55 protein-coding genes, 3 tRNA genes, 1 other RNA gene and 1 pseudogene (1 of these 60 cut by a window edge) are annotated in these 54580 nt (G+C 66.0%); 34 read left to right on the forward strand and 26 right to left on the reverse strand.

The genetic code is table 11. The features are described 5' to 3' along the window. Positions 1-809 (reverse strand): annotated as a pseudogene (locus tag AB0N24_RS17600) (pyruvate dehydrogenase (acetyl-transferring), homodimeric type); the annotation flags it as partial. A 398-nt stretch (positions 810-1207) separates the two neighbouring features. On the opposite strand from AB0N24_RS17600, the gene AB0N24_RS17605 reads away from it, so the two are divergent. The 7 genes from AB0N24_RS17605 to AB0N24_RS17635 all read left to right on the forward strand — a co-directional run bounded on the left by AB0N24_RS17605 (position 1208) and on the right by AB0N24_RS17635 (position 6261). After that, on the forward strand, positions 1208-1627 hold the full coding sequence (locus AB0N24_RS17605) for a DUF3052 domain-containing protein (RefSeq protein WP_104173208.1): 420 nt from the start codon (positions 1208-1210) through the stop codon (positions 1625-1627). Between the two features lie 35 nt (positions 1628-1662). Beyond that, on the forward strand, positions 1663-2127 hold the full coding sequence (locus AB0N24_RS17610) for a peroxiredoxin (RefSeq protein WP_364127279.1): 465 nt from the start codon (positions 1663-1665) through the stop codon (positions 2125-2127). 4 nt (positions 2128-2131) lie between these two features. Continuing rightward, complete coding sequence (locus AB0N24_RS17615; protein WP_364126956.1) at positions 2132-3052, forward strand: NAD-dependent protein deacetylase; 921 nt, start codon at positions 2132-2134, stop codon at positions 3050-3052. Positions 3053-3162: 110 nt separating this feature from the next. Further along, positions 3163-3238: transfer RNA gene (locus tag AB0N24_RS17620), tRNA-Val, on the forward strand. 103 nt (positions 3239-3341) lie between these two features. Beyond that, positions 3342-3632: a hypothetical protein gene (locus AB0N24_RS17625; RefSeq protein WP_364126959.1), complete on the forward strand. Its 291-nt coding sequence runs from the start codon at positions 3342-3344 to the stop codon at positions 3630-3632. A gap of 303 nt (positions 3633-3935) precedes the next feature. After that, entirely contained in the window at positions 3936-4733 is a 798-nt protein-coding gene (locus tag AB0N24_RS17630) for an IclR family transcriptional regulator (RefSeq protein WP_364126962.1), read from the forward strand. A 178-nt stretch (positions 4734-4911) separates the two neighbouring features. Beyond that, the gene (locus AB0N24_RS17635) at positions 4912-6261 is read left to right on the forward strand and encodes an MFS transporter (RefSeq protein ID WP_104173167.1); all 1350 of its coding nucleotides are present in this window, start codon (positions 4912-4914) and stop codon (positions 6259-6261) included. Between the two features lie 108 nt (positions 6262-6369). On the opposite strand, the gene AB0N24_RS17640 is transcribed toward AB0N24_RS17635, so the two are convergent. Continuing rightward, positions 6370-7782: a PLP-dependent aminotransferase family protein gene (locus AB0N24_RS17640; RefSeq protein ID WP_364126964.1), complete on the reverse strand. Its 1413-nt coding sequence runs from the start codon at positions 7780-7782 to the stop codon at positions 6370-6372. On the opposite strand from AB0N24_RS17640, the gene AB0N24_RS17645 reads away from it, so the two are divergent. Continuing rightward, positions 7781-8758, forward strand: coding sequence for a DMT family transporter (locus tag AB0N24_RS17645; RefSeq protein WP_364126967.1), 978 nt, complete (start codon positions 7781-7783; stop codon positions 8756-8758). The genes AB0N24_RS17640 and AB0N24_RS17645 overlap by 2 nt on opposite strands. A gap of 4 nt (positions 8759-8762) precedes the next feature. Further along, a complete protein-coding gene (locus AB0N24_RS17650; protein ID WP_364126970.1) occupies positions 8763-9386 on the forward strand; it encodes an FMN-binding negative transcriptional regulator in 624 nt (207 codons plus the stop codon). Positions 9387-9484: 98 nt separating this feature from the next. Here AB0N24_RS17650 and AB0N24_RS17655 read toward each other — a convergent pair whose 3' ends face one another. Continuing rightward, positions 9485-10549: a D-2-hydroxyacid dehydrogenase gene (locus tag AB0N24_RS17655; protein WP_364126972.1), complete on the reverse strand. Its 1065-nt coding sequence runs from the start codon at positions 10547-10549 to the stop codon at positions 9485-9487. A 70-nt stretch (positions 10550-10619) separates the two neighbouring features. Between AB0N24_RS17655 and AB0N24_RS17660 the strand changes: the two genes are divergently transcribed. The 3 genes from AB0N24_RS17660 to AB0N24_RS17670 are packed head-to-tail and all read left to right on the forward strand — an operon-like array spanning position 10620 to position 13418. Beyond that, a complete protein-coding gene (locus tag AB0N24_RS17660; protein ID WP_364126975.1) occupies positions 10620-11567 on the forward strand; it encodes an NAD(P)-dependent oxidoreductase in 948 nt (315 codons plus the stop codon). 13 nt (positions 11568-11580) lie between these two features. After that, complete coding sequence (locus tag AB0N24_RS17665) at positions 11581-12351, forward strand: SDR family oxidoreductase (RefSeq protein ID WP_364126977.1); 771 nt, start codon at positions 11581-11583, stop codon at positions 12349-12351. Beyond that, the gene (locus tag AB0N24_RS17670; protein WP_364126980.1) at positions 12351-13418 is read left to right on the forward strand and encodes an L-idonate 5-dehydrogenase; all 1068 of its coding nucleotides are present in this window, start codon (positions 12351-12353) and stop codon (positions 13416-13418) included. The genes AB0N24_RS17665 and AB0N24_RS17670 overlap by 1 nt, the downstream gene beginning before the upstream one ends. A 68-nt stretch (positions 13419-13486) precedes the next feature. On the opposite strand, the gene AB0N24_RS17675 is transcribed toward AB0N24_RS17670, so the two are convergent. Next, positions 13487-14215, reverse strand: a complete 729-nt coding sequence (locus tag AB0N24_RS17675; protein ID WP_364126983.1) for an FCD domain-containing protein — start codon at positions 14213-14215, stop codon at positions 13487-13489. 262 nt (positions 14216-14477) lie between these two features. Between AB0N24_RS17675 and gndA the strand changes: the two genes are divergently transcribed. Together gndA and AB0N24_RS17685 are read left to right on the forward strand one after the other, a co-directional pair. Beyond that, positions 14478-15914: an NADP-dependent phosphogluconate dehydrogenase gene (gndA, locus tag AB0N24_RS17680; RefSeq protein ID WP_364126986.1), complete on the forward strand. Its 1437-nt coding sequence runs from the start codon at positions 14478-14480 to the stop codon at positions 15912-15914. Positions 15915-16049: 135 nt separating this feature from the next. Beyond that, on the forward strand, positions 16050-16883 hold the full coding sequence (locus tag AB0N24_RS17685; protein WP_364126988.1) for an oxidoreductase: 834 nt from the start codon (positions 16050-16052) through the stop codon (positions 16881-16883). Positions 16884-16896: 13 nt separating this feature from the next. Here AB0N24_RS17685 and epsC read toward each other — a convergent pair whose 3' ends face one another. From epsC to msrA, 3 genes are all read right to left on the reverse strand, one after another. Further along, complete coding sequence (gene epsC / locus AB0N24_RS17690; protein ID WP_364126990.1) at positions 16897-17481, reverse strand: serine O-acetyltransferase EpsC; 585 nt, start codon at positions 17479-17481, stop codon at positions 16897-16899. A 41-nt stretch (positions 17482-17522) separates the two neighbouring features. Beyond that, positions 17523-18458 (reverse strand): cysteine synthase A, encoded by a 936-nt coding sequence (gene cysK / locus AB0N24_RS17695; RefSeq protein ID WP_364126993.1) that lies wholly within the window; start codon positions 18456-18458, stop codon positions 17523-17525. 77 nt (positions 18459-18535) lie between these two features. Further along, complete coding sequence (gene msrA / locus AB0N24_RS17700) at positions 18536-19060, reverse strand: peptide-methionine (S)-S-oxide reductase MsrA (RefSeq protein WP_364126995.1); 525 nt, start codon at positions 19058-19060, stop codon at positions 18536-18538. A 99-nt stretch (positions 19061-19159) separates the two neighbouring features. Between msrA and AB0N24_RS17705 the strand changes: the two genes are divergently transcribed. Then, complete coding sequence (locus AB0N24_RS17705) at positions 19160-20092, forward strand: Nif3-like dinuclear metal center hexameric protein (RefSeq protein WP_364126998.1); 933 nt, start codon at positions 19160-19162, stop codon at positions 20090-20092. 60 nt (positions 20093-20152) lie between these two features. Continuing rightward, the gene (locus AB0N24_RS17710; protein ID WP_364127001.1) at positions 20153-20890 is read left to right on the forward strand and encodes a C4-type zinc ribbon domain-containing protein; all 738 of its coding nucleotides are present in this window, start codon (positions 20153-20155) and stop codon (positions 20888-20890) included. Positions 20891-20954: 64 nt separating this feature from the next. Here AB0N24_RS17710 and AB0N24_RS17715 read toward each other — a convergent pair whose 3' ends face one another. From AB0N24_RS17715 to AB0N24_RS17725, 3 genes are all read right to left on the reverse strand, one after another. Continuing rightward, positions 20955-21719, reverse strand: a complete 765-nt coding sequence (locus tag AB0N24_RS17715) for a peroxide stress protein YaaA (protein WP_364127004.1) — start codon at positions 21717-21719, stop codon at positions 20955-20957. A 63-nt stretch (positions 21720-21782) separates the two neighbouring features. After that, positions 21783-22619, reverse strand: a complete 837-nt coding sequence (locus AB0N24_RS17720) for an alpha/beta hydrolase-fold protein (protein ID WP_364127007.1) — start codon at positions 22617-22619, stop codon at positions 21783-21785. A gap of 43 nt (positions 22620-22662) precedes the next feature. Next, positions 22663-23478: a slipin family protein gene (locus tag AB0N24_RS17725; RefSeq protein WP_364127009.1), complete on the reverse strand. Its 816-nt coding sequence runs from the start codon at positions 23476-23478 to the stop codon at positions 22663-22665. A gap of 119 nt (positions 23479-23597) precedes the next feature. On the opposite strand from AB0N24_RS17725, the gene rnpB reads away from it, so the two are divergent. From rnpB to AB0N24_RS17745, 4 genes are all read left to right on the forward strand, one after another. Further along, positions 23598-23989: RNase P RNA component class A (gene rnpB / locus AB0N24_RS17730), an RNA gene on the forward strand. 282 nt (positions 23990-24271) lie between these two features. Beyond that, complete coding sequence (locus AB0N24_RS17735; RefSeq protein WP_214956843.1) at positions 24272-25753, forward strand: glyceraldehyde-3-phosphate dehydrogenase; 1482 nt, start codon at positions 24272-24274, stop codon at positions 25751-25753. A 76-nt stretch (positions 25754-25829) separates the two neighbouring features. Further along, positions 25830-26039 (forward strand): hypothetical protein, encoded by a 210-nt coding sequence (locus AB0N24_RS17740; RefSeq protein ID WP_364127011.1) that lies wholly within the window; start codon positions 25830-25832, stop codon positions 26037-26039. 92 nt (positions 26040-26131) lie between these two features. After that, on the forward strand, positions 26132-26929 hold the full coding sequence (locus AB0N24_RS17745) for an HNH endonuclease family protein (RefSeq protein WP_364127013.1): 798 nt from the start codon (positions 26132-26134) through the stop codon (positions 26927-26929). Positions 26930-26972: 43 nt separating this feature from the next. Here the strand turns inward: AB0N24_RS17745 and def are convergent, their stop codons facing one another. The 3 genes from def to orn all read right to left on the reverse strand — a co-directional run bounded on the left by def (position 26973) and on the right by orn (position 28544). Further along, a complete protein-coding gene (def, locus tag AB0N24_RS17750) occupies positions 26973-27545 on the reverse strand; it encodes a peptide deformylase (RefSeq protein WP_364127015.1) in 573 nt (190 codons plus the stop codon). A gap of 159 nt (positions 27546-27704) precedes the next feature. Continuing rightward, a tRNA-His gene (locus tag AB0N24_RS17755) sits at positions 27705-27777 on the reverse strand. Between the two features lie 131 nt (positions 27778-27908). Beyond that, positions 27909-28544, reverse strand: coding sequence for an oligoribonuclease (gene orn / locus AB0N24_RS17760; RefSeq protein ID WP_364127017.1), 636 nt, complete (start codon positions 28542-28544; stop codon positions 27909-27911). A 157-nt stretch (positions 28545-28701) separates the two neighbouring features. Between orn and mptB the strand changes: the two genes are divergently transcribed. Next, positions 28702-30258 carry a polyprenol phosphomannose-dependent alpha 1,6 mannosyltransferase MptB gene (gene mptB / locus AB0N24_RS17765; RefSeq protein WP_364127019.1) on the forward strand — a complete coding sequence of 519 codons (1557 nt, stop codon included), beginning with the start codon at positions 28702-28704 and terminating at the stop codon, positions 30256-30258. A 27-nt stretch (positions 30259-30285) separates the two neighbouring features. Here mptB and AB0N24_RS17770 read toward each other — a convergent pair whose 3' ends face one another. Beyond that, the gene (locus tag AB0N24_RS17770) at positions 30286-30975 is read right to left on the reverse strand and encodes a DNA alkylation repair protein (protein ID WP_364127022.1); all 690 of its coding nucleotides are present in this window, start codon (positions 30973-30975) and stop codon (positions 30286-30288) included. 129 nt (positions 30976-31104) lie between these two features. Between AB0N24_RS17770 and map the strand changes: the two genes are divergently transcribed. Together map and AB0N24_RS17780 are read left to right on the forward strand one after the other, a co-directional pair. Then, complete coding sequence (map, locus tag AB0N24_RS17775; RefSeq protein ID WP_364127024.1) at positions 31105-31872, forward strand: type I methionyl aminopeptidase; 768 nt, start codon at positions 31105-31107, stop codon at positions 31870-31872. An 87-nt stretch (positions 31873-31959) separates the two neighbouring features. Next, entirely contained in the window at positions 31960-32865 is a 906-nt protein-coding gene (locus AB0N24_RS17780) for an aldose 1-epimerase family protein (protein WP_364127026.1), read from the forward strand. Positions 32866-32871: 6 nt separating this feature from the next. Here AB0N24_RS17780 and xylB read toward each other — a convergent pair whose 3' ends face one another. Next, positions 32872-34299, reverse strand: a complete 1428-nt coding sequence (xylB, locus tag AB0N24_RS17785; protein WP_364127029.1) for a xylulokinase — start codon at positions 34297-34299, stop codon at positions 32872-32874. 86 nt (positions 34300-34385) lie between these two features. After that, complete coding sequence (xylA, locus tag AB0N24_RS17790) at positions 34386-35573, reverse strand: xylose isomerase (protein ID WP_364127032.1); 1188 nt, start codon at positions 35571-35573, stop codon at positions 34386-34388. Positions 35574-35715: 142 nt separating this feature from the next. Between xylA and AB0N24_RS17795 the strand changes: the two genes are divergently transcribed. After that, positions 35716-36954 carry an ROK family transcriptional regulator gene (locus AB0N24_RS17795; RefSeq protein WP_364127035.1) on the forward strand — a complete coding sequence of 413 codons (1239 nt, stop codon included), beginning with the start codon at positions 35716-35718 and terminating at the stop codon, positions 36952-36954. Between the two features lie 33 nt (positions 36955-36987). Here the strand turns inward: AB0N24_RS17795 and AB0N24_RS17800 are convergent, their stop codons facing one another. The 3 genes from AB0N24_RS17800 to AB0N24_RS17810 are packed head-to-tail and all read right to left on the reverse strand — an operon-like array spanning position 36988 to position 39547. Beyond that, a complete protein-coding gene (locus tag AB0N24_RS17800; RefSeq protein WP_364127037.1) occupies positions 36988-37626 on the reverse strand; it encodes a GNAT family N-acetyltransferase in 639 nt (212 codons plus the stop codon). A gap of 53 nt (positions 37627-37679) precedes the next feature. Then, on the reverse strand, positions 37680-38438 hold the full coding sequence (locus tag AB0N24_RS17805) for an alpha/beta hydrolase (protein WP_364127281.1): 759 nt from the start codon (positions 38436-38438) through the stop codon (positions 37680-37682). A 14-nt stretch (positions 38439-38452) separates the two neighbouring features. Further along, positions 38453-39547 (reverse strand): LacI family DNA-binding transcriptional regulator, encoded by a 1095-nt coding sequence (locus AB0N24_RS17810; protein ID WP_364127039.1) that lies wholly within the window; start codon positions 39545-39547, stop codon positions 38453-38455. A 161-nt stretch (positions 39548-39708) separates the two neighbouring features. Here AB0N24_RS17810 and AB0N24_RS17815 point away from each other — a divergent pair, with 161 nt between their 5' ends. The 5 genes from AB0N24_RS17815 to AB0N24_RS17835 all read left to right on the forward strand — a co-directional run bounded on the left by AB0N24_RS17815 (position 39709) and on the right by AB0N24_RS17835 (position 43848). Next, complete coding sequence (locus tag AB0N24_RS17815) at positions 39709-40878, forward strand: Gfo/Idh/MocA family oxidoreductase (RefSeq protein WP_364127041.1); 1170 nt, start codon at positions 39709-39711, stop codon at positions 40876-40878. Beyond that, positions 40878-42092 carry a dihydrodipicolinate synthase family protein gene (locus tag AB0N24_RS17820; RefSeq protein ID WP_364127043.1) on the forward strand — a complete coding sequence of 405 codons (1215 nt, stop codon included), beginning with the start codon at positions 40878-40880 and terminating at the stop codon, positions 42090-42092. The genes AB0N24_RS17815 and AB0N24_RS17820 overlap by 1 nt, the downstream gene beginning before the upstream one ends. Next, positions 42089-42946, forward strand: a complete 858-nt coding sequence (locus tag AB0N24_RS17825; RefSeq protein WP_364127045.1) for a sugar phosphate isomerase/epimerase family protein — start codon at positions 42089-42091, stop codon at positions 42944-42946. Before AB0N24_RS17820 ends, AB0N24_RS17825 begins: the two co-directional genes overlap by 4 nt. Positions 42947-43157: 211 nt before the next feature. Continuing rightward, positions 43158-43589 (forward strand): SRPBCC domain-containing protein, encoded by a 432-nt coding sequence (locus tag AB0N24_RS17830; RefSeq protein WP_214956883.1) that lies wholly within the window; start codon positions 43158-43160, stop codon positions 43587-43589. Positions 43590-43671: 82 nt separating this feature from the next. Continuing rightward, complete coding sequence (locus tag AB0N24_RS17835) at positions 43672-43848, forward strand: hypothetical protein (RefSeq protein ID WP_181038806.1); 177 nt, start codon at positions 43672-43674, stop codon at positions 43846-43848. A gap of 42 nt (positions 43849-43890) precedes the next feature. On the opposite strand, the gene AB0N24_RS17840 is transcribed toward AB0N24_RS17835, so the two are convergent. Both AB0N24_RS17840 and AB0N24_RS17845 read right to left on the reverse strand, forming a co-directional pair. Then, a complete protein-coding gene (locus AB0N24_RS17840) occupies positions 43891-44292 on the reverse strand; it encodes a lipopolysaccharide assembly protein LapA domain-containing protein (protein WP_364127049.1) in 402 nt (133 codons plus the stop codon). Positions 44293-44523: 231 nt separating this feature from the next. Then, positions 44524-44596 (reverse strand) — tRNA-Arg (locus AB0N24_RS17845). Positions 44597-44816: 220 nt separating this feature from the next. Between AB0N24_RS17845 and AB0N24_RS17850 the strand changes: the two genes are divergently transcribed. The 3 genes from AB0N24_RS17850 to ettA all read left to right on the forward strand — a co-directional run bounded on the left by AB0N24_RS17850 (position 44817) and on the right by ettA (position 47883). Continuing rightward, the gene (locus AB0N24_RS17850; RefSeq protein ID WP_364127052.1) at positions 44817-45392 is read left to right on the forward strand and encodes a single-stranded DNA-binding protein; all 576 of its coding nucleotides are present in this window, start codon (positions 44817-44819) and stop codon (positions 45390-45392) included. 66 nt (positions 45393-45458) lie between these two features. Continuing rightward, positions 45459-46073 carry a hypothetical protein gene (locus AB0N24_RS17855; RefSeq protein ID WP_364127055.1) on the forward strand — a complete coding sequence of 205 codons (615 nt, stop codon included), beginning with the start codon at positions 45459-45461 and terminating at the stop codon, positions 46071-46073. Between the two features lie 127 nt (positions 46074-46200). Continuing rightward, the gene (ettA, locus tag AB0N24_RS17860; RefSeq protein ID WP_104173133.1) at positions 46201-47883 is read left to right on the forward strand and encodes an energy-dependent translational throttle protein EttA; all 1683 of its coding nucleotides are present in this window, start codon (positions 46201-46203) and stop codon (positions 47881-47883) included. 109 nt (positions 47884-47992) lie between these two features. On the opposite strand, the gene AB0N24_RS17865 is transcribed toward ettA, so the two are convergent. Continuing rightward, the gene (locus tag AB0N24_RS17865) at positions 47993-48973 is read right to left on the reverse strand and encodes an acyl-CoA thioesterase II (protein WP_214957115.1); all 981 of its coding nucleotides are present in this window, start codon (positions 48971-48973) and stop codon (positions 47993-47995) included. Between the two features lie 63 nt (positions 48974-49036). Between AB0N24_RS17865 and AB0N24_RS17870 the strand changes: the two genes are divergently transcribed. Beyond that, positions 49037-49702, forward strand: coding sequence for a hypothetical protein (locus AB0N24_RS17870; RefSeq protein WP_364127059.1), 666 nt, complete (start codon positions 49037-49039; stop codon positions 49700-49702). 7 nt (positions 49703-49709) lie between these two features. Here the strand turns inward: AB0N24_RS17870 and AB0N24_RS17875 are convergent, their stop codons facing one another. Continuing rightward, on the reverse strand, positions 49710-50165 hold the full coding sequence (locus AB0N24_RS17875; protein ID WP_364127062.1) for a globin: 456 nt from the start codon (positions 50163-50165) through the stop codon (positions 49710-49712). 2 nt (positions 50166-50167) lie between these two features. Next, a complete protein-coding gene (locus AB0N24_RS17880) occupies positions 50168-50833 on the reverse strand; it encodes a mechanosensitive ion channel domain-containing protein (protein ID WP_104173129.1) in 666 nt (221 codons plus the stop codon). Positions 50834-50942: 109 nt separating this feature from the next. Here AB0N24_RS17880 and AB0N24_RS17885 point away from each other — a divergent pair, with 109 nt between their 5' ends. After that, positions 50943-51941: an epimerase gene (locus tag AB0N24_RS17885; RefSeq protein ID WP_364127065.1), complete on the forward strand. Its 999-nt coding sequence runs from the start codon at positions 50943-50945 to the stop codon at positions 51939-51941. 32 nt (positions 51942-51973) lie between these two features. On the opposite strand, the gene AB0N24_RS17890 is transcribed toward AB0N24_RS17885, so the two are convergent. After that, on the reverse strand, positions 51974-52453 hold the full coding sequence (locus AB0N24_RS17890; RefSeq protein ID WP_364127067.1) for an OsmC family protein: 480 nt from the start codon (positions 52451-52453) through the stop codon (positions 51974-51976). An 89-nt stretch (positions 52454-52542) separates the two neighbouring features. Continuing rightward, on the reverse strand, positions 52543-54580 hold the 3' portion of the coding sequence (pepN, locus tag AB0N24_RS17895) for an aminopeptidase N (RefSeq protein WP_364127069.1). 515 nt of this gene lie beyond the right edge of the window; only the last 2038 of its 2553 coding nucleotides appear in the window; its start codon lies beyond the right edge, outside the window; it ends in the stop codon at positions 52543-52545.

Consider the following 54580-nt stretch of genomic DNA (forward strand, 5'->3'; position numbering starts at 1 on the left):
TTCGCGGCGAGCTGGAGCAGGCCGCGGGACTCGGGCTCGTCCATTTCGCCGTCGCCCAGGAACGCCCAGACCTGCTGGTCGCTGGTGTCCTTCAGGCCGCGGTTGTGCAGGTACCGGTTGGACTGGGCCTGGTAGATCGCGTTCATCGGCCCGATGCCCATGGACACGGTGGGGAACTCCCAGAACTCCGGCATCAGCCGCGGGTGCGGGTAGGAGGACAGGGCGTGCCCGGCCCGGGATTTTTCCTGCCGGAACCCGTCCAGGTCCTGCTCGGTCAGCCGGCCTTCCATGAATGCCCTCGCGTACATGCCGGGGGAGGCGTGGCCCTGGAAGAAGACCTGGTCCCCGCCGCCGGGGTGGTCCTTTCCGCGGAAGAAGTGGTTGAAGCCGACCTCGTACAGGGTCGCGGCCCCGGCGTAGGTGGAGATGTGCCCGCCCACGCCGATGTTGGGCCGCTGGGACCGGTGCACCATCACCGCGGCGTTCCAGCGCATGTACGCCCGGTAGCGGCGTTCGTACTCCTCGTTGCCCGGGAACGGCGCTTCCTGGTCCGCGGGGATCGTGTTCACATAGTCCGTGGTGGTGACCATCGGGACCCCGACGCTCTGGGCGCCGGCACGCTGCAGGAGACTGCGCATGATGTACTGGGCACGCTCGGTGCCCTGTTCCCTGATCAGCGTATCCAGGGACTCAATCCATTCGGCGGTCTCTTCCGGATCACGATCAGGCAGCTGGTTAGTCAACCCGCTGAGGATATGGGAGGTATCTTCTCCTGCAGCCACGTCCAACCTCTCTTTGCGCGCATGCATCGGCGCCCTCAGGTCCGGCAGGGTAACTGCCTGGCGTGAACGCGACGTGTGCGACGTATCGGTTACAACAGCCCGGTCATGTGCGCCGGGCAGGGGGTCCTATCACTTCTATGACCGTATAAATCCAGGGCGATCGCCCCGCCGGCATAGTAGTCATCAGCCACTCTAGCTGTGCGAGCTATCCGATGCGTAGCCGCTGCCTGACGGCCCCGTCGCATTTGACGTCATACTGGTTGTGTGACGGAAGGCCGCTTCGGCGGACGGACGTCAGCCCCGGGTGTGACGCAGAATAAGTGGGATCGCGGGGGCAACAGCTTGAAGAGCAGGCACAAAGGGTGTTGGCTTGTAGTAATGGAAATCACTAGATTTATGAAAATGACTAAGCATTGGAGGAACACGTGAGCGAGGCCGACGCCGCCACTTCGGTAAATGTGGCGGAAAAATTGGGTTTCAAAAACGGGGATCTGATTCAGGAGTTCGGTTACGACGACGACGTCGACTTCGACTTGCGTGACGATATTGAAGACCTCACGGGCTCGGAACTCCTTGATGAAGACGACCACGACGTAGTTGATGCCGTCATATTCTGGTGGCGCGACGGCGACGGGGACCTGGTGGACACGCTCATGGATTCACTGACCACCCTGAGTGAGAACGGTGTGGTCTGGGTACTGACGCCAAAGTCGGGGAGGTCCGGTTACGTGTCCCCTGCGGAGATCCAGGAAGCTGCGCCCACGGCGGGGCTCCACCTCACGACATCGCCGGGTGTATCCAAGGACTGGAGCGCAACGCGCCTGGTCACCAGGAAGAACAAGTGACCCCACCGCCGGTACAGACCGCCGCGGCGGTCAGCATTCTTCCGGAAACCGGCAGCACAGCTCCTGATTTTGAACTTGTCAATCAGTACGGCGAGCCCGTCCGGCTGTCGGAACTCCGGGGGCGCAACGTCGTCGTCGTTTTTTATCCGTTCGCCTTTTCCGGAATCTGTACCGGCGAGCTCTGTGAAATCCGCGACAATCTGTCGGTGTTTGCGGATGCGAACGCGACGGTTCTGGCCGTTTCCGTGGACAGCAAGTTCACGCTGCGTGCCTACGCTGAGAAGGAAGGCTACGGATTTGATCTGCTGGCCGACTTCTGGCCGCACGGCGGAGTTGCGTCGCTATACGGCGTGTTCGATCCCGACACCGGGATGGCGCAGCGCGGAACGTTCATCATCGATGCGGACGGCATCGTCCGTTACGTCGTGGTGAATCCTCGCGGCCAGGCCCGTGATCTGGCCGGATATCGTGCCGCCCTCGCGGAGCTCGGCGGGAGCTGACGGAATGAGGGAGCGGCGCCCCGGCCTTGGCATGACTGGGTTCGCCAGCCTGCCGCCGGTCAGCGCCGCCTCTCCTGCACCCGACGTCATCGGAGTCCTTCGGGGCATCCGGGACGCCCTGGCGGGACGACGCTTCGCACTCCTCACCGGAGCCGGTCTCAGTACGGACTCGGGCATCCCGGACTACCGGGGACCCGGTGCCGCACCGCGGGCACCCATGACCTATCAGGAGTTCATCGGCCACCCGGACAACCGCCAACGATACTGGGCGCGCAATCACATCGGCTGGTCACACCTGCGCCGGGCCGATCCGAATGGCGGACATGTGGCTGCGGCCAGGCTCGAACAACGCGGCCTGCTGACCGGCCTCATCACCCAAAATGTGGACCGGCTCCACGAAGATGCCGGCAGCGTGAACGTGGTGGACCTCCATGGCCGTTTCGACCGCGTGGCCTGCCTTGCCTGCGCGCGCCGCTACAGCAGAACCTTGCTGGCGGGGGTACTGGAGGAACTGAACCCCGGATTCCTCGAACGGGCACTGGAAGACGGTGTTGTGGAAATGGCGCCCGACGCCGACGCGACGGTGGAGGATTCGGCCCTCATCCGCAGTTTCGTCGTGGCGCACTGCCCGGCATGCGGCGGCACCCTCAAGCCGGACTTTGTGTACTTTGGCGAGAATGTTCCCAGGGACCGGGTGGAACGCTCGTACGCCATGGTCGATGACGCCGGCGCCCTGGTTGTTGCCGGATCCTCACTGACGGTCATGAGCGGCCTCCGCTTCGTGCGGCATGCTGCCAAGCAGCAGAAACCCGTGGTCATCATCAACAGGGGGGCCACCAGGGGCGATGACCTGGCCACGATCAAGCTGGAAGCCGGTGTCAGCGAATCGCTCACCTGGCTGGCCAGTGAACTGCCGGATCTGTGATGTAGGGCTCACTGCAGCGTGAAGGCGGATGCCGATTGGCGTTCTGCGGGATTTATCCGGTACAGTTGCTGTTCGTTGGTTGAAGCGCTGAGGCGCGGAAATCACGGTTTGGGTCTTTAGCTCAGCTGGTAGAGCGCCACGTTTACACCGTGGATGTCATCGGTTCGATCCCGGTAGGACCCACCAACGGAACCCCGTCATTGTCGGCCGAAAGGTCAGCAAGGGCGGGGTTTTTTGTGTTTGCTGGCACGGACAAAAACTGTCGGACCCTGTCCATAGTGTTGCCGGCATGGAACACGTTTTGATGAGGATGGCCCCGGATGGACGGCCGCTGTCCGTTGTTCGCGGCGGGCGGGAATGGACCATCGGCGCAGAGCCGGTCCGCTGGTTTGAGCGCGTCAGCTGGTGGGAGGCCGAGCGGAGGATGCCGAAGGGCCTTGGCCGGGTGGACATTGAGGTCTGGCAGGTCCAGGCGCGGCTGGGCAGGAACGCCGACTCGGCCCTCACCACCATGGAACTGATCCGGGACGGGCTCGGCGGGGGCTGGCGGCTGAGGGAGGCCGTGGCCGACGCTGCCTGATTCCGGAACGGCGATTCTGCCGGGGAATTGGAAAAGCCTTCCACCGCGGCTATTGGGGGATGCCGCGGTGGAAGGCTTGAAATGAATATACAGTGAATTTTTCGAAATGTGAAACAAGGCGGGCCGGGGCGCGCCGGGTTTTCGGTGCCTGCGGCCCGGCCCGCGCCGGGTCCGAAGGCCGAGGCCGGCGGCTCCCGGGAGCGGATCCCGCCTCCACACATTATGATGGTTACTGTTCAGCTGATTGAACACACCTTTGATTTGAACGGCGCTGAATGGACGCGCTTTACCTGAAGGAGAATCATGGCCGATTCCCGAGCTCCCCGCACCTCTGACGGACTGGGGAGTGCGTCCCCCGCGCCGGCCGTGACGCGTGCCGCCGCTGTGCTGGAGGCGCTGGCCGCCTCTTCGACAGGCAGGCTCACGCTGAGTGACCTGTCGAGGGAACTCGGCATCCCCAAGTCGTCAACCTCGAATCTCCTGCTGGCCCTCGAAGAGGCCCGCCTCATTAACCGCCAGGGGGCGGACTTCACGCTCGGGCGCAAACTCGTGGAACTTGGCGCCGCCTACCTCAGCCGGTTGGATGAGGTCCAGGAGTTCTACCGCTTCTGCGAACAGGCCCCTACCCTGTCGGGTGAAACGGTCCGTATCGCCATGCTGGACGGAACCAATGTCATCTACCTGGCCCGTTACGAGGGCCACCCTGCGGTCCGGCTCACCTCGAATATCGGCGACAAAATGCCGGTGTCGCTGTGCGCTGTCGGTAAGGCGCTCATCGCGCGGCTGCACGACCACGACATCGAGGAGATGTTCCCTGACGACACGGAACTCCCGGTGCTCACGCCGAAATCCCTCCGGACCGGCGCCGACTTCAAGAAGCAACTGCCTGTCATCCGGGAACAGGGCTATGCCTTCGAGGACGAGGAGTCCACCACCGGAGTTGTTTGCCTCGCTGTCTCGGTCCCGACCAGGGGAGCCCACGGGCCAAGCCTGGGGCTGTCCGTCACTGCGCTGAAGGCCACCTATTCCGCGGAGCAGGGCGCCATGATGGTGAAAGAACTGAAGGAACTGGCCCGATCCCTGGGCAATCCCATGGGCTAGAACCGCCCCTGAAGCGGCGCAAAAGGCGGCCACTGACTCACGGAAAAATAAAACGGATTTCATCATTGGCTATCCGTTCAGCTTGCTGTACTGTGTTCACTATAGTGATCGACGCCACCGGTGCCGTCACTATCCCACCAGACCAACGGGGGTCTGGAGTGTTCTTAAGGGAGTGCTAGTGACAACTCGTACTAATTCACCGCTTGCCGATGTGGACGACGCCGTCGTCGAACCGGAACAACTGCGGAGGGCAACTCTTGCCAGCTCCGTAGGCTCCGCTCTGGAGTACTACGATTTCTACATTTATGGCCTGGCTTCGGCCCTCATTTTCGGGCCTCTTTTCTTCAAGCCGCTCGGCGAAGACGGCGCCCTGATCGCATCATTCGCCACCTATGGCGTTGGGTTTGCGGCCCGCCCCTTCGGCGGAGTCATCTTCGGTTACATCGGCGACAGGTTCGGACGCAAAATGGTCCTGATCCTGACGATCGGCCTGATGGGCACGGCAAGCTTCGCAATCGGCCTGCTGCCGACGTTCGAGCAGGCGGGAATGTTGGGCGCGGTCCTCCTCGTCACGCTGCGAATCCTCCAGGGCCTCGGCGCCGGCGCTGAGCAGGCGGGTGCCACCACCTTGATTTCCGAAGTCGCGCCGCGCCGTCGTCGTGGATTCTTCGCTTCTCTGCCGTTTGTCGGCATCCAGCTGGGCACCCTGCTCGGTGCCGGCACGTTCGCCCTGATTGCCATGGCTGACAAGGCGGTCCTGGAAGGCTGGCTGTGGCGTGTGCCTTTCCTGGCCAGCATCCTCCTGATTGCGGTGGCGATCTTCATCCGGCTCCGGCTCAAGGAAACTCCGGTTTTCCAGGAGCTGGAAAAGCACAAGAACGTGGTCAAGAACCCCATCGGCCAGCTCTGGAAGCACTCCAAAAAGAACGTGCTGATTGGCATCGGCCTGCGCATGGGTGAGAACGGCAACTCGTCGATCTACTCGGCGCTCCTCATCGCCTTCCTGGCAGCCAAGGACGGGGTTTTCCCGGGCGACAAGTTCATCGGACCCGTTGGCCTGCTCATTGCCGCCGGCTTCGCCGCCGTTATGGTGGTCACCTTTGGGGCCCTGTCCGACCGCTTTGGCCGTGTGCCGGTATACCGCTACGGCGCACTGTTCCAGGCCGTCATTGCGCTTCCGGCGTTCTACCTGGTGACGCTGGGCAACGTGACCCTGGTCTGGGTGGTCATGGTGGTGGGTATCGCCATCGGCGTCCAGTCCATGCTCGGTCCGCAGTGCCCGCTCCTGCCGGAGCTGTTCGGTTCCCAGTACCGCTTCACCGGTGTTGCCATGAGCCGCGAACTGTCCGCCGTTATGGCCGGAGGCCTTGTACCCCTTGTTGGCGCGTCGCTGCTGGCGGCAACGGATCACTCCTGGCTGGTGCTTGCCATCTACTCGCTGGTGCTCGCGCTCATCTCCTTCGTCACCACGTTCTTCACTCCGGAGACCGTGGCCCGTGACCTCGTCCTCACGGAGGACGCGAGCTAGCACTCCCGCAGCACCGGAACTGCACTCCAACACAACGGCTGTGGCCCCTTCCGCAAGGAGGGGGCCACAGCCTTTGCTGCGCCGGGGCCCGCTCGTGCCTGCCGGCTGCTAGGAGTTGTTGCGTTCCAGTGCCTGGCCGATGATCCGGGCCCCTTCCGGGAAGGCTCCCGGGTTGGCCCCTGAGTAGTTGAGGCGGATGAAAGCGCCTGCGGGTTCGGCCGGGAACCACTCCCGCCCGGCGGCAATGATGACCCCGGCGCTTTCGCAGTTGCGGGTCAGCCGTTCAAGGTCTGTGCCGTCGGGAAGGCGCGCCCAGAGGTTCAGGCCTCCCTTGGGCACCTGCTCGATGTGCGCCTGCGGGGCGTACTCGCGCATGCTGGTGACCAGGAGGTCGCGGCGGGACTGGAGCTGGTGGCGGAGGCTGCGCAGGTGCGTCTGCCACCCGGGCTGGGTCACGACGTCGAGCGCCGCGGCCTGGAGCAGGCCGCTGACATACATCGACTCGGCTGCCCGGTCCGCGAGGATGCGCTCACGTGCCGGGCCGCGCGCGATCACGGCCGCGATGCGGATGGCCGGTGACACGCTTTTGGTCAGGGAACGCAGGTACACCACGTGGCCGGAGTCGTCGCGGGAGGCGACGGGCACGGGACTGGTGGTGATGCCGAAGTCGTGCGCCCAGTCGTCCTCCACCAGGAACGCACCCTTTGCGCGCACCACGTCCAGGACCTCTTCACCCCGCCCTGCCGCCCACTGCGCACCGGTGGGGTTCGCGTAGTTCGGTTGGGCGTAGAACAGGCGCGCACCGGTTTCGTCAAAGGCCCGGGCCAGTTCCGCCGGGTCCGGACCGTCCGGTCCGCTGGGCACCGGGACAACGCGGACGCCGGCCTGTGCCGCCGCCAGGATGGCGCCCCAGTAGGTTGGTGACTCCATCAGCAGCGGCTGCCCGCGGCCCGCGAGCGCGCTGAAGATGGAGCTGAGCCCGCTCTGGCTCCCCGGGAGTACGACGACGTCGCTCGGGTTCGGGGGTGTGGTTCCGGCCGGTGTCGAGGCGCCGAGTTCGTGCGCGAACCACGATTGCAGTTCCGGCAGGCCCGCTGCGGGCGGACGGGACAACGCTGCGTCACCCCGTGCTGCGCGTGTGAGCGCCGCCCGGACGAGGCGCTCGGGCAGAAGTTCCCGGTCCGGGTAGCCGGAGTGGAAGGCGATGGCGTCGTTCGCCACGTCGCGCATGGTGGTGGAGGCTGACGGAAGCGGTGCCAGCGGCGACCGCAGTGCCGCCGTCTGCCAGCCATAGTCCGAGGGACGGGCACTCCGGACGGCCCGCACGAACGTTCCGACGCCGGGCCGGCTCTCGATCAGGCCCTGCGCCGTGAGGGATTGCAGTGCCTTCTGCACGGTCACCGGGCTGGCCTGGTACTCAGCCACCAGGGACCGTGTGGACGGCAGCCTTGATCCGGGTGCGGCTTTGGCGATCCATTCCCGTAGTCGCGTCGCAATCCGGGAACTGCTATCGTTGTTCATGAGAGACAATAGTAGCGCTACTACGCTGATTCGGCCAGTGGTATCGTCCCGTGCCCCCTCCGGACTGTGGTGGGGTCTCCTCGGAGTAGCGGCCTTCTCGTTCACGGTTCCGTTCACCAAGATCGCCGTCGCGGGGCTCTCGCCGCTGTTCATCGGTTCCGGCCGCGCGGTGGTGGCCGGGGTCCTGGCCGCTTCCGCCCTTGCGCTGGCGCGGCAGAAACTTCCCCGCGGCATGCACTGGGCCAGGCTCGCGGTGGTGGCCGCCGGCATTGTGATTGGATTTCCCTTGCTGACGTCCTTCGCGCTCACCACCACGCCGGCCAGTCACGGCGCGGTGGTCATTGCCCTGCTCCCGGCTGCGACGGCGACGGCGGCTGTCCTGAGGGGGCGCGAGCGTCCACGCCTGGCGTTCTGGCTCATCACCGTAATCGGCGCGCTGGCGGCCATCGCCTTCGCCTCCATGCAGTCCGGCGGATTCGGGCAGCTGCACTCGGCGGACCTGCTGCTCCTTGGCGCCGTGGTGGCAGCGGCGGTCGGCTATGCGGAGGGTGGCCTGCTGGCCCGCGAGCTCGGTTCCTGGCAGACCGTGTCGTGGGCGTTGGTGCTGGCGTCGCCGCTCATGGTGTTCCTCATGATGCTCTCCCTGGCCCAGCAGCCGGCGTCAGCCACTCCGGTCCAGTGGGCGGCGTTCGCCTACCTCGGGGTGGTGAGCATGTTCCTGGGCTTCTTTGCCTGGTACCGGGGCCTGGCCGTCGGCCCCATGGCCCAGGTCAGCCAGGTCCAGCTCATCCAGCCAGTCCTGAGCATCTGCTGGGCCGGCCTCCTGCTGGGCGAGGCCCTGACCTGGACCACCATCATCGGCGGCGTCGCCGTCATCCTCTGCGCCGGCGCAGCCGTGCGGTCCCGACTCAGGCAGCCCCCCGCTCCGCATGCCGTCCCGCACTCCACAAGATCCCTCCAGCCTGCAAAGGATTAGCACCATGTACACACCAGCCCACTTCGAAGCCGGACCCGACGCCCTCAGCGACCTCCTCACCCGGCCCGCCGCAGCCAATCTGGTCACGATGACACCGCAGGGCCTGCTCGCAACGCTGCTTCCGTTCGTCTACGACCCCTCGATCGGCGAACGCGGTGCCCTGCTCACCCACGTTGCCCGGAACAACGCGCAGTGGTCCGAGCCGGTGACCGGAGAGGCACTCGCCATCCTCCACGGCGCGGACGCCTACATCTCGCCGTCCTGGTACGCCTCGAAGGCCGAGCACGGGCGTGTTGTCCCCACCTGGAACTACTCGACGGCGCATGTATACGGCAACCTGGTGGTCCACGACGATCCGGCCTGGCTCGCCGGCCAGGTCAGGCGGCTGACAGACGTCAACGAAGCGGGCTTCGACCACCCGTGGAGCGTGGATGATGCCCCGGAGCGCTACCTTTCCGGGCAGCTGCGCGCCATCGTAGGCCTGGAACTTGTTATTACCCGGATCGAGGCCAAGGCCAAGCTGAGCCAGAACCGGCCCGATGCGGACATCGACGGTGTGGTGGCAGGACTTGCCGCCCGGGGGCAGGCTGAGAGCGCCGCCGACGTCGAGCGGGCAAGGCGGCCATAGTCCCGGGGACCCAAAAGGGCGGCCCTCCGTTGCCGGAGGGGCCGCCCTGGCCTGCGGGTGTGCCGCGCGGGCCCCGGTGGACCCTGCAGTAGTGCGGCCTAGTAGAAGTGCACGGTGTCCACGAGGTGGGGGAGTTCCCCGCCGTCGAGGAAAGTACGCAGGTTGCTGCTGAAGCGTTCTGCGATCAGCCGGTTCTCCGCCGCGCTCAGCGCCGAGGTGTGCGGGGACACCATGACCTTCGGGTGGTTCCAGAGCGGGCTGTCCTGCGGCAGGGGTTCGACGGCGAATACGTCGAGGCAGGCGAAGCCCACCTGGCCGTTGTTGAGCGCCTCCAGCAGGGCGTCTTCGTCCACCACGGTGCCGCGGCCAACGTTGACGAACACCGTTCCCGGCTTCATGGCGGCGAACACCTCACGGTTGAACAGCTTCTCCGTGTACGGCGTGCCGGGCAGGGTGTTCACGACGGCGTCTGCCGAGGCGAGCAGCCCGGCCAGGCCGTCATTGCCGGCAACGTTTTCGATGCCATCGATCGGCTCAACGTTCCGCTTGGTGCCGCTGACCTTCATGCCCAGGGCGCGGGCGATGCGGGCTGTTTCCAGACCGATCTCGCCGAGGCCCGTCACGACGAGGGTGGATCCGTTCACCAGGCGCGTCGGGGTGCGCAGTTCAGGCCAGACCTTGGCGGCCTGGTCCACAGCGAGCTCGGCGCTGCGCTTGAAGCCGTTGAGGATGCCCAGCGCGGCGAATTCCGCCAGCGGGAGGGCATGCACTCCGGCGGAGGTGGTGACCTTGAACTTCTGCAGGGTTTCCTGGTCCAGGCCGGATGCCTTGACCGCTCCGCCTGCACCTGCCGCCATTGCGTGGATCCACTGGAGCCGGGGGTTGCTTCCGGCAATGCGGGCAAGCCCGGCGGGACTCTCGTTGGGGAAGCCGTACAGGACGTCGGCCTTGTTCAGCATGTCCCAGTACCGCGCCTCCTGTTCCGGAGTGCGTTTGAAGTCCGGATCGCCGGAGTGGTCCGCGGGGAACCTCTCGGGCGGGAGGAGGTCGGGCTCATAGAGGACGGTCACGGCGGGATCTACGGCGCGGATGTGCTCAACCAGCTCAGCTTCGAGCGGGACGGCGATTGCGACGGTGGTTTTAGTCGTCATAGTGTTCATCATACTGAATGGAGGCTAGGATATTGAACAGATTCCCCTCCATTAACCACGATGAAGTGAGGTACCGCTGCCGATGGATGTGCAGACAGACCACGATTTGAGCGAAAATTCGTGTGAAAAGAGGGCCGGTTTCGTTGGGCTGGGCCTGATGGGTGGCTACATGGCAGCCAACCTGCTGAAGGCAGGCTGGAATGTCACAGGCTGGAACAGGTCAGCGGCCGCCCTGGACGACTTTGCGGCCCGCGGCGGCGCCCGCGCCCCCGACGTTGCCGCGCTGCGCGATGAACCGGTCATTGTTTTTATGCTCCCGGACCTGGGCTACATCGAGGAAGCGGCAGCCGGGCTCCTTGCCGGCTGGTCCCAAAGCCCGCCCCGCCCCGGTACCGCCGTGGTGGTAATGAGCAGTGTCTCCCCGGCAGCCGTGCGGGGCTTCGGGGCGCGGGTGTCCGCCGCGAGCCGCGGCAACGCCGTCGTCGTTGATGCGCCGGTCAGCGGCGGCACCAAGGGTGCCCGGGACGGAACCCTGGCCATCATGGCGGGCGCGGAGGAAACGGACTTCCAGCGGCTCCTTCCCCTCTTCGACGCCATGGGCGGCACAGTCCGCCGGCTGGGGCCCCTCGGCTCAGGCTCGCTGGCCAAGGCCTGCAACCAGCTGATCGTCGGAACCACGACGGCGGCGCTCGCAGAAGCCGCTGAGCTCGCCGCACGTTCCGGCATGGACGTCGGGGCACTGTATGAGGTGCTGTCCGGCGGGCTGGCCGGCAGCCGGGTCCTGGACATCGTCGGGCCCCGCCTTGCCGCCAAGGACTACGAGCCCACCGGGCCGGCAAAATTCATGCACAAGGACCTGTCCTTCGTCCTGGAAAGCGCCGCAGCAGTGGGGGCGGCCGTGCCCATGGCGACGGCCGGCGTCGAACTTTACGCCGAACTGAAGCGCCAGGGGCTGGGGGACCTCGACCTCGCGGCCGTCCGGCAGACCATCTCGAATCTCAGCGACAACAATGCAGTCAAGACCAATTGAGGAACAGGAAACAATGAGTTCACTTTTTGACCTGACAGGCCGGACCGCGCTGGTCACGGGCTCCAGCCGGGGAATCGGCAATGCCCTGGCGCGGGCCCTGGCCGACGCCGGCGCCACCGTGGTGCTCAACGGCATCAACCCCGAGCGGCTCAAAGCCGCCGAGGCCGCCATGGCGGCCGACTACCCGCCGGGGCGCGTGCACAGCTGCGCCTTCGACGTCACCAAGGACACCGAGGCCGCCCGCGGCGTCGCCTGGGTGGAAGAAAACGTGGGGCCGCTCGAGATCCTCGTGAACAACGCCGGCATCCAGCACCGCGTCCCCATGCTGGACCTGGAAGTCAGCGACTGGGAACGGGTCATCTCCACGGACCTGACCAGCGCCTTCCTGGTGGGACGGGAAGCGGCGCGGCACATGATCCCGCGCGGACACGGCAAGATCATCAACATCTGCTCGGTGCAGACCGACCTCGCGCGGCCCACCATTGCCCCCTATATCGCGGCCAAGGGCGGACTCCGCAACCTCACCAGGGCAATGACCGCGGAATGGGCGGCTTCGGGGCTGCAGATCAACGGCATCGCTCCGGGCTACATCCACACCGAAATGACGCAGAACCTCGTGGACGACGAGCAGTTCAACTCCTGGATCCTGGGCCGCACGCCGGCCCACCGCTGGGGGACGGTCCAGGACCTGGCGGGCCCGGCGGTCTGGCTTGCCTCGGACGGTTCCAACTTCGTGAACGGACAGACCATCTTCATCGATGGCGGAATGACGGTGGTGGTCTGATGCCCGGCATCCACGAACTCCCCGCCACCTCGGCTGCTGTGGTGGCCCATGCAGCCGGCGACCTCCGGATCGAGGAGGTGCCTGTCGCTGTTCCCGGTCCCGATGAAGCGGTGGTGGAAATAGCCTTTGGCGGCATCTGCGGCTCTGACCTCCACTACTGGCTGCACGGTGCCGCCGGTGAATCGATCCTCCGGGCGCCCCTGGTCCTGGGGCACGAAATTGTGGGCACCGTCCTGCAAGGGGCAGCAGACGGCACCGGACCTGCGGCGGGGACCGCCGTCGCCGTCCACCCGGCCACACCGGGCCCCGGTGCCGCGCGCTACCCCGAAGATCGGCCCAACCTGTCGCCGGGCTGCACCTATCTGGGGAGCGCCGCCCGCTTCCCGCACACAGACGGCGCCTTCAGCCGGTATGCCACCCTGCCTGCCCGGATGCTCCGTCCGCTGCCCGAAGGCCTTAGCCTGCGGACAGCTGCCCTGGCGGAGCCGGCTGCCGTTGCCTGGCATGCTGTGGCGCGCGCCGGTGACGTCAAGGGGAAGACGGCCCTGGTGATCGGCAGCGGACCCATCGGCGCCCTGGCCGTGGCCGTCCTCAAACGCGCGGGTGCCCGGCGGATCGTCGCCGTGGACATGTACCCCAAGCCGCTGGAAATCGCCCGGGCCGTCGGCGCCGACGAGGTCCTGAAAGGCGATGAAGCCGAGGCCATCGCCGCGGTGGAGGCGGACGTGGTCATCGAGTCATCCGGCAGCCACCACGGACTCGCCTCAGCCATCAAGGGCGCCGTCCGCGGCGGCAAGGTGGTGATGGTGGGCCTGCTGCCTTCCGGGCCGCAGCCCGTGCTGATCTCCCTGGCCATCACGCGCGAGCTGGAGCTGCTGGGTTCCTTCCGCTTCAACGCCGAAATCGACGAGGTCATTGCGGCGCTTGCGGACGGCACGCTGTTCGTGGACCCCGTGGTCACCCATGAATTCCCGCTGGACCGCGGACTCGAGGCCTTTGAAGTGGCCAGGAACTCCGCTGAATCCGGGAAAGTGCTGCTGGACTTCAGCCCGGCACCGGGGGAGTAAGGGCGGGGCTGCGCCTCGCCCGGCCGGCTCGGCGGAGCCGGTCCGTCAGCAGGGCTGCAGGCTGGCCGTCAGGCCTGCGGCAGGGGCACGAAGACCCTGGGCTGGTCCCGCCACCCGGACTCCATTTCGGTGATCGTCTCACGCATGATCCGGCTGGAGGCCTCCCGGGCCCCGGCGGCGTCCCCTGCGGCGATGGCCTCCGCCACGTCCACATGCCACTGCAGGGCGGCCTCGCGGGGGCGGTCCGGCATGAGGCCGTGGACGGTCCGGCCGGTCAGGGTTTCCGCCACCTGGCCTACGAGGTTGGCGAACATTTCGTTGCCGGAGCCGGTGAGTAGGAGGGAATGGAAGCGGATGTCCAGCTGCAGGAACTCCGCCACGTTGCCGGCCCGGCCGGCGTCGTGCATGGCCAGCGACACGTCCAGCAGTTCCTTCCGGAGGTCCTGCGGGGCATTGGCGGCGGCCAGTTCGGCAGCGACGGGTTCGACGGCGGAGCGCAGCTCCGCAAGGGACCTGAGCTGGGCGCCGCGGCCCTCGCCGGCCAGGCGCCAGCGGATGACCAGGGGATCGAACGGATTCCAGCGGCTGGCCGGAAGCACGCGGATCCCCACGCGCTTGATGGTCTCCACCAGGCCGAGGGACTGCAGGACCCGGACGGCTTCCCGCACCACGGACCGGGAAACCTTCAGCTCATCCTCGAGTTGCTCAGCCAGCATCACGTGGCCCGTGGGCAGCGCGCCGTTCACGATACGGGTTCCCAGATGTTCGATGGCGCGATGATGGAGGCTGGTTGACATAGTGGTAAGCATAATCGTGCCGGCGCCGCCGTCCGGCGCGGGCCCAACCCATGACGGGACCCGGGGCGGCCGCCGCCCCAACCTCACGCTGGCGGCATCATAGACTGTTTTGTGACGCGCCGCCTTCCAAAACGTGGGCGCAACTTTCCCGTTGTCCGCGGAAATACATATGGTTTATTGACAGCCACTGGTTCTTAAAGCGTGTTCCGCAGGAAGTGCGGAACAGAATGCACACGTTGCACAGAAATGAATTGGAGTTTTGATGTCAGCACACATCGGTGTCACCGGCCTTGCGGTGATGGGGGCCAACCTCGCCCGCAACCTGGCCCGTAACGGCTTCACCGTGGCCCTGCACAACAGGTCTGTTGAGAAGACTGACGCGCTGCTGGAAAAGCACGGACACGACGGCGACTTCGTGCGTACCGAAACCCTCCAGGAGCTTGTGGATTCCCTGGAAAAGCCCCGCCGCGTGCTCATCATGGTCAAGGCCGGCAAGCCGGTCGACTCCGTGATCGAGCAGCTTGAGCCCCTGTTGGAGGCCGGCGACATCATCATCGACGCCGGCAACTCGCACTACGAGGACACCCGACGCCGCGAAGCCGCCCTCGCCAAGAAGGACCTGCACTTCGTGGGCATCGGTGTCTCCGGCGGTGAGGAAGGCGCCCTGAACGGCCCGTCCATCATGCCTGGCGGCTCCAAGGAGTCCTACGACGCCCTCGGGCCGCTGCTGGAAAAGATCGCCGCTAACGTTGACGGCCAGCCCTGCTGCGCCTGGATCGGCACCGACGGCGCCGGCCACTTCGTCAAGATGGTCCACAACGGCATCGAATACGCCGATATGCAGGTCATTGGCGAAGCATTCGACCTGCTGCGCTCCGGCGCCGGCATCGAACCGGCCGAGCAGTCCAAGATCTTCGCCGAGTGGAACAAGGGCGAGCTCGCCTCCTTCCTGATCGAAATCTCCGCCGAGGTCCTCGGCCACGTCGACACCCGCACGGGCAAACCGTTCGTCGACGTCGTTGTAGACGCAGCAGGCCAGAAGGGCACCGGCCGCTGGACGGTCATCTCCGCGCTCGAGCTGGGATCCCCGACGTCGGGCATCGCCGAGTCCGTGTTCGCGCGTGCGCTCTCGTCCCAGGCAGAACAGCGCAAGCTGGCCCAGGAGCTCCTCGCCGGCGAGGAAATCGACGTCGAGGTCCCGGAGACGTTCGTCGAGGACGTCCGCCAGGCGCTGTACGCCTCCAAGCTGGTTTCCTACGCCCAGGGCCTGGACATGCTAACCTCGGCGGCCAAGGAATACGGCTGGGACCTGAAGCTGGATGAGATCGCCTCGCTGTGGCGCGGCGGCTGCATCATCCGTGCGGAACTGCTGAAGGAAATCACCAAGGCCTACGCCGCGGAGGAAAAGCCGGCGAACCTGCTCTTCGCTCCGGCCTTCACCAAGGCCATTGCCGAGGTCCTGCCGGCCTGGCGCCGCGTGGTGGCTACGGCCGTGCAGCTCGGTATCCCCGTCCCGGTCTTCTCCTCCTCGCTGGCCTACTACGACGGCCTGCGCCGCAAGCGCCTGCCCGCCGCCGTGATCCAGGGACAGCGCGACCTCTTCGGTGCACACACCTACGGCCGTGTTGACGCCGAGGGCACGTTCCACACCCTCTGGGGCGAGGACAAGTCCGAAATCGAGGCAGTGGACACCCACTAGCTTCAACGCCACACCGTAACTCACACCAACGGTGACATTAAGCGCCGGCGCTTCCCGGATACTCTGGGAGGCGCCGGCCTTTGTCGTTAACAGGACCGCGTTGCCAATGCCTGCCGTTACCAAGGAGTGCAGCACATGTCCCAGCCAGTCGCGTTTGTCACCGGTGCGTCCACCGGCATTGGGTTCGAGGCCGCCAAAAAGCTCAGTGAACACGGCTTCACGGTATATGCGGGGGCCCGGCGGGTGGGGAAAATGGAACCGCTGAAAGCCTTCGGTGTGAAGGTGCTGGACCTGGATGTCACGGATGAGGCATCGATGGCAGCAGCCGTGGGTACGATCCTCGAAGCGCACGGCAGGATCGATGTCCTCGTCAACAACGCCGGCTACGGGTCGTACGGATCCCTGGAAGAGGTGGAACCGGCGGAAGGCCGGCGGCAGTTCGACGTCAACGTCTTCGGCCTGGCACGCATGACCCAGCTGGTGCTGCCCGCCATGCGGGCCGCGGCGCAGGGCAGGATCATCAACGTGTCATCCATCGGCGGCAAGATGTACGAGCCCCTGGGCGCCTGGTACCACGCCACGAAGTTCGCCGTCGAAGGGCTCAGCGACTCCCTGCGCCTGGAACTCAAGCCCCACGGCATCAAGGTGTCAATCATCGAACCGGCAGGCACCCAGACGGAATGGGGCGGCATCTCCGGCGAGAGCCTGCTGGCAACCTCCGGGCACGGACCTTACGGGGACCAGGCCAAAATCGTCGCGGCCGCATTGGCCTCCACGGCGGGCGCCGGCATGTCAACGCAGCCGGAAGTCATCGCCGACGCAATCGTCCACGCCGCCACGGCCGCCCGGCCAAAGACACGTTATCCGGTAGGCAAAGGGGCCCGGGCCATCGTGACACTGCGTCGGCTCCTGCCGGACCGTGCGTTCGACGCGGTTTTCTGGGCCATCTACCAGCGGGTCGGCCGCTAGATCCGGTACTCCGCTAGATCCGGTACTCGATGTAGTACTCGGCCGGGTCCACGGCAGGCTTGGTTTCGCGCTGCGCGTCACGATGGCGCCACGTTGCCGGGACACCGGTGATGATGGACTCCGGCGGGGCGTCCTTGACCACTACGGCATTGGCCCCCACGGCACTGTCGGGCCCGATGGTGATGGGGCCCAGGATCTTGGCGCCGGCACCGATTGTCACCCGGTCCCCGATGGTGGGGTGCCGTTTGACCTTGGCAAGGGACCGTCCACCGAGCGTGACGCCATGGTAGATCATCACGTCCTCGCCGATTTCCGCCGTCTCGCCGATGACCACACCCATGCCGTGGTCGATGAAGAACCGCTTGCCGATGGTGGCGCCCGGATGGATCTCGATCCCGGTCAGGAACCGCGCCAACTGCGAAATGAGGCGCGCCGGAAAACGTAGCGAGGGATTCTGCCAGAGTTTATGCGTCAGGCGGTGCGCCCAGATGGCATGCAGGCCGGAGTAGGCAAAAAAGTTCTCAAAAGAACCTCGAGCCGCCGGGTCATGCGACCGGGCGGCGTCGAGGTCTTCCTTAAGTCTTGCGAAAAAGCTCACAAAGACCTTTCTACAGGAAACAGGGAATGGCGGGCTAAGACTTAGCCTCGGATGTCGTCATAGAGCACGGTGGAGATGTAACGCTCGCCGAAGTCGCAGACAACCGCGACGATGAGCTTGCCGGCGTTCTCCGGGCGCTTGGCGAGCTCGAGGGCACCCCAGACGATTGCGCCGGAGGAAATGCCGCCCAGGATGCCTTCCTTGACCCCGAGCTCGCGGGCCACGCGGACTGAATCCTCCAGGGTGGCGTCCAGGACTTCGTCGTAAACGTTGGTGTCCAGGATTTCCGGGATGAAGTTGGCGCCGATGCCCTGGATCTTGTGCGGGCCGGGAGCGCCGCCGTTCAGGATTGCGGAATCCTTCGGTTCGATCGCGACAATCTGGACGTCCGGCTTGCGTTCCTTCAGGACCTGGCCGACGCCGGTGATGGTTCCGCCGGTACCGATGCCGGAGACAAAGATGTCTACCTTGCCGTCGGTGTCGGTCCAGATTTCCTCGGCCGTGGTGGTGCGGTGGATCTCGGGGTTGGCTTCGTTGGCGAACTGCTGGGCCCAGATGGAGTTCTCCGTGTTGGCCACGATCTCCTGGGCCTTCTCCACGGCGCCGCGCATGCCTTCGGAGCCCGGGGTCAGCACGATCTCCGCACCGAACGCACGGAGCATGACACGGCGTTCCGTGGACATGGTCTCGGGCATGGTCAGGATGACCTTGTAGCCGCGGGCGGCACCCACCATGGCCAGGGCGATGCCGGTGTTGCCGGACGTTCCTTCGACGATGGTTCCGCCGGGCTTGAGCGCGCCGGACTTCTCAGCGGCGTCAACAATGGCAACGCCGATGCGGTCCTTGACGCTGTTGGCCGGGTTGTAGAACTCGAGCTTGACGGCCACCTGGGCGTCCAGGCCCTCGGTCAGGCGGTTGAGCCTGACCAGCGGAGTGCCGCCGACAAGCTGGGTGACGTCGTCGTAGATCCGTGCCATGTATTTGTGCCTATCTCTGAAGAGTTCTCTGAACAGCGAATACTGAGGTCAGCCTAACGAGGGCGGCCGGAACGCTGCTAAGCATTAAGCCATGCAGAGTAATATTTCCGGGCCTTGGCCAGCTTCGGGTTGATGATCACTTGGCAATAGCCCTGTTCGGGATGCTTGGCGTAGTAGTCCTGGTGGATATCCTCGGCCACGTGGAACGCGGGCAGCCTGCTGACTTCAGTGACGATCGGATGTGCCCACAGTTCCTGGTTCCGTTCTATCGCCTCTTCGAAGAGGATCTTTTCCTCGGTGGTCTCGTAGAACATGGACGAGCGGTACTGGGTGCCGACGTCGTACCCCTGGCGGTTGAGCGTCGTGGGGTCGTGGAGGGCGAAGAACATGTCCAGGATGACCTCGGCGGGGATCACGTCCTCATCGAAACTCACTGCAACCACTTCGGCATGGCCCGTGGTGCCCGAGCACACGGAGTAATAGTCCGGATAGCGGTCATGGCCGCCGGTGTACCCCGAAATGACCGACGTGACGCCTTTGGTTTTTTGGTAGACGGCGTCAAGGCACCAGAAACAGCCTCCGCCAAGCACAAAAGTTTTCATGTCCTCTTCAATGGTTGAAGTGCGCTGATGATTCCCCCACCACCTTACGAGACTGTTACACGTGCGGACCAAGCCGGCGGATAGGGTAAAAATGAGGGTATGGAACCTGTGAACACCGACGTTGCAGAAGACGCCCCTACCATTGCCGATCACGCCGGTGCGGAGTCCACTGAAGCAGCCGAGTCCTCCGATGCCCCCACGCTCGGCCAGATCCTGTTGGCGGTTGAAGAGCTCTGGCCGGAGTCCCTTGCCGAGGAATGGGACGAGGTGGGCCTGGTGGCCGGCCATCCGTCAGCAGAAGTCAGCAGGATCATGTTCGCTGTCGATCCCACCCTCGACGTCATCGAGGAAGCCATCGAATGGGGCGCTGAGCTGCTGATCACGCACCACCCCCTGCTGCTTAGGGGAGTCACGTCGGTGGCGGCGACGACGGCAAAAGGCAAAGCGGTCCACCGCCTCATCGAATCCGGAACCGGGCTGCTGACCGTCCACACCAACGGTGACTCCGCCGTTGGGGGCGTCTCGGATGTCCTGGCAGACGCCCTTGGCCTCAACGACGTGGTTCCCCTTACCCCCTCCCCGAACGGCCTGCCCGAAGAAGGCATCGGCCGGGTGGGTGACCTTGAAGACGTCATGACGCTGGGGGACTTCGCGGCCCGCGTCTTCGGCATCCTTCCATCCGTGGCGGGTGGCGTCCGTGTGTCCGGGGACAAGGACGGGCTGGTCCGGCGCGTGGCCGTCTGCGGCGGCGCGGGCGACTCCTTGTTTAACGAGGTCCGGGCAAGCAACGCCGATATCTTCGTAACGGCGGACCTTCGCCACCACCCGGCGTCCGAGGCCCGGGAGAATGCCGTGAACGACCGGCCCTACCTCATCGACGTTTCGCACTTCGCCAGCGAATGGCTGTGGCTGCCCGCTGCGGCCGACGCGCTGGGAAATGTCCTCAGCGACCAGGGCCACGACGTGGACATCCGCGTCAGCACCACCAACAGCGATCCCTGGGACTTCATTCTGACTCCGGGCGGGGACTAGAGTCTAAACTGCGCCGGTCCGGTGCCCGGCTGCGGCCGGTAGGAACAAGCGGAGGTAATAGTGGCCAAGGCAGCACCGGCGGAACAGTTGAAATTGCTCGAACTGCAGGGACTCGACGCCAGGCTCAAATCGCTGTCCAACCGCCGCCGGACCATCGAAAGCGATCCCCGGATCAGCGACCTCGAAGCTGCGCTGTCGGTGGCCAACGGCGAGCTTGGAGCCGCAAAAATGGCGGTTCACGACGCCGAAGCCGAGCTCAAGCGCTCGGAAGCGGACGTTGAGCAGGTGGCCTCCCGGATCGAACGGGACGAAGCGCGGCTGAACAGCGGCACCGGCCTGTCCAAGGACCTCGTCGCCCTGCAAAGCGACATTGCCTCGCTCAACAAGCGGCGTTCGGCCCTTGAGGACGTTGAACTCGAAGTCATGGAGCGCCTCGAGGGACTCCGCGAACGCCAGGCGGCCCAGCAGCAGATCGTGGACGATGTCCAGGGCTCCTTTGGTGTGATCCGCGCCGAGCTGGACGCGGCCCTGGCCGAGATTGCCGCCGAGGCGGCAGAGGTGGGCGGCAAGCGCTCGGAGTTCGCCGCGGGTCTCGACGCGGGCCTGCTTGCCGTCTACGAAAAGACCCTTGCCAAGCGCGGAGTCGGCGCGGCCAGGCTGTTCCACGGCAAGTCCGAAGGCTCGGGAATGCAGCTCAGCCCGGGTGACCTTGCCGAGATCAAGGCAGCAGCCGAGGACGACGTTGTGTTTTGCCCGGATTCCGGCTGCATCCTGGTCCGCTCGGCAGAGTGGGTCTAAGCACTTCCCCAACTGGGTAGCAGCAGGTGTCGTTTTGAGCGCTCAGAACGACATCAAGTGCTACCTAGTTGGGCAGGATGATGTTGAGGGCGTGCGCCTTGCGCGCGGTGCCTTCGACCAGCTCGGCATCCCACTTCTCCCTGGCCGCCCTGAACAGCTGAGCCGGCGTGCGGGGAACTGCACCCCGGCGCGTCAGCAGGTGGCGTGCCAGCTCGCCGCGGGTGTGCTTGGCGAAGTGGCTGACCACCTTGCGGACGCCGTTCACCTCCGTGAAGACGTTGACGGCAACGGTCTGCGCCGGCGGGGGAGCCCAGGCGGCCGCATAGGTGCTGGAGCGGCAGTCCACTAACAGAGACCCCTCCGCTTCGGCTGCCAGTGCCTCCGAAATCTGCGGCTTCCAGAACGTGGCAAGGCGGCCGACGTCGGGCAGTGACGTCCCCATGGACAGCCGGTAGGCGGGCACCCGGTCGGCAAAGCGGATGGCGCCCCAGAGGGCGGAAATGACCAGTACCGATTCATCGGCCTTCCGGCGCTGCGCCGCCGTCAGCGACTGGTAGCCCAGCGCGTCGTACAGGACGCCGGAATAGACCTGGTGCGCCGGAGCCGCCGGTTCCGCGTGCAGGCGGGTGTTGCGTTCGACGTCGGCACTCAGCGAGGCTCCGACGCCCAGCAGCGCGAGGGCGTCGCGGTGGGCGCTGACGTTTCCCAGCGCTTCGAGCACCTTCGCGCGGTACGTGTTCAAAGTGGGAAAGCTCAGGGCGGTCCAGTCGACGGCTTCACCGTTGGGAGCGGGGGTCTTGCCTTCGGACGGCGGCAGCAGAATCAGCACCGTACGATCTTACCGGCGCGCGCGCCGCGGACGCTCTGCCGGCGGCCAAGCTACGCAACGGCCTCAGGCCAGGTTACGGCCAAGGAACGAGAACACGTCCGGGAGGATGGAGCGCCAGTAGCCGCCGTCATGGCCGCCCTCCTGGAATCCGCCCTCATGTTCACCGGGCAGGCCGCTCACGTAGTCCTTCACGCTGTAGAGCAAGTTGTCCGACGTGCCGCAGTCGATTCTCTTCGGCAGCGCCCCAAGCTCCGGCCGGAGGGCAAAGATGTCGTTGGCCGCGAAATCCTCGGCGCTGTCAAAGTTGTCCGTCCGTGCGGCGTCGTGCAGGCTCCAGACTGCCGGGCTCATCGCTGCGACGGCGCGGAGTCCGGGAATCCGGTGCTGCGAGGCGAGGAGCAGGGCGCCAAATCCGCCCATCGACAGGCCGAAAACGGCGAGCCTGCCGGTGTCCAGGCCCTGGCCGGCCAGGAGCGGGATGAATTCCTCGACGACCATGGCCTGTGTGTCAGTGCCTGTTGCGCGGCGGTGCCACCAGCTTTCGCCGCCATCCACGGCCGCGAGTGCGAACGGCGTCCCGCCGCCGGCGACGTGTTGTGACAGAACGTCGGCCGCACGCAGATCCTCGAAGATCATTCGGTGGTCCCCTCCTGTCCCGTGCAGGAAAAGTGCAACGGGCAGTGGCCGCTGATCCCCGTCGGCGCCGCGGTCCGGAACCGCCACGGACCAGTTCGTGCCCGTGTCCGGGCGGAACTTCGACGTGAAGGATCCGCTGTGCACTGAGGCGGTCGCAACCTCGAGGCCCTCGGGGACCGGCGCGCAGGCGGCCAGCACGGCGGCAGTCACGCCGCTGGCCCCGAGTTCCAGCAGCCGCCGGCGTCCGAGCGTCGGGAATTCCATACGCCGATCATAGACTCGGCGGCTCCTTGCGCCGACCCGCAGCTCAGGCCGCCTTGACCGGAGATTTTCCCGTGGAAGCCGAGGCCGCCTGGTTCTCGCGGGCGAGGAAGGCGGAAAGTTCGCCGATGGTGCTCATCAGCGGCGCCGGGAACACGACAGTTGTGTTCCTGTCCACGCCGATCTCGACGAGGGACTGCAGGTTCCTCAGCTGCAGCGCCAACGGGTGCGCCATCATGGTGTCTGACGCGTCGCCAAGAGCCGCAGCCGAGATGGCCTCGCCTTCAGCGGCGATGATCTTGGCGCGCTTCTCCCGCTCCGCCTCCGCCTGGCGGGCCATAGCCCGTTTCATGCTGTCCGGAAGCTGGATGTCCTTCAGCTCCACCAACGTCACCTCCACACCCCACTCCAGTGTCAGTGCATCCAGGATTTCCCGGATGTCGGTATTGATGCGCTCGGTTTCAGACAGCGTCTGGTCCAGGCTGTGCCGGCCGACGACCTTCCGCAGCGTGGTCTGGGCGATCTGGTCGATGGCGGCCGCCACGTTCTCTATTGCCACGACGGATTTCACGGCATCGACCACGCGGTAGTAGGCCACCGCGGAAATACCGACGCTCACATTGTCTTGGGTAATGATGCCCTGCGACTGGATGGGCATGGTCACGATCCGAAGGCTGACCAACGGAAGGTGGTCGACGAACGGGATGATGAACCGCAGTCCGGGCATCCGGACTCCGATGACCCTGCCAAGCCGGAACAGCACGCCCTGCTCGTACTGACGCACAATCCGGACTGACATCTTCGCCGCAATGAACATCAGCACAGCGAGGATTATCACGATGATTAGGCTAGTGGGGTCCATCTGGATCCCCTCCTTCGCTCCGGAAATGACCTTGATTAATTCTCCCACCGCTCCCTGATAAGGCGCCCTACCCGTTGCGAAACCGGCAGACCGGCGCAGCACGTAGAATGAAACGCGGATGGGTTGACCAGGCGGCCGCGCGTCACGCAAGTGGCTCGAGGAACGTCCGGGCTCCGCAGAGCAGGGTGGTGGGTAACGCCCACTCGGGGTAACCCGCAGGCCAGTGCCACAGAGAACAGACCGCCTGCCGCGGTCCGTGTCCGCACGGGCCGTGAACAGGTAAGGGTGAAACGGTGGTGTAAGAGACCACCAGCTTCCCGGGTGACCGGGAAGGCTAGGTAAACCCCACCCGGAGCAAGGCCAGACAGGGCACGTTCGAGGGCTGCTCGCCCGAGTGTCCGGGTAGGCCGCTGGAGGGCGTCGGCAACGGCGTCCGTAGATGGATGGCCGCTATTCCCGCTCCGGCAACGGTGCGGGAACACAGAACCCGGCGTATCGGTCAACCCATCCACCACAAGCCCTCAGCCGGCCGGCAAACTAGCCGGCCAGCCGGGCCGTGTGAGTGACTTCACGCTGTTCGGGGCGGTGCAGGGGGATTTGCCGCCCTAGAATGGATAGCGAACGTAGAAGTTCTGCCGCCGGGTCTGCGTTCGCAGCCGGCGGTTTTTCTTTGCGCTTCTCGAAGGTGTCCGGGGTGGACCGAATCCCCGCTGATGCCTGTGCCCCGGAATACCTCCGGTGGCCGCCATCTGCATACGAAGACGTATGTGGTTGACCCAAGGAAGGTAGTTCTGTGAGCCAGACGTCAGATTCTTGTCTTGATACGTGGATGGGCCGTGAGGCACTTGCCGAGGCCATGATCCCGGTGATCGGCCGGCTGTACCGCGAGAACAACGTGGTGACCTCCATCCACGGCCGCAGCCTGATCAACAAGTCCACCATGAACATCCTGAAGGCGCACCGTTTCGCGCGTCGGATGAGCAAGGACGAGCTGCTCCTCGAAGAGACGGCACCGCTGCTGGATGCCCTCGCCGGGCTGGAACTTGGCGCTGCGGCAATCGACATTGCCCGGCTGAACCAGAAGTACAAGACCGAGGCCAACGGTGCGAGCCTGGATGAATTCCTGCGCGCCGAACTTGCCGACATCGTCGGTAAGCGGGGTGGCGATGACCGCACCAGCACCGACGTCGTGCTCTACGGCTTCGGCCGCATCGGACGCCTGCTGGCGCGCCTCCTGATCGAAAAGGCCGGTGGCGGTCACGGCCTCCGGCTGCGTGCCATCGTGGTGCGCCGCGGCTCGGACAACGACCTCGCCAAGCGGGCCAGCCTGCTTCGCCGCGACTCCGTTCACGGTTCGTTCGAGGGCACCATCAAACTCGACACCGAGAACAACACCATCACGGCCAACGGCGTGCAGGTCCAGGTCATCTACTCGGACAACCCCTCCACGGTGGATTACACGGCCTACGGCATTAAGGATGCGCTCGTGGTGGACAACACGGGACGCTGGCGCGACGCCGAAGGCCTGTCCCAGCACCTCCTGAGCAAGGGCGTTTCGCGTGTCCTGCTCACGGCACCGGGCAAGGGCGATCTCAAGAACATCGTCCACGGCATCAACCACGGCACCATCCTGGATTCGGACAAGATCGTCACGGCCGCGTCCTGCACCACCAACGCCATCACTCCGGTCCTGAAGGCCATCAACGACAAGTTCGGCGTAGTCCACGGCCACGTCGAGACGGTCCACTCCTTCACCAACGACCAGAACCTGATCGACAACTTCCACAAGGGTGACCGCCGCGGGCGCTCTGCCGCGCTGAACATGGTGATCACCGAAACGGGTGCCGCCAAGGCCGTGGCCAAGGCGCTGCCCGAACTCCTGGGCAAGCTCACCGGCAGCTCCATCCGCGTCCCCACCCCGGACGTGTCCCTGGCCATCCTGAACCTGAGCCTGGAACACGGCACAACCAAGGACGAGGTCAACGACTACCTGCGGCAGATGTCCCTGCACTCGGACCTGCGCAAGCAGATCGATTACATCGATTCGCCCGAGGTGGTTTCCACAGACTTCGTCGGCTCACGCCGCGCCGGAATTGTTGATGGCCTGGCCACCATCTCCAATGACAAGAACCTGGTCCTCTACGTCTGGTACGACAACGAGTTCGGCTACAGCTGCCAGGTAGTGCGCGTGATGGAGGAAATGGCAGGCGTCAACCCGCCGTCATTCCCCGTCAAGGAGCCCGCTGCCGCGCTGGCAGCGATCGCGGCGGTCTAGCGCCCGGAAGTATCAGGTCTGCGGTTTCCCGGCGGGTGCTCTGGCATCAGCCGGGAAACCGACACAGAATGGTGTCATGGAACAGGAATCGACTCTCGAACATGAAACCACACTGGAACACGCGCTCGACGTAGCGCGGACGAATCATAAGGAAGCCACCCGTCTCCTTGACCAGGCGCGCGTGGCGCGTGCCGCGGGAGAGATTCCGGAAAGCAGGGTCAAGCAGCTCGAGGACCTGCTGGACATCGCCACTGAAGACCTCAAGCGTGTGATCAAGGAGCAGTAACCGATCCTCCACACTGTGGATATCGGCCAGCTTGTCAGTGCCCTGGCCTAGGCTCTTGGCGTGCATAGGAATCGTCACCGGACCCATCAGCCATGACCATCAGCTGGACGGCGTACCGCCGCGCCCGGCGCCGCTCCCGCCAGGCCTGGGCAGTCCTGATTGTGCTGGCCGTGGGACTGGTTTCCGCCGTTTCCTGGTTTTTCACCGCCGGCCAGTTCGCGGCAGCAGAGCCGCCGGTCACCGGTCCCAGCGAAGCTCTGGTGCTGGACCCCACGTGGATGAAAGCGGTTCCTCCGGTCCGGCCTGTGCCCGAAGGCAGTGCCGCCGCGGCGCTGGAAACCCTCGCCGTGAAGGGCCAGGCGGCCAATGACAACTACGAGCGCACGGCATTCGGCCAGGCGTGGCTGGACGTGGACCGCAACGGCTGCGACACCCGCAACGACATCCTGCGGCGCGACCTGGCCGGCGCGCAGTTCACTGAGGGCTCGCGCTGCCGCGTGGCAGCCGGCCAGTTCCACGAGCCTTACACCGGAGCGGTGGTGACATTCACCAGGGGAGCGGAGAGCAGCAAAGCCGTCCAGATCGACCACGTGGTCGCGCTGGGGGATGCCTGGCAGAAGGGTGCCCAGCAGTTGACGCCGCAACAGCGCCAAAGCCTCGCCAACGATCCCCTTAACCTCGTGGCCGCGGACGGTCCGGCCAACCAGGAAAAGAGCGCGTCAGACGCCGCCGACTGGTTGCCGAAGAACAAGGCCTTCAGATGCCACTACGTAGCCCGCCAGATCTCCGTGAAAGCCGCGTACGCACTGTGGGTGACCCCGGCGGAAAAGGATGCCATGAAGCGCGTGCTGGCGTCGTGTCCGCAGCAGCAGACGGTCATTCCGCGATAACGGGCCGGGTCCCGGGTGTGCAGTGACGCAGTGGGCTTGGGGCTCAGTGCCCGAACGGGTCGGGGTCGACGCCGGGCATCCAGGTCAGGCCGGGAACTCCCCAGCCGCTCCGCTTGGCCTGCTTCATGGCCTTCCGGGCGTAGCGGTCCATCAGCCGGTTCACATAGAGCTTGCCGTCCAGGTGGTCATACTCATGCTGGATGATCCGGGCGAACCAGTCCGTGGCTTCAAAGTCCACCGGGTTCCCGTCGCCGTCAAACCCCTGGACGCGCGCCCACTCGGCGCGTTTGAGCGGGTACTGGCCGCCGGGAAACGACAGGCAGCCCTCCACTTCCTCATCCGGGTCCGGAAGAGCGCCGGAAACCTTGGACAGCGTGAGGACGGGGTTCACCAGGACGCCCACAGGAGGAACATCGTCGTCATTGGCGAACTTGTATACAAAGATGCGCTTGCCCACGCCCACCTGGGGTGCGGCAAGCCCCACTCCGTTGGCAGCGTCATTCGTCTCGAACATGTCGGCGATGAGCGTGCGGAGTTCGTCGTCGAAGACTTCCACTTCGGCGGCCCGGCGGTGCAGAACCGGCTCGCCCCAGATGGTGATCGGCAGAACGGTCATGTCAGGTTGGTCCTTTGATGCAGTGCGGGATCAAGTGCGGGAACAGTCCGGCCCGCAGCGACCGGCGGGGCTTTGGACTTTTCCAGGAAACAAATAAAGGCCGCACCGGATAACCGGTGCGGCCTTTACGTAAGGGCGGAAAATCCTGCCCTTCATGAGGGTGAGCGACGGGGGTTGAACCCGCGACCTCCTGGACCACAACCAGGCGCTCTGCCAACTGAGCTACGCCCACCATGTGCCCTGCGAGACCGTCCGGCTATCCGGCTGTCTTGAAAGGCAACGTCATATAGCTTACCTGCTCCATGGAGGTGTTTTTGCCACTTTTGCCCGTTTAGCGGAAATTTCCGCCAAACGTGGCGCAGATCACTTTTCCGAAGACTCTGCGAGGGACCCGGCAGAGGCCATGACGGACTTTGAAATGCGCTGGGCTGTGGCACTGTCCGGACCCGGCGCCGGAACAAAAACTGCTTCGCGGTAGTACCGCAGCTCATCGATGGAATCCTTGATGTCCCCGAGCGCCCGATGTCCGCCGTGCTTGGCCGGAGCCTGGAAGTAGGCGCGGGCGAACCAGCGCCGCGACAGTTCCTTGATGGTGCTCACGTCAATGACCCGGTAGTGCAGGTGTTCCACCACGGCGGGCATGTCCCGGGCAAGGAATACGCGGTCCGTGCCCACGGAGTTGCCGCCCAAGGGGGCCTTGCGAGGGTCCGGCACCCACTTCGCGATGTACTCCATGATGACGGCTTCCGCTTCGGCCATGGTTTTGCCGTGCGGGAGCTCCTCGAGCAGGCCGGAGCGCGTGTGCATGTCCCGGACGAAGTCGTTCATCTGGGCCAGCGCGGCACCGTCGGGACGGATGACGACGTCGACACCGTCGCCAAGAATGTTGAGTTCAGAGTCCGTCACCAAGGCGGCAACCTCAATGAGGGCGTCGTTCTTGGGGTCGAGGCCGGTCATCTCGCAGTCGATCCAGACAATGCGTTCGTTAGTTATAGGCACCCGCCCAGCCTACCGTTTCACTGCTCGAGAGCTGTCCGATGCTAGGATTTCGGGTACGTGGCGGTGCCCTTTTTTCACTGCTGCGGCCCCGCTTCCGCCGGCCTGCCCGGCTGCCACCGGGTGAAATATGCCCCACAACAGATTGGACGATCCTGAGATGACGGCGCCTGTACCCGCGGTGGGAAATGTGGCTGCCGGTACGTCACCGGAGCCGGCCGCGGCTGAAGTGGACAACGCCCTCTCGCCCCTCCTCTCGGGGTTCGCAGGTTCAATGTTCATGGCGATCGGCTCGCTGGGGGTTGGCTGGCTCGCCCCCGTCTCCGAGCTTCGCCGCCTGCCGCTGTTCATCTGGATGCGCACCGAAGCCGTCGGGGTTGCACTGTCCATCGTGCTGCTGGCCGTGGGCGGCATGCTCCTCGTCCGTGCCTGGCTTCGCCTTGGCCAGCGGGTCCGGGTCTGGGGCGCAGGTGCCCGCAAGGCCACCCTGCAGGCAGTCGCGTTGTGGGGGCTGCCCATGATGTTCTCCGTGCCACTCTTCAGCCGGGACGTCTACGCCTATATCGGGCAGGGCCGCCTGATGGTCGAAGGATTCAACCCTTACGAAAACGGCATCTCGGCGCTGTCCAACTATTTCCAGCTCGGTGCCGACAAGATGTGGACTGAGGCGCCGGTTCCGTACGGCCAGCTGTTCCTGTGGATTGAACAGCTCGTCGTGTGGACCACGAACGTGCACCCGGAAGCCAGCGTCATGCTGTTCCGGCTTGCGGCGCTCGTCGGCGTCGTGCTGTGTATTGTCTATGTGCCCAAACTGGCGGAGCTGCACGGCGTGAATCCGCACCGGGCACTGTGGCTGACTGCAGCCAACCCGCTGTTCCTCACCAACTTCATCGCCAGCGTCCACAACGATGCGCTGATGATCGGACTCGCGCTGGCAGGGCTCTACTACTGCGCCACCAGGCGCGTGGTGTTCGGACTGGTGCTGGTGACGCTGTCGATCTCCGTCAAGCCGATCACTATCGTGTTCCTGCCCTTCATCGGGCTGCTTTGGGCCGGCAAGAACGCAGGCTGGCCACGGAAGTTCGTGTTCTGGGGCCTCACTGCGGGCATCAGCCTGGCCCTCCTGTACGGCATGAGCCTGGTGAACGGCTTCGGCTTCGGCTGGGTGAACGGGTTGTCCGCTCCCGGCAGCATCTGGATCTGGTACGCCCCGGTTGGCCTGCTGGGGCTCGTGGTGGCCTCCATCTTCAACGCCTTCGGGCTGGACGGCTGGGGGTTGGCCAAATGGGTTTACGACGCCGGCAAGCTGCTCGCCGTCGGTATTGTCGCCTGGCAGATCTTCCGCGGTGACCATGACCGGCTGATGCGCCGGCTCACCCTGGCGTTCGCGGCGGTGGTCCTGCTCGCCCCCATGATCCAGTCCTGGTATGTGGTGTGGCTTATCCCGCTGTTTGCCGTCACCGGCATCCGGGACGACTGGCAGGTGAAGGCCCTGTACTTCATCGTGTCCTTCTTTATGGTCTATGCCATCTCGGACCAGCTGGAAGTCTTCCCCTACCTTCAGACCGAGGACCTGGGCCTTCCCCTGGCCCTTGCACGCAACGCCGCGGCCATCATCGCCCTGATGTTCGCGCTGTACCTGATCTTCCTGGATCCCAAAACGAAGCAGCTGTTCAGCAAGCCGGACGAGCCGGTGACCACGCGCCCCGTCATCTGACCGGACCCTGGACCCGATGCGGGCTGTTTAGTCCCCTGCGGGCAGGTTCCTGAGCGCCTCGCGGAGTGAAAGCGGGCTGAGGGCGGCCACGTGCGTCGCGGCGAACTGCCTGACCCACGCGGGATCGGTCTTGGCGTACTCCCGCAACGCCCAGCCGATGGCCTTGCGGATGAAGAATTCCCGGTCCGCCAGATTGGCTTCGATGACCGTGGCCAGGAGCCCGGCGTCGGTGTTGGCCTTTGCCCCGAGCTGGGCGGTGATGGACGACCTGCGGATCCAGAAATCGGGATCCGTGCTCCAACGCAGCAGGACCGGTGTCAGCACGTCCCGGTGTGCTTGCAGGAGCCGGCCCAACCGGTCTTCGACGCCGTCCACCAGGTCCCACCATGCTCCGGTGCGGACGATTTCCTCGTACACCGGCACCATGGCCAAATCCGACCTGACAAGCTTCAAGGCCGTCAGGTCTATCGCGGCATACCGTTCCTCCCGGTAGGTGGCTGTCCGGAAGAGCTCCAGCACGGCCGACCTCAGCTCATCGCCCGATGCCAATGGCGCCGCTGCGACCTCGGCCTTGACGATCCTGCGCACCTCGGGCACCCGCACGCCCAGCAGCGGCATGGCCGATTTCAGGTAGGCCTGCGCGCCAGCGGCGCGCACCGGGTCCGCGGCGGCGGTGAGCCTCGCCCGGATGGCCGCAACCAGATCACTGTGTCCCATGGAGCAACCATAGCCACAGGCGGCCCGTGCGGACCCGGCGCCCGGGCCCTAGAGTGGAGGACAGAACAGCAGTCCGCCGGGGGATGCAACAATCCCGCCGGGCGGCGCCGGCATCCCGGAGGTATCAGCATGTCTATGATCAAGAGCCCAGACCAGATTGCGCTGATGCGCGAGGCCGGCCGGGTGGTGGCAAACACCCTGGCCGCGGTGAAGGACGCGGCGGCGGTGGGTGTTTCCCTGAAGGAGCTTGATGAGCTGGCCGCCGAGTCGATATCGGCCGCTGGGGCCACGCCCGCCTTCCTGAACTACCGCCCGCGGTGGGCCCCGGTGCCGTTTCCTGGCGTCATCTGCGCGAGCGTCAACGATGCCGTGGTCCACGGCATCCCGAACGGATACCGCCTGCAGGACGGGGACCTGCTCAGCGTGGACTGCGGCGCGTTCCTGGAGGGGTGGTGCGGAGACGCCGCCGTCAGCTTCGTTGTGGGAACGGCGGATCCGGTGGACCTGGCGCTGATTGCTGCCACCGACGCGGCCCTGGCTCGTGGCATCGAGATGGCCCGGCTCGGCAACAAAATGGGCGATCTCGCCTATGCGATCGGCGGAGCGGCGCGCCGGGCCGGCTACGGCCTGCTGGCGGATCACGGCGGGCACGGCATCGGCCGGACGATGCACGCCGAGCCCCCGGTGCCGAATGACGGCCGTCCCGGCCGCGGCATCAAGCTGACGGAGGGGTTGGTGATAGCCATTGAACCCATGCTGATCCTCGGGGGCAAGGACGACTACTACCACGACGACGACGAGTGGACGCTGCGGTCCGCCAACGGCCGCCGGGCGGCCCACAGCGAACACACAGTCGCCATCACCGCGGACGGCCCAGTGATCCTCACGCTGCCCTGACGGCGCGTTGCCAACCACGGAATCTGTTGGCCGTGGATTACAATAGTGAGCGCTAACAACGTCTCTCCCAGCAGTAATGGAAACCACATGACCGCCAGCGAGCACCAGATCAGTTTCGGCCCCTACACCGCCATCGCCACGGCCAGGGGAGGGGCGCTCCGCGAACTCCGGCACGGCGGCCGCGATCTGGTAATCAGCTTCGGCGCCGACGGCGGTATACCGGACTACCGCGGTGTTATCTGTGCTCCGTGGCCGAACCGGCTGGCTGATGGCCGCTACAGCTTCGACGGCGGGGATTTCCAAGCGGTGGTCAACGAGGAGGAGCGGGGGACAGCCCTGCACGGACTAGTGTTCGGGGCAGTTTGGGAGCTGCGGGAGCAGACCGCTTCATCCCTCCGCCTTGGCGCCCGCATTGAGCCGGGCGAGGGGTATCCGGGGCGCCTTGACGTTTCCGTTGAATACGAGCTGCGGGCGGACGGGCTGCGCTGCACCGTGCGCGCCGAAAACATTGGCGCGGACGCAGCGCCCTACGGCGTCTGCCCTCACCCGTACCTCGTCGCCGGACCCGCCCCGCTAGATGAGTGGACCGTGCAGATCCCGGCCACCGAATTCATGGAGGTCTCCGACGACCGGTTGCTGCCCGAAGGCATGGCCAGTGTGCAGGGCCACGCCTTCGACTTCCGGACTGAAAAAGTCCTCGGCGCTGTGGAAATCGACCACGCCTTCACCGGCCTGATTACCAACGGGGACGGCCTCGCGGCCGTTCGGGCCTACGACCCCTCCGGGACCGGCGTCGAGCTGGAGTGGGATACTGACTGGCCGTGGCTGCAGATCCATACCGCGGACAAACCCGCGGGGCCGTCCCGGCTGGGCCTCGCGGTTGAGCCCATGACGTGCCCGCCGGATGCGTTCAATAGCGGCACCGGCGTGATCCGGCTGGTTCCGGGGGAGTCCCACCAGGCCAGCTGGACCATCCGGGCGCTCAGTCGCTGACGGCGCTCAGCCGTTGAGGTAGGCCGCCGCGTACCGGCGGTACTGGGCGAGGACGTCCGGGGACCCGCCGTCGGGCGCCGTCAGTTCCATCCGTGCCGATTCCCACTCCGGCCACCGTCCCGTGAGGACGGCCGCTGCCTGTCGGGCGGCGCCGTCGGCCACGTATTCCCCCGGCTCAGGCACCACCACGGGGAGGCCGAATACGGAGACGGCGATCTGCTGCACCGCAGCGGACTGCGCCCCGCCGCCCACCAGGATGATCCGCCCGGCTGTGACACCCTGAGCCTGCAACGCCGCCAGGCCATCCGCGAGGGAGCAGACCACGCCTTCGATGGCGGCCCGGGCCAGGTTGGAGCGCGTGTAGCTGGCCAGGGTGGCGCCGTGGAGGGAGCCTTCGGCGTGCGGCAGGTTGGGTGTGCGCTCACCTTCGAAATACGGCACGAGTGTGAGCCCGCCGGATCCGGCCGGGGCGTCGAGGGCGAGTTCGGTGAGACCGGCGAGGGTCACGCCGAGCAGTGTGGCGGTGGCATCGAAGATCCGCGTGGCGTTCAGCGTGCAGGCCAGCGGGAGGAAGTTGCCGGTGGCATCCGCGAATCCGGCGACGAGCCCCGTGGCGTCGGCGGCAGGGGTCTCGGAGACTGCGAATACCGTCCCTGACGTCCCAAGTGACACCACAACGTCGCCGGGGCGCGCGTCAACGCCGAGAGCAGCGGCGGCGTTGTCGCCGGCTCCGGGGCCGATCAGCGCACCGGCCGGCGTCTTGCCTGCGGCCTCCATTGAACCGGCGACGGCGGGAAGCGCGGGCACGTGGCCCAGGACCTTCTCCAGGATCCCGGGGAGGTAGGTCCCTGACGCCGTGGAGAAGTAGCCTGTGCCGGATGCGTCGGACCTGTCCGTCCGGAGCAGCTGAAGCGACAAGGGGCCCGTTCCCGGGCCGTGGCCCGCCAGCCGCCAGCTCAGCCAGTCGTGCGGGAGGCAGACGGCCGCTATACGGCGGGCATTGTCAGGTTCCTCCCGGGCCAGCCAGCGAAGTTTGGTGATAGTGAGGGATGCGACGGGGACCGTACCGGTCGCGTCTGCCCAGAAGGCGGCACCGGCCTCAGCGTCGCCGTCGCCAGCATCGGCGATGAGCTGCTCGGCGTCGACGGCGGAGCGTGTGTCGTTCCACAGCAGCGCCGGGCGGATCACCGCGCCGGAGGAATCCAGGCACACCATGCCGTGCTGCTGGCCGCCGACGGAAACGGCGGCGACGTCGTCCAGGCCGCCCGCCTGGGCGATGGCATCCTGGAGGGCGGTCCACCAGTGGTCGGGGTGTACCTCGCTGCCTTCCGGGTGGGCCGCACGCCCTTGGCGGACCAGCGCGCCGGTGCCGGCGTCGCGGATCACCACTTTGCATGACTGTGTGGAGCTGTCGATTCCTGCGACCAGCGGCATGGCGGGTTCTTTCTGCAAGGTCTGCCGCCGGACCCGGGAGTCCGGATCCGGCGGCAGCGGTATTTGTAGGTTGGGAAAAACGGGCCCTAGCGGGCGCCGAGCAGGTGCTCGATGGCCAGCTGGTTGAGGCGGACAAAGGCGAACGAGCGCTGGGCTGCGGCATCGGCGTCGAACTCCGCGAAAGCGGACCCGTCAGCGAGCAGGTCCGCGGCGCTCTCACCGGCGGAAAGCGTGGGCTCCCCGAGTTCGAACACACCGGAGGTCGTCAACGCTTCCTGGACGTCAGGGTCGGCACGGAAGGCCAGGGCGCGTTCCTTGAGCAGCAGGTACATGGACATGTTGGATTTCGCGGATTCCCACACGCCGTCGTAGCCGTCGGTGCGGGAGGGCTTGTAGTCGAAGTGCCGCGGACCGTCGTACGTGGGGCCGCCGTTGGGGAACCCGTTTTCGAGGAGGTCCACCGTGAAGAACGCGCTGGTCAGGTCGCCATGCCCGAAGACGAGGTCCTGGTCGTACTTGATGCCGCGCTGGCCGTTGAGGTCGATGTGGAAGAGCTTCCCGGCCCACAGCGCCTGGGCGATGCCGTGGGTGAAGTTCAGTCCGGCCATCTGCTCATGGCCGGTTTCCGGGTTGAGGCCCACGATGTCGCCGTGTTCCAGCTGGGCGATGAACGCCAGGCCGTGTCCCACCGTGGGCAGGAAGATGTCGCCGCGGGGCTCGTTGGGCTTGGGCTCCAGGGCGATCCGCAGGCCGTAGCCCTTGTCTTTGATGTAGGCCGCGGCCGTGTCCACGCCCTCCTTCATGCGGTCCAGCGCGGCCGAGAGGTCCTTCGAGCCGTCATATTCGCTGCCTTCGCGTCCGCCCCACATCACGAAGGTTTCGGCGCCCAGCTCGGCTGCGAGGTCGATGTTCTGCAGGACCTTGCTGAGCGCGAACCGGCGGACGGAACGGTCGTTGGAGGTGAAGCCGCCGTCCTTGAAGACCGGGTGGCTGAACAGGTTGGTGGTGACCATGGGGGTCTTCAGGCCGGTCTCGGCCAGGGCTGCCTTGAAGTTTTTCAGGATCAGCTCGCGCTCGGAGGACGTGGCATCGAACGGGACCAGGTCGTTGTCGTGGAAGGTGATGCCGTAGGCGCCGAGCTCGCTGAGCTTGTGGACGGCCTCGACGGGGTCCAGGGCCGGGCGGGTGGCGACGCCGAACGGATCGGCGCCGGTCCAGCCGACGGTCCAAAGGCCAAAGGTGAAACGGTCTGCGGGGGTGGGCTGAAGAGTCATGAAGCGTCCTTGGTTCAGAGATGGGGGTTCAGGGAGTGGTTTAGCGGTACCGGCCACCGCGGGGACGGCCGGGATTCAATTAGTTTTCAATCTGAACTATATGCATCATGATTGACTAAGGTCAATGATGAAGGCGGCGGAAATGTCACTGGAGAAAAATGCCGACGGCGGTGCGGTCCGTCCTGCGCCCGGCCGCGTCGAGGATGTCCGGCGCGGAAACCTGGTGCGGGTCCTGGCTTCCCTGGCGCAGGCTCGCGCTGATCCGGACCCGCACCCCACCCGTGCTGACCTGGCGTCCCGGACCGGATTGACCAAGGCATCCGTGTCCAGCCTCGTCGCCGAGCTCGTGGACGCCGGTTTGGTGGCGGAATCCGGCGCCACCCGGGACGGCGAACGCGGCCGCCCGGGAGTGGGCCTGGAGTTGAGCACCCGCCGCGGCGTGGTGGGCATGGAAATCAATGTGGACTATATTTCCGCCGGGCTCCTGGACCTAGGCGGGACCCTGCGGATCCTGAGGACACTGGAACGCGGCAACCGCGGCCAGTCACCTGAATCCGTCATGGCCCTGCTGGCCGGGCTTGTCAGCGACGTTGCCGCCGAGGCCTCTGCGGCCGGAATCGTGATTCTTGGCGGCGGGCTGGCTGTTCCCGGACTTGTGGACTCGGCGTCGGGGACCGTTGCCAGTGCTCCCAACCTGCATTGGCACGCGGTTGCCCTGCAGCTTGACCGGTTACTTCCCGACGCACCGTTCGGCACCGTCCTGCACAACGAAGCCAACTGCGCTGCGCTGGGTGAACTCTGGTACGGGCACGGACTGGATTTCCAGGACTACCTTTTCGTCTCCGGCGAGGTGGGGGTCGGTGGCGGCCTGGTGATCGGCTCCGAGCTGTTCGCGGGGCCCCAGGGGCAGGCCGGCGAGGTGGGCCACATGGTGGTGGAACCGTCCGGCCCCGACTGTTCGTGCGGCGGCCATGGCTGCCTGGAGACCTTCGCCGGGCAGGAGGCCATCTTCTCCGAGGCCGGCATTCCGGCAGGCACCGCATCCGTGCGGCTCGCGAGGCTCGGCGAACAACTCGCGTCCGGAGATGCGGCCGCCATTTCAGCCGTGGCCCGGGCCGGCCGCTACCTGGGGATTGCCGCGGCGTCCACGGCGCGGATGATGAACCTGTCCGCCGTGGTGCTCGGCGGCCACTTCACCCAGATGGGACCGTGGATTGCTCCAGCTGTGGTGCGGAGCCTGGCTGACTATGCGCCCGGCGTCGTCAGCCCCGCCAGGGTGGCGGTCTCGGAGCTCGGCCAGTCCGCGGCCCTGCTCGGCGCGGCCGGGAGCTCCCTGCGCGCTGTCCTGGCCGCACCGTTCAGCCTGACTCCGGCAGGATAGCTTTCAGCCGGGCTGGTGTTCAGGACCCGGCGTTCAGGATGGGGCGACGAGCCGGACCACCGCCCGGCCCGGCACCGCATCGCTGACCACCTCGAAGCCTGCGGCCAGGAACAGCTTCAGGGTTCCATGGTAGAGGTCGGCGGGACCCGCTTTCGGCCGCTGCTCAGGAATGACGGGGTAGCCTTCCACCATGCCGGCGCCGTGGGCAAGGGCGTGGCCGACGGCGGCCTGAAGCAGCGCTGCAGCGACACCGCTGCGGCGGTGGCCCGGTGCGACGACGAAGCAGCTCACCGACCAGATGGGCACAACAGGCCCGTCCCCCGGTTGGCTGGACGCGGCCGGCCCGGCCGCCTTCAGGACCTGTGAACGCAGGATCCGCGGGTAGCAGCCGCGCGGTTCGACCGCGCACCAGCCCACCGGCTGGCCGTCCCCGAAGGCCAGGACCCCGGGTGCCGGTGTGCCGGCACCGAACTTTTCCCGCAGCTGGTTCTTGCGGTCCCCTGGAGCGGAGCCATTCCATTCCGCCCCGGTCAGGGCGAAGAACCTGCACCAGCAGCGCGACGGCTCGCCGCGCACTCCGAAAAGGCGTTCGACGTCGGGCCATTCGGCCGGCGCAGTGGTCACGGGCGCAGTGGTCACCGGTACAGGGCTGTCGGATCGCTTGGCGGTCATGGAAACAGGCTAGACCGGTTGCCCGCTGCGACGGAACGCCGCAGCCCGTGCTCTCAGGCGCCGGCTTTCTGGCGTGCCTCAGCGCTGCGCCAGCCGAGCCCGGCAAGCCACGTGGCACACAGCTCCGTCCACCGCTCCACGCCGGACACGCCGGCCGCAAGGCCCAGTCCGTGCTGGCCATGCGGAAAGACATGCAGTTCGGCAGGCACGGCAGCCTGCCGCAGCGCGAGGGCGTACCGGAGGCTGTGCTCGACATCCACGGCCCCGTCGTCAAAGGTATGCCAGATGAAGGACGGGGGAGTGTCGCTCGTGGCAGTCAGCTCCGCAGACAGCCGGGCCAGCAGTTCGTTCGATGGCGTGGCGCCGAGCAGGTTGTTGATGCTTCCCTGATGGACTGCCGCGGTGAAGGACAGCACGGGGTAGCACAGGATGGACAGGTCGGGACGCGAGCCGGGCACGTCGAGCGAAGCCTCGCCGCAGGGGACTCCGGCAGCCAGGGTGGCTGCAAGGTGACCGCCGGCTGAGAACCCGAGGACACCGACCCGTGAGCCGTCCACGGCGAGTCCGTGGCCTCCGCGCCGGATCCAGGCGAGCGCGGCCTTGGCATCCTGCAGGGGCGCCGGGTGGCGGTGCGGAGCCACCCGGTAGCGCAGCACGAACGCGTGGATGCCCAGTGAGGCCAGCCATTCAGCCACCGGCTCGGCCTCGTGGTCGGCATGGCGTTCGTAGCCTCCGCCGGGAAGGATCAGCATTGCCGGCGACTCCCGGAGTGGTTCCCCGCCAGCCGGGAGGACGCTGAGGCCCGCCGGCATCGTGGGGCTGCCCGTCAGGGCGTCCACTCGGTGCTCCGCCTGAGCGTCACCTGTCCCGTCACGGTGGCACCGCCGTCGTGGTGGCCGTCCCCGTCGGGACGTTCAGGACCCGAAGTGCTCAGTGTGGCCAGGCGTCCGATTTCCTCGAGCGGAAGGCGGACTGTAGATAGTCCAGGGCGGAAGTCCCGGAGGGTCTCGATGTCGTCGAACCCGGCGACCAGGGCGTCGCGGGGGATTCTGAACCCTTGCGAGCGAAGCCCCGCCGTGGCACCGATGGCCATGACATCGTTTGCCGCAAAAATGCACAGTCCGGGCTTTTCGCCCTCTTTCGACGCTCCGGAAGCTCGGGCCTCCCGGATCCGCCGGGCCAGCCCGAGTCCCGCCTCGTAGCCGCCGGCGCGGTTGAAGGATGCACGGAGCACTTCGCCGGGGGAACGGCCGGCCGCGGCAAGGCCGGACTGGAAACCGCGGATCCGGTCGTCAGAGGTGATCAGACCCTCCGGGCCGCCGATGATCACAAACTCGCCTGAATGGCTGGCAGCAAGCTTTCCGGCGAGTTCCGCGGCCAGCTCCTCGTTCGGTACTTCCACCAGGTGGTATCCGTCCAGCGCGCCGGCGCCGACGATTGCCTGCCCCACGACGCCGACGTGGCCGCCGTTGCGGCAGTAGCGGTCCAGTTCGGCGGCGAGGGCAGCATTGCCCTTTTCGTCCTCCGGCCGGCGGGACCGTGAGCCGGCAATGACAATGGCGTCTGCCCGCCTGGCCGCGAAAGCGGCCACGGCGTCCTTCTCATCCGCCGGGGTTCCGCCCGTGGTGGCCAGCAGCACCATCTTGTGCTGCTCGCGGGCCACCTCCTGCACGCCCCGTGCTATGGCCGAGAAGTACGGATCCGCGATGTCGTGCACAATCAGGCCGACAAGGCCCGAGCTGGATTTTGCCAGCGCCTGTGCCTGGGCATTGGGGATGTAGCCGAGGGTTTCCGCGGCCTGGCGCACCCGCTCGGACACGCCCGGGCCGGGCTTGCGGGCGGAACCGTTGAGGACGCGTGATGCAGTAGCCGGCGAAACCCCGGCCAGTCGTGCCACCTCGGTGAGGGTACTTGCAGCCACCGGTATCTCCTGTTCAGCCAACGTGCGCGTACTGGCCATTATGGCAGTTTGACCGAGTTTCGGGAAAGCGCTTGCCATGCGGGGCGCAAAGATGCATCATGAATGCAGTGGGAATGCGCTTTCCCAACGACATGCACTGAGCTACGAACTGTGGAGGACACATGGGCTTCGAAACAAAGACGATCCGTATCGCCATGAACGGCATCACCGGCCGGATGGGCTACCGCCAGCACCTGCTGCGCTCCATCCTCCCCATCCGCGACGCCGGCGGGTTTACCCTCGAGGACGGCACCAAGGTCCAGGTCGAACCCATCCTGGTGGGACGCAACGAGGCCAAGATCCGCGAACTCGCCGAACTCCACAAGGTGGCGGAATGGACCACGGACCTCGACTCCCTGATCAACGACCCCACCGTGGACATCATCTTCGACGCCTCCATGACCAGCCTCCGGGCCGCCACACTGAAGAAGGCCATGCTGGCCGGCAAGCACATCTTCACTGAGAAGCCCACGGCCGAAACCCTTGAAGAGGCCATCGAGCTGGCCCGCATCGGGAAGGAAGCCGGCGTGACCGCCGGCGTTGTGCACGACAAGCTGTACCTCCCGGGCCTGGTCAAGCTGCGCCGCCTGGTTGACGAGGGCTTCTTCGGCCGCATCCTGTCCATCCGCGGCGAATTCGGCTACTGGGTGTTCGAGGGCGACGTGCAGGCGGCACAGCGCCCGTCCTGGAACTACCGCAAGGAAGACGGCGGCGGAATGACCACGGACATGTTCTGCCACTGGAACTACGTCCTCGAAGGCATCATCGGCAAGGTCAAGAGCGTCAACGCCAAGACCGCCACCCACATCCCGGCCCGCTGGGACGAGGCCGGCAACGAATACAAGGCCACCGCCGATGACGCCTCCTACGGCATCTTCGAACTCGAAACGCCGGCGGGCGAGCCGGTCATCGGCCAGATCAACTCCTCCTGGGCCGTCCGCGTCTACCGCGACGAACTGGTCGAATTCCAGATCGACGGCACCCACGGTTCCGCTGTCGCGGGCCTGAACAAGTGCGTTGCCCAGCAGCGCGCCCATACCCCCAAACCGGTCTGGAACCCGGACCTGCCCGTCACGGAGTCCTTCCGCAGCCTGTGGCAGGAAGTCCCGGCCAACGCCGAACTGGACAACGGCTTCAAGCTGCAGTGGGAGGAATTCCTCCGCGACGTCGTTGCCGGCCGGGAACACCGCTTCGGCCTGCTCTCCGCCGCCCGCGGCGTGCAGCTCGCCGAGCTCGGACTCCAGTCCAACGACGAACGCCGCACCATCGACATCCCGGAGATCACGCTCTAATGACATCGCTGATCCTTCCCACCCACGACGGCGGAACCCGCGAATACCGGCTCCAATCCGCCCCCTCCTGGTCCCGGCCCTCGGCCCCCATCACCTCGCGTCACGCCTACGCCGCCGCCCACGTCATTCCGGAAGTCACTGCCGACAACACTCCGGGGGCCCCTGCGCGCCTCGACTGGGACGCCACCATGGCGTACAGGCACGAGCTCTGGTCCTACGGCCTCGGCGTGGCAGATGCCATGGACACCGCCCAGCGCGGCATGGGCCTGGACTGGGCTGCCACCCAGCAGCTCATCAAGCGCACCGGCGTGGAGGCCGCATCGGTGGTCTCCTCCGGCAACGCCGCCACGGCCGGAAAGTCCGTCCGCGACCTGGTGTCCTGCGGCGCAGGAACCGACCAGCTTGATCCGGCCACGCTGCCTGCAGGCGCCGCCGGCGTCCAGGCCGTCCTCGACGCCTACCGCGAGCAGGTCGCCGTCGTCTCCGAGGCCGGTCCCAAAGTCATCCTGATGGCCTCACGCGCGCTGGCGAAGGTGGCCAGCGGGCCTGACGACTACCTGCACGTCTACTCGACGCTGCTGCGGGAAGCCGAGCAGCCCGTCATCCTGCACTGGCTCGGCACCATGTTCGATCCCGCCCTGGCCGGCTACTGGGGCTCCGACGACGTCGCCACGGCCACTGACACGTTCCTGTCCCTGATCCGCGAGCACGCGGACAAGGTGGACGGCGTCAAGGTCTCGCTCCTCGATGCCAGCCACGAAGTGGCACTGCGGGCGGCTCTCCCCGAAGGCGTCCGGCTGTACACCGGCGACGACTTCAACTACCCGGAACTGATCGACGGCGACGGCACGCACCACTCGGACGCCCTGCTGGGCATCTTCGCCGCCATCTACCCGGCAGCATCGGCAGCGCTGCAAAGCTACGATGCCGGCGACGCTCTCAGGGCACGCGCCATCCTCGATTCCACCCGTGAACTGGGCAAGCACATCTTCAGTGCCCCCACGTTCTACTACAAGACCGGCATCGCGTTCATGTCCTGGCTCAACGGCAAACAGCCAGGCTTCCAAATGGTGGGCGGACTGCACTCAGGCCGCTCCGTGGTGCACCTGGCGAAGACCTTCGAACTGGCCGACCAGGCGGGACTGCTGAAGGACCCGGCACTGGCCGCGTTCCGGATGTCCGACTACTTGCGCATCAACGGAGTGGGAGTATGACATCCAATTCCGGGCCGTCCCCTTTTTCGCGACTTTCCCTCAACAGCGCCACCACCAAGAAATGGACCCTGGCAGAGGCCGTCGACGGCTGCGCCCGCGCAGGCATCCCCGCAATCGGCCCGTGGCGTGACCGGGTGCACGAAGCCGGCCTCGAAAAGGCCGCCAAACTCATCAGGGACGCCGGCCTGCGGGTGTCCTCGCTCTGCCGTGGCGGCTTCCTGACCGCAGCCGATGCCGAGGGACAGGCGGCGGCGCTCGCTGACAACCGCGCCGCCATCCTGGAAGCCGTGGCGCTGGACACCCGGGAACTGTTCCTGGTGGTCGGCGGGCTAGCTCCGCGGGAGAAGGATGTGGTGGCTGCCCGCCAGCGCGTCGCCGACCGCCTCGCGGACCTGGTTCCGTTCGCCGCCGAGAACGGGGTCCGGCTGGTGCTGGAGCCGCTGCACCCGATGTACGCCGCCGACCGCGCCCTGATCTCCACCCTCGGCCAGGCCCTGGACCTGGCGGCACCGTACGATGCGAAGGCCGTCGGCGTCGCCGTCGACACCTTCCACGTGTGGTGGGATCCGGAACTGAAGGCGCAGATCGAACGGGCCGGCCGGGAGAACCGGATTGCCTCCTACCAGGTGTGCGACTTCAACCTGCCCATCGCCGCCGACGCACTGTTGTCCCGGGGCATGATGGGCGACGGTGTCATCGACTTCGCGACCATCGGCACCTGGGTCCGCGATGCCGGCTACACCGGCGACATCGAAGTGGAAATTTTTAATCAGGAAATCTGGGACGCCGAAGGCGACAGCGTCCTGGCCACCATGAAGGAGCGCTACGCGGGACTCGTCCTGCCGTACGCCTGACCGGTCCAGCCGCGTTCCTGCGACGGCGTGATTCCTGACCAGACCGCGGGCCCCAGCTTCGTCACGGCCGGGGCCTGCGCCCCACCTGACGGCCCGGCACCGCATTGCGGTGCCGGGCCGTTGCCATGGGTGCACTCGTTTTGGTGCCAGTGCATTTGTCTCTTACCACCGTCCACCGCCGCGCGTATCCTGAGGCCCAGGAGGAACAGCGATGAACGATCAGATCAAGGACGCGGAAGCGTCCATCCTCGTAGAAGCCCCGCGGAACCGGGTGTGGAAGGCACTCACCGATCCGGAAATTGTCAAACAGTATTTCCTTGGCACGAATGTGACCACCACCTGGCAGGAAGGCGACCCGGTGACCTTCGCCGGTGAGTGGAAAGGCAAGAGCTACGAAGACAAAGGCATCGTGCTGGAAAACCGGCACCAGGAGCTGCTCCGCATCACCCACTACAGCCCACTGACGGGATTGCCGGACGTGCCGGAGAATTATCACACCGTGGAATACCGGCTGGACGAGAAGCCGGAAGGCACCCAGGTCACCATCACGCAAGGGAACAACAAAAGCGATTCCGAGGTGGAGGAGTCTGCAAAGCTCTGGGAAATGGTGCTGGGAAACCTGAAGGAACTGTTGGAGCGCTGACTGTCCCGGGTCTTCCGGAGCGGCGTTGGCACCGGAGATGCGGGCCCTCGACAAGCACCCGGAACAGGTTTAGCTTGGCCTCATGACTGAGATTCCAGACGAAAACGGTACCGCTCGCGGCGACGACGGGATGTCCCGGCCCGTGGACGAGGCCGCGAGGGACTCCGTGGCCGGCGACCTGGCCGCAACAATTGACCCCGATATCGCCGGGATGGATGACACTCCCGAAGGGCACCCGGGCGGCGACGAACGCGGGTGATGCGCCCGGCCGGCACTGCGGCCGCCGCTTGCTGGCGCGCGCCTACCGGACGCGCTGTGCCAGGACCTTCCTCCGATGGGCCGCCGCGCGAAGCTGAATAATCCTGGCTGCGCCCGCAACCGCCACCAGGATGCCGCCGCCCACCGCGGCGATGAAAAGCGCAATGCCCAGTGGCACAGCCCCCTCCAGCCCGAAGTATCTGACCTGCACATAATCCTGGTTCTGCAGGATAAAGACGATGAGCAGAACCATCACCGCCAACGCGGTGGCGACGGCCGCCCAAACCATGCCGGCTCGTGTTACACGCCGGTCCTCCGGTGCATGCGGCGGGGGCTGCGCAGGCGTTGCGCCAGGCGGAATCGGGCGCTCTGCGTTGCCGGGTTGAACCTGTCCTGACGCCGGGGCTGGCTCGTTCGGATCGTAGTCGGGCGATTGCTGAGTCATTCGGTCCATCCTCTTCGAGATGATCCGCCGTGGCGGCAGATTGTGGCGCCGACGCCACTTCAATGAGTCGGCGCCACACTCAAATCATAAGCATGCTTAGCGTTAAAGCCATGGAGGAGTGCGTTGTTCCGTTGCCCGCGGGTCAGTTAACACTGTCCTCCGGCGGCGGCCACGTGGAAAGACGGAAGCGGCTCCCTCTGCGTTGGCGCAGGCGGGAGCCGCTTCCTTTTGTGCCCCAGGAGGGAATCGAACCCCCGACCGGCGGATTAGAAGGCCGCTGCTCTATCCCCTGAGCTACTGGGGCACGTTGGCGTCTCCGGACCATTCCGGCGGCGCCTAGAAAAGTTTACAGTGCCGCGCGCCTTGGGCCAGTCAGCACGCTGGCGGCGTTTTGACCTGTCCCCAACATTGGTGATTCGCGCGGAGTTTTGCACATACGGAACGCAGACCCTCGATCCATTGCCCTGCCGGCGTGAAGCTGAAGGGGCCTGCTAGGGCACCACCATTCGAGACAGGACACCAAGATGACCGACAACATCACTGTCCGGGGCTTCGTCGCCACGGAGATCAGGAGTTCCACCACGCCAGGGGGAGTCGCCACCGCGTCGTTTCGGCTCGGTTGCACAGACCGGCGCTATGACCGCGCATCGAGCACGTGGGTCGATGGCAATACCAACTGGTTTACCGTGCAGGGCTACCGACAGCTGGCCGGCAACATGGGGTGCAGCATCAAGAAGGGCCAGCGCGTCATTATCGTGGGCCGGCTCAAGATGCGGAGCTGGGAAAAGGACGGCCGGATCTACCACGTTGCCGAGATCGACGCCGAGTCCGTCGGCCATGACCTCATGTGGGGCTCCGCCAATTTCACCCGCACGGCCGGGAACACCGCCCAGCCCGGCACGGGACAGGGTCAGTCAGGCCCTGCCTCCGGGGCTCAGGACGGCATCGCGCCTGACTCGGAAGATCCTGAGAGTGCCGGTGATCGCGGGGAGGACGACGAAAACGGGGACCCGGCTGCCGGACGGATCTACGAGGACGAAAACGGTGACGTCCTACAGCTCGATTCGGAGACCGGAGAACTTACCGGGGCCGCCGCCTGAACATGTCCCGCTGATGCCGCGAGTGCGGCACCGTTCCCCTGCGGTGCCGCATGGCAGAATGGCAAGGTGATCCGAGCAGAGACACCCCGGCACCAGTCCGGAATCCGCCAGTCCGAGAACCAACAATCCCAAAACGGCCAGTCCGGAAAGCAACAGCCCGGAAAACCCCTGTCCGGAAACCTGCGACGCCTACGCACAGCGTCTGAGTCGCTCATCGCGGCGTCGGTGCTTGTGGCGGGACTCGCCGGCTGCACGGGAGCGGATCCGGTTCCGTCGGCCCCACCGTCGCAGGCTGCGGCTGCTGCCGTGGAAACGCCGTCCGCGCAGCCTTCATCGTCCGCCGCTGCCGGGTCGGCTGCGTCGACCGCCGCTGACCAGCCCGAACTGGACGCTGACACCGCGCGGCTGAGTGAAACCGTGGGCAATGCCCTCCGCGGAGTTGTTGCCAGCAATCCGAAACCCGGCCAGGAACAGCTGACAGCGGCCCTGACCGGCGCCGGAATACCGGCAGGTTCGTTGCAGGTATCGGCCAGCCACACGCCCACCGGCCTGGAAGTCGATGCCATCGAAGCTGCTGCGTTGCAGGGCACGGACTGCGTGATCGGCCAGATCCGGGGCGGAAGCGTTGTGGTCACGGTCCTTCCGGTTTTGGCGACGGGAAAGTGCTTCGTCGGCGGCTGAGCCTCAATCAGGCCGCCGCGTTTCCGGACTCCGCTGTTGCCGGGCTGTCCGTTCTGAACGATGCCGAACGGCCCGAATGCCGTCCGCGAATGTGAGTTAACCCCGCCGACCCACTAGATTTGGAACCATGGCGGAATTTATCTACACAATGACCAAGGCCCGCAAGGCCGTTGGCGAAAAACTCATTCTTGACGACGTAAGCATGTCCTTCTTCCCTGGCGCCAAAATTGGTGTTGTTGGCCCGAACGGCGCCGGTAAGTCCACCATCCTGAAGATCATGGCCGGTTTGGACACGCCCTCAAACGGTGAGGCCCGGCTCAGCCCCGGATACACCGTAGGCATCCTGTTGCAGGAGCCGCCGCTGAACGAGGAAAAGACCGTCCTGGGCAACGTCCAGGAGGGCGTGGGCGAGATCTACGGCAAGATCCAGCGCTTCAACGAGATCTCCGAGGAAATGGCCAGCCCTGACGCTGACTACGACACCCTGCTCGAAGAAATGGGCCAGCTCCAGGAAGCCATCGACACCGCGGACGCCTGGGACCTCGACTCCCAGCTGGAGCAGGCCATGGACGCCCTCCGCTGCCCGCCCGCGGACGCCGATGTGACCCTCCTTTCCGGCGGTGAGCGCCGCCGCGTGGCGCTCTGCAAACTCCTGCTGCAAAAGCCGGACCTCCTGCTGCTCGACGAGCCCACCAACCACCTTGACGCCGAGAGCGTGCTCTGGCTGGAACAGCACCTCTCCAACTACGCCGGCGCGGTCCTGGCCGTCACCCACGACCGTTATTTCCTTGACCACGTCGCGGAATGGATCGCCGAGGTTGACCGCGGGCACCTGTACCCGTACGAAGGCAACTACTCCACCTACCTGGAGAAGAAGCGCGCCCGCCTTGAGGTCCAGGGCAAGAAGGACGCCAAGCAGGCCAAGCGCCTCACCGAAGAACTCGAGTGGGTCCGCTCCAATGCCAAGGGACGCCAGACCAAGTCCAAGGCCCGTTTGGCCCGCTACGAGGAGATGGCCGCGGAAGCGGACCGTACCCGCAAGCTCGACTTCGAAGAGATCCAGATCCCGCCGGGACCCCGCCTCGGCGGCCTGGTGCTGGAAGCCAAGAACCTGCAGAAGGGGTTCGAGGACCGGACCCTCATCGACGGGCTGTCCTTCACGCTGCCCCGTAACGGCATCGTCGGCGTCATCGGCCCCAACGGTGTCGGCAAGACCACCCTGTTCAAGACCATCGTGGGCCTGGAGCCGCTCGACGGCGGCGACCTGAAGATCGGCGATTCGGTCAAGATCTCCTACGCGGACCAGAGCCGCGGCGGCATCGACCCCAACAAGACCCTCTGGGAAGTTGTGTCGGACGGCCTGGACTACATCCAGGTGGGCCACGTTGAAATGCCGTCCCGTGCCTACGTCGCGGCATTCGGATTCAAGGGACCGGACCAGCAGAAGAAGGCCGGTGTCCTCTCCGGTGGTGAGCGCAACCGCCTGAACCTGGCCCTGACCCTCAAGCAGGGCGGCAACTTGCTGCTCCTTGACGAACCGACCAACGACCTGGACGTCGAGACGCTCAGCAGCCTGGAAAACGCGCTGCTGGAATTCCCCGGCTGCGCCGTCGTGGTATCACACGACCGCTGGTTCCTTGACCGGGTGGCCACCCACATCCTGGCCTACGAAGGTGACGAGGAAAACCCGTCGAAGTGGTACTGGTTCGAAGGAAACTTCGAGTCGTACGAAGAGAACAAGGTGGAGCGCCTCGGCCCCGATGCGGCCAAGCCGCACCGCGTGACGCACCGCCGCCTGACCCGCGACTAGGCTCCCAAGCCACCCGGGTCATGCAAAAGGCCGGTTTCCCCCGAGGGGGGAAACCGGCCTTTTGCATCTGCCTTGATGCGGTGGGCTGCCGTGCGCCGGCAGCCCGGGGCTAGTCCTTCCCGCCCTTGCGCATCTGGTGCTGGAGGACCTTGGTCTGGAAGGCGCCCACCACTTTGTTCTTCAGGTCGGTCGGCACCCGGACCATGCCCTCCTGGGCCACAGATGCGACGTGCTGGCCGTCCCGGCTGAAAATTTTGCCGGTGGCAAGGCCGCGGGCACCCTGGGCGCTCGGCGACTCCTGAACGTACAGCAGCCATTCATCAACCCGCACGGGGCGGTGCCACCACATGGCGTGGTCGAGGCTTGCCACGCTCATACCCGGAGTGATCCAGCTGAGTCCGTGTTTGCGCAGGATGGATTCGAGCAGCGTGTAGTCGCTGGCGTAGGCAAGGGCTGCCCGGTGTGTGTTGGCGTCGTCCGGCATCGGCCCGAAGGTCTTCATCCAGACGGCATTGCGGGCTTCCCGCTCACCCTTGGCCGAAACGTACAGCGGGGGATCCACATGGCGGATATCGAAGGGACGTTCGTAGGCCCAGTGCCGTGCCACGGGGTGGTCGAACTTGCCCAGGAGGTCCGCCGTGCTGGGTAGCGACTCGGGGTCGGGGATGCCCTCGGGCATGGAGGACTGGTGGTCTACACCCTCGTCCTCCTCCTGGAAGGAGGCAATCATCGACAGGATGGGCATGCCGTCCTGGTACGCGTGGACGCGGCGGGCCGAGAAGGAACGGCCGTCGCGCAACCGCTGGACGCCGAATGTGATGGGCTTGTTGGCGTCGCCCGGGCGCAGGAAGTACCCGTGCATCGAATGAACACTGCGAGCCGGATCAACGGTCCGGTTTGCCGCGATGAGCGATTGTGCCAGGACTTGCCCGCCGAAGACGCGCTGCCGGGGCTGGCGCTGGGACGGTCCCATGAAGATGTCCTCGTCGGTCCGTGCACCTTCAAGCTCGCCGAGATCCAGGAGTTCAATGAGCGACGATGTGGGGTCCTCTATGGGCAACGCCTGCAATCCGGCTTCCGCTTCAGTCATGGTTTGACTCTAGACGTCACCCCGGCGCTCCTCAACCGCGGCTCAACCGGTAGAGTCCTTAATGTGTCAGATGTCCTAACCCAGTCCTTCCGCTTCGCCGATCCGCGTGATCTGGCCGATCTCCGCACCTACGCCACACGCGCCAAGGCAATTGACGACGGCGCCATCCGACTTCAGGCGTCGGGTTCCGTGCTCGCCGCCTATGTCTGTGTGCTCCGGCCGCGGCTGCTCGGCGAGTCGACGCCCACCATCCTTGGCCTGCGGACCATGGCGCTGGCAGAGCCGGCCTCGGCCGACGTAACGGTCCCGCTCTCCGCGGTGCTGGACCGGCTCGCCCGCGCGGGGGAGAACGACGTCGAACTGCCCGTGCCGCCCACAACAATCACCGAGTCCTGGGCCGGCGTCAGCGCCCCGAGGTCCGGCTGGGAACCTGTGGGGTCGATTGCCGATGCTGACCTGCGGTCCGCTGCGGAAGCCGGCATCACCGAAGTGGCGGGCATCGTGCCGGACAAACCGGGCGCCCTGATCGTCAACAATGCCCGCGCGGCCGTCTGGGGACGCGAACTGCCCGGCGGCGGCGGACTCCCGGCCGGTGCAGCGTTTGCTGCCCTGACGCTGGGGTTCCTGGGCGGCGACGAGCAAAGGCTCTACCGGGCCGGGCGTTGGTTCCGGCTCAGCGGCAGCCGCGGCCACGTCCTGGCACGCACGGGCGCCGGCCTGGGTCTCTAAGAGGCTCTCAGGCGTCTGAGGGGCTGTTCACCATGGACAGCGCAGCGCGCTCCATGTAATCCCACAGCGTGCCTTCGTAGAGCGGCGCCAGTTCCAGGGCGTCCACTGCCGTGCGCATGTGGTGCAGCCACCGGTCCTTGGCCTCGGGCGTGACCCGGAACGGCATGTGGCGCATCCGCAACCGGGGATGGCCGCGTTCCTCGCCGTACGTGGTGGGACCGCCCCAGTACTGCTCGAGGAACATCAGGAAGCGCCTCTTGGCCGGTCCGAGGTCCTCTTCCGGGTACATCTGCCGGAGCAGCGGGTCCGTGGCCACGCCGTCGTAAAAGACATCGATTAGCTTCACGAAAGTGTCGTGGCCGCCCACGGCGTCGTAGAAGTTGTCCGTGTAGCCGGGCTGGGTGAAGGGATCGTTCTGCATCAGCATCTTCGGTTGGCTCTGGTCAGGGGTTGGCGTGCTCATGGTTACTCTCCGGCCTTCTGCTGGGGTGCTGAATCAGGGTCGGGTACGTCCGCGGACTCGTCCACCGGGGCCACGTAGTTGCCCTGGGAACGGTTGCCCACCCGCAGGATCTCGCCGTTTCGCAGGTACCAGATGGCGCCGTCCTCCGACCGGACACGGGTGATACGGAGGCCCATGGACTCCACTGTTCCCACCACTTCGCTGGTCTCAATGACATCGCCGATGCCGTACTGGTCCTCGATGGTGATGAAGATGCCGGCCAGGAAGTCGCGGATGAGCTGCTGCGCGCCGAAGCCGATGGCGACACCCAGGATACCGACGCTGGTCAGCAGCGGGGCGATGTCCACATCCAGGTTCTTGAGGACGTACATGATGGTGATGACGGCGATGAGGACGCTGGCCACGCTGTTCAGCAGTGAGCCGATGGTCTTCGCCCGCTGGACGCGGCGCTCGTGGTCCAGGGCCCGCAGGGCCGGGGCAACCCACCGGAAATGCGGCTTCTTGAAGAATGTGGTGCCGGCGGCAACGCTCTTGGTGATTCCGACAATCACGAAGGTGGCCGCGAGCCACACTCCAACGCCTACCCCGATGCTGATCACGATTCCGGCTGCGTTGATTCCGGAAATGTCCGGAGTGGCTGGTGGGGTGATCGACAACATGCTGTACATCGGCAGGGATGCTCCTTACTGCTGACCGGCAACTGCCGGAGGTGGCCCGGCGTTCGCCGGGCGCATAACACTCTGTTCACCTTCAACACTAGCGCCGTAGCGTGGCCACATGCGCATCCTGATCCTTGGTGGTACCGCCTTCCTGTCCGCTGAAATAGCCCGGCAGGCGGTTACCGCCGGCCACGCCGTGACCTGCCTTGCGCGCGGCCTGGCGGCCGCTCCGCCGGAAGGAACGGCCTGGCTGCAGGCCGACCGTGCCCAGGGTAAGCAGGCGTATGAAAAGGCCACCGGGGACTGGGACGCCGTCATTGATGTGGCCCGTGATCCGGAGCAGGCCAGGGACGCACTGGAATTCCTGGCCCCGGCCGCCGCGCACTGGACAACAGTCTCCAGCTGCTCCGTGTACGCCGACCACTCAGTGCCCGGCGCGGACGAGAGCGCAGGGCTGCTGCCGCCCCTTGCGCCGGGCACCGCCTTTGCGCCGGAGAACTACGGCGAGGCAAAGTCGGCCATCGAGCATCACGCCACAGCCCTGGCCGGCGCGAGGGCCCACCTTTGCCGGGCCGGACTGATCGGCGGTCCCGGGGACGGCACGGACCGTTACGGCTACTGGCCGGCCCGTTTTTCCCGCGACTCGGGGCCGGCCCTCGTTCCGGACATCGGCGGCAGTGCCACCCAGATCATTGACGTCCGCGACCTCGCGGCCTGGATCCTGGAAGCGGCAGGACTGGGGATTACCGGCGCCCTGAACGCGGTCGGAAGCGTCGTACCGTTTGAGGAATACTTGGACGAATCCAAGCGCCTCGCAGGTTATGGAGGCCGGACGCTCACGGTGCCGGAAGACTGGCTGGTTGCCCGGGGGATTGCCTATTGGGCGGGCAAAGACTCCCTGCCCCTCTTGCTCCCGCCGGGACATGACGGCTTTATGACACGCTCCAACGACGCTGCCGTCGCAGCCGGCCTCACCTTGCGGCCATGGCAGGAGACACTGCGGGACACGCTCGACGACGAACGCCGCCGCGGCCTGGACAGGGAACGGAAGGCCGGGATCGGCGCCGAAACGGAGGAGCGGCTCCTGGCCGAATTCCAGGCGTCCGGTACGTCCTGAGACACGGGACTACCGCCGGCCAATAGCAGCGGTCAGGCTCCCGGGCCGACTGTCGTCGGTGCGTGGAGCACGGGAAAGTTGACGCTGCGGGCAATGAAGCAGACCTTGTTTGCCTCTTCATGGAGCTGTTCCATCAGGGCGTTGTCCACGGCGGCCGCAAGTGTCACCTGCGGCCGGAGCGTGACGGACTCGAACTGGCCGCTGCCGTCGCGGTTGGTCCGCATCAGGCCTTCGGCGCGGTCCTCGTAGGCCGTTACTACCACGCCCTGCTTCACGGCCACGTGGAGGAACGACAGCATGTGGCACTGCGACAGGGCGGTCAGCAGCAGCTGTTCGGGGTTGTACCGGGTCTTTTCCCCGTGGAACGTGGGATCCGCGGACCCCTTGAGGGTAGGAAGTCCGGGGATGTCGATGTCGTGCGCCCGGGAGTACCCGCGGTACGTCGACGTTCCGTCTCCACGGTTCCCGGTCCATCGGACAGTCACGGCGTAACGGTGCTCATCAAGGGTCATGCCGCAAGTCTAGTAACGGCAAACGCCGGAACCCCGGAACTGCAGCGGGCAGCTCAGGGGTTCTGGTTCGTTTCGGCAAACGCCGGTGACTACCCGACGTCGGCCTGGCGGGCCCGCAGCGCGCGGGCCACGCCGTCGCGGTTCTCCAGCATCATGCGCCGCAGGGCGGCGCTGTCTTCGGGCAGGGTGGCCAGGAACTCGTCCGTCCGGTCCACAGTGGCCTGTGTGGTCTGCTGGGACGGGTAAAGCCCGACGACGATCTGCTGGGCGAGCGCGTGGGTGCGGTTGGCAACGATCCCGGGGACGGCGTCGAAGTACTTCTCCGTGTACGGCGCCAACAGCGCCGGATCCAGCACGCGCGTGAAGCCTGCCACCGCGGAGGCCTGCAGGGCATTGGAGAATTCGCCCTTGACCACGATGGACTCCCAGGCTGCAGCCTTTGCCTCGGCCGTGGGAATGGCCGCCGTGGCCAAAGCTGCCGCATTCTGGCCGTTGGCCGTGTTGTCCCGCTCGAGTTCGGCGTCGATCCGGTCCTGGCCGTGCCGTCCGCCGGCCACCAGCGAGGCGAGCAGCTCCCACCGCAGGTCCTGGTCGACGGTGAGTCCGTCCAGCACGGCGGAGCCCTCCAGCAGTGCCGATACCGTATCCAGCTGGCTGTCACTGCGGGCCAGCAGGGCGTACGACTTCACGAACTGGAGCTGCGCATCCGAGCCCGCCGGAACTGCGCCGGCCAGGTCCCAGAGCGTATCCGCTGCGGCCACGGACGTCTTTTCCCGGTGCTCCTCGGCAACGTAATAAGTGAGGGTTGTGGCCAGCTGGCGGAGCTGGACCAGGATCACGGAGGAATCGGATTCGGAAGCGATGTTGGCCAGGATCAGTTCGACGTAGCCGCGTGCCGGTGATTCCCCGTCGCGGGCGGCGTCCCAGGCCGAGCCCCAGACGAGCGTGCGCGGAAGGCTCTCCCGGAAGTCCTTCAGGTGTGCCGTAGCAGTAGCCAGGGACTTCGCGTCGAGGCGGACCTTGGCATAGGCGAGGTCGTCATCGTTGAGCAGGACCAGGTCCGGCTGCTGCAGGCCGGCCAGGGCGGGCACCTCTGTGCGTTCGGCGTCGACGTCCAGTTCTTCGCGGTGCACCCGGACCAGCTGCCCGTCGGTGAGGTTGTAGAAGCCGACGGCGAGGCGGTGCGGCCGGATGGTGGGCTGCTCGGCGACCGCTGACTGCACGATGGCGAAGGAGGTGATTGCGCCGGTGGAGTCCACCGCGACGTCCGGCGTCAGCGTGTTGACGCCGGCAGTTTCCAGCCACAGCCGCCCCCACTGGTCAAGGTCGCGGCCGCTGGCCTTTTCCAGTTCGACCATGAGGTCGCTGAGCTCGGTGTTCTTCCAGGCGTGCTTGATGAAGTACTCGCGGACCCCGGACATGAACTGCTCCGGCCCCACCCACGCAACGAGCTGGCGCAGCACCGAGGCGCCCTTGGCGTACGTGATGCCGTCGAAGTTCACCTCGACGTCCTGCAGGTCGTTGATCTCGGCGAAGATGGGGTGCGTGGTGGGCAGCTGGTCCTGGCGGTACGCCCACGACTTCTCCACGGAAGCGAACGTGGTCCAGGCGTGGTCAAACTCTGTGTTCTCCACCGCAGCCAGGTGTGACATGTACTCGGCGAACGATTCGTTGAGCCACAGGTCATTCCACCAGCGCATAGTCACAAGATCGCCGAACCACATGTGCGCGAGTTCGTGCAGCACGGTGATGGCGCGGCGTTCAATCTGCGCGCCCGTGACCTTGCCGCGGAACACATAACCTTCCAGGATGGTGACGGCGCCCGCGTTCTCCATCGCCCCGGCATTGAACTCCGGGACAAAGAGCTGGTCGTACTTCTCGAACGGGTACGGGCACCCGAACTGTGCCTCGAAGAACTCGAACCCCTGGCGGGTGAGTTCGAAGATGTTGTCCGCATCCAGGTACTGCATGAGCGACTTCCGCGCGAACACTCCCAGCGGAACAACCCGTCCGTCGGCGCACTTCACCTCGCTGCGCACGGACTGGTACGGGCCAGCGACCAACGCTGTCACGTACGAGGAGAGCGGGGGAGTGGGGGCAAACTCCCAGACAGAACGGGCGCCGCCA

This window comes from Arthrobacter sp. NPDC093128 (assembly GCF_040683875.1).
GTDB lineage: Bacteria > Actinomycetota > Actinomycetes > Actinomycetales > Micrococcaceae > Arthrobacter.

What these genes read in the sequence shown, in the direction of transcription:
- AB0N24_RS17880 (WP_104173129.1), bottom strand. Translation starts at nt 50,833, where the DNA reads ATGTACAGCATGTTGTCGATCACCCCACCAGCCACTCCGGACATTTCC.
- AB0N24_RS17815 (WP_364127041.1), top strand. Translation starts at nt 39,709, where the DNA reads ATGGGCTTCGAAACAAAGACGATCCGTATCGCCATGAACGGCATCACC.
- AB0N24_RS17780 (WP_364127026.1), top strand. Translation starts at nt 31,960, where the DNA reads ATGACCGCCAGCGAGCACCAGATCAGTTTCGGCCCCTACACCGCCATC.
- AB0N24_RS17675 (WP_364126983.1), bottom strand. Translation starts at nt 14,215, where the DNA reads ATGTCAACCAGCCTCCATCATCGCGCCATCGAACATCTGGGAACCCGT.
- AB0N24_RS17670 (WP_364126980.1), top strand. Translation starts at nt 12,351, where the DNA reads ATGCCCGGCATCCACGAACTCCCCGCCACCTCGGCTGCTGTGGTGGCC.
- AB0N24_RS17740 (WP_364127011.1), top strand. Translation starts at nt 25,830, where the DNA reads ATGGAACAGGAATCGACTCTCGAACATGAAACCACACTGGAACACGCG.
- AB0N24_RS17885 (WP_364127065.1), top strand. Translation starts at nt 50,943, where the DNA reads ATGCGCATCCTGATCCTTGGTGGTACCGCCTTCCTGTCCGCTGAAATA.
- gndA (WP_364126986.1), top strand. Translation starts at nt 14,478, where the DNA reads ATGTCAGCACACATCGGTGTCACCGGCCTTGCGGTGATGGGGGCCAAC.
- AB0N24_RS17805 (WP_364127281.1), bottom strand. Translation starts at nt 38,438, where the DNA reads ATGCCGGCGGGCCTCAGCGTCCTCCCGGCTGGCGGGGAACCACTCCGG.
- mptB (WP_364127019.1), top strand. Translation starts at nt 28,702, where the DNA reads ATGACGGCGCCTGTACCCGCGGTGGGAAATGTGGCTGCCGGTACGTCA.
- map (WP_364127024.1), top strand. Translation starts at nt 31,105, where the DNA reads ATGTCTATGATCAAGAGCCCAGACCAGATTGCGCTGATGCGCGAGGCC.
- msrA (WP_364126995.1), bottom strand. Translation starts at nt 19,060, where the DNA reads ATGAAAACTTTTGTGCTTGGCGGAGGCTGTTTCTGGTGCCTTGACGCC.
- def (WP_364127015.1), bottom strand. Translation starts at nt 27,545, where the DNA reads ATGACCGTTCTGCCGATCACCATCTGGGGCGAGCCGGTTCTGCACCGC.
- AB0N24_RS17630 (WP_364126962.1), top strand. Translation starts at nt 3,936, where the DNA reads ATGGCCGATTCCCGAGCTCCCCGCACCTCTGACGGACTGGGGAGTGCG.
- AB0N24_RS17625 (WP_364126959.1), top strand. Translation starts at nt 3,342, where the DNA reads ATGGAACACGTTTTGATGAGGATGGCCCCGGATGGACGGCCGCTGTCC.
- AB0N24_RS17865 (WP_214957115.1), bottom strand. Translation starts at nt 48,973, where the DNA reads ATGACTGAAGCGGAAGCCGGATTGCAGGCGTTGCCCATAGAGGACCCC.
- AB0N24_RS17890 (WP_364127067.1), bottom strand. Translation starts at nt 52,453, where the DNA reads ATGACCCTTGATGAGCACCGTTACGCCGTGACTGTCCGATGGACCGGG.
- AB0N24_RS17650 (WP_364126970.1), top strand. Translation starts at nt 8,763, where the DNA reads ATGTACACACCAGCCCACTTCGAAGCCGGACCCGACGCCCTCAGCGAC.
- AB0N24_RS17770 (WP_364127022.1), bottom strand. Translation starts at nt 30,975, where the DNA reads ATGGGACACAGTGATCTGGTTGCGGCCATCCGGGCGAGGCTCACCGCC.
- AB0N24_RS17800 (WP_364127037.1), bottom strand. Translation starts at nt 37,626, where the DNA reads ATGACCGCCAAGCGATCCGACAGCCCTGTACCGGTGACCACTGCGCCC.
- AB0N24_RS17725 (WP_364127009.1), bottom strand. Translation starts at nt 23,478, where the DNA reads ATGGACCCCACTAGCCTAATCATCGTGATAATCCTCGCTGTGCTGATG.
- AB0N24_RS17875 (WP_364127062.1), bottom strand. Translation starts at nt 50,165, where the DNA reads ATGAGCACGCCAACCCCTGACCAGAGCCAACCGAAGATGCTGATGCAG.
- ettA (WP_104173133.1), top strand. Translation starts at nt 46,201, where the DNA reads ATGGCGGAATTTATCTACACAATGACCAAGGCCCGCAAGGCCGTTGGC.
- AB0N24_RS17660 (WP_364126975.1), top strand. Translation starts at nt 10,620, where the DNA reads ATGGATGTGCAGACAGACCACGATTTGAGCGAAAATTCGTGTGAAAAG.
- AB0N24_RS17850 (WP_364127052.1), top strand. Translation starts at nt 44,817, where the DNA reads ATGACCGACAACATCACTGTCCGGGGCTTCGTCGCCACGGAGATCAGG.
- AB0N24_RS17645 (WP_364126967.1), top strand. Translation starts at nt 7,781, where the DNA reads ATGAGAGACAATAGTAGCGCTACTACGCTGATTCGGCCAGTGGTATCG.
- AB0N24_RS17835 (WP_181038806.1), top strand. Translation starts at nt 43,672, where the DNA reads ATGACTGAGATTCCAGACGAAAACGGTACCGCTCGCGGCGACGACGGG.
- AB0N24_RS17745 (WP_364127013.1), top strand. Translation starts at nt 26,132, where the DNA reads ATGACCATCAGCTGGACGGCGTACCGCCGCGCCCGGCGCCGCTCCCGC.
- AB0N24_RS17615 (WP_364126956.1), top strand. Translation starts at nt 2,132, where the DNA reads ATGAGGGAGCGGCGCCCCGGCCTTGGCATGACTGGGTTCGCCAGCCTG.
- AB0N24_RS17820 (WP_364127043.1), top strand. Translation starts at nt 40,878, where the DNA reads ATGACATCGCTGATCCTTCCCACCCACGACGGCGGAACCCGCGAATAC.
- AB0N24_RS17705 (WP_364126998.1), top strand. Translation starts at nt 19,160, where the DNA reads ATGGAACCTGTGAACACCGACGTTGCAGAAGACGCCCCTACCATTGCC.
- AB0N24_RS17665 (WP_364126977.1), top strand. Translation starts at nt 11,581, where the DNA reads ATGAGTTCACTTTTTGACCTGACAGGCCGGACCGCGCTGGTCACGGGC.
- cysK (WP_364126993.1), bottom strand. Translation starts at nt 18,458, where the DNA reads ATGGCACGGATCTACGACGACGTCACCCAGCTTGTCGGCGGCACTCCG.
- AB0N24_RS17655 (WP_364126972.1), bottom strand. Translation starts at nt 10,549, where the DNA reads ATGATGAACACTATGACGACTAAAACCACCGTCGCAATCGCCGTCCCG.
- AB0N24_RS17720 (WP_364127007.1), bottom strand. Translation starts at nt 22,619, where the DNA reads ATGGAATTCCCGACGCTCGGACGCCGGCGGCTGCTGGAACTCGGGGCC.
- AB0N24_RS17825 (WP_364127045.1), top strand. Translation starts at nt 42,089, where the DNA reads ATGACATCCAATTCCGGGCCGTCCCCTTTTTCGCGACTTTCCCTCAAC.
- AB0N24_RS17830 (WP_214956883.1), top strand. Translation starts at nt 43,158, where the DNA reads ATGAACGATCAGATCAAGGACGCGGAAGCGTCCATCCTCGTAGAAGCC.
- AB0N24_RS17795 (WP_364127035.1), top strand. Translation starts at nt 35,716, where the DNA reads ATGTCACTGGAGAAAAATGCCGACGGCGGTGCGGTCCGTCCTGCGCCC.
- AB0N24_RS17685 (WP_364126988.1), top strand. Translation starts at nt 16,050, where the DNA reads ATGTCCCAGCCAGTCGCGTTTGTCACCGGTGCGTCCACCGGCATTGGG.
- xylB (WP_364127029.1), bottom strand. Translation starts at nt 34,299, where the DNA reads ATGCCGCTGGTCGCAGGAATCGACAGCTCCACACAGTCATGCAAAGTG.
- xylA (WP_364127032.1), bottom strand. Translation starts at nt 35,573, where the DNA reads ATGACTCTTCAGCCCACCCCCGCAGACCGTTTCACCTTTGGCCTTTGG.
- AB0N24_RS17840 (WP_364127049.1), bottom strand. Translation starts at nt 44,292, where the DNA reads ATGACTCAGCAATCGCCCGACTACGATCCGAACGAGCCAGCCCCGGCG.
- AB0N24_RS17640 (WP_364126964.1), bottom strand. Translation starts at nt 7,782, where the DNA reads ATGAACAACGATAGCAGTTCCCGGATTGCGACGCGACTACGGGAATGG.